Source organism: Glaciimonas immobilis, from assembly GCF_011947285.1.
Taxonomy (GTDB): Bacteria; Pseudomonadota; Gammaproteobacteria; order Burkholderiales; family Burkholderiaceae_D; genus Glaciimonas; species Glaciimonas immobilis.
The window spans coordinates 1-57,671 of sequence record NZ_JAAOZT010000009.1 but is presented as its reverse complement, the minus strand read 5'-3'; the positions used below and the strand labels follow the sequence as shown (position 1 = coordinate 57,671).

The 57,671-nt window shown below is 53.7% G+C and carries 55 protein-coding genes, 3 tRNA genes and 2 pseudogenes; 33 read left to right on the top strand and 27 right to left on the bottom strand.

Features of this window, described 5'->3' with window-relative positions; genetic code table 11:
- Window positions 1-140 precede the first annotated feature (140 nt).
- A tRNA-Arg gene (locus HAV38_RS14575) sits at window positions 141-216 on the bottom strand.
- Window positions 217-400: 184 nt separating this feature from the next.
- On the opposite strand from HAV38_RS14575, the pseudogene HAV38_RS14570 reads away from it, so the two are divergent.
- Window positions 401-958, top strand: a pseudogene (locus HAV38_RS14570) (c-type cytochrome); the annotation flags it as partial.
- 285 nt (window positions 959-1,243) lie between these two features.
- Here the strand turns inward: HAV38_RS14570 and HAV38_RS14565 are convergent.
- The 8 genes from HAV38_RS14565 to HAV38_RS14530 all read right to left on the bottom strand — a co-directional run bounded on the left by HAV38_RS14565 (window position 1,244) and on the right by HAV38_RS14530 (window position 5,653).
- Complete coding sequence (locus tag HAV38_RS14565; protein ID WP_168056119.1) at window positions 1,244-1,912, bottom strand: YiaD family glycine zipper/OmpA-like lipoprotein; 669 nt, start codon at window positions 1,910-1,912, stop codon at window positions 1,244-1,246.
- A gap of 49 nt (window positions 1,913-1,961) precedes the next feature.
- Window positions 1,962-2,357: a hypothetical protein gene (locus HAV38_RS14560; RefSeq protein ID WP_168056118.1), complete on the bottom strand. Its 396-nt coding sequence runs from the start codon at window positions 2,355-2,357 to the stop codon at window positions 1,962-1,964.
- 27 nt (window positions 2,358-2,384) lie between these two features.
- Window positions 2,385-2,795, bottom strand: coding sequence for a phage holin family protein (locus HAV38_RS14555; RefSeq protein WP_168056117.1), 411 nt, complete (start codon window positions 2,793-2,795; stop codon window positions 2,385-2,387).
- A 25-nt stretch (window positions 2,796-2,820) separates the two neighbouring features.
- Entirely contained in the window at window positions 2,821-3,123 is a 303-nt protein-coding gene (locus HAV38_RS14550; RefSeq protein ID WP_375791672.1) for an ElaB/YgaM/YqjD family protein, read from the bottom strand.
- Window positions 3,124-3,434: 311 nt separating this feature from the next.
- A complete protein-coding gene (locus HAV38_RS14545) occupies window positions 3,435-3,935 on the bottom strand; it encodes a hypothetical protein (protein ID WP_168056115.1) in 501 nt (166 codons plus the stop codon).
- 97 nt (window positions 3,936-4,032) lie between these two features.
- The gene (gene rnk / locus HAV38_RS14540; RefSeq protein WP_184013401.1) at window positions 4,033-4,440 is read right to left on the bottom strand and encodes a nucleoside diphosphate kinase regulator; all 408 of its coding nucleotides are present in this window, start codon (window positions 4,438-4,440) and stop codon (window positions 4,033-4,035) included.
- Between the two features lie 208 nt (window positions 4,441-4,648).
- Window positions 4,649-5,152, bottom strand: coding sequence for an energy transducer TonB family protein (locus HAV38_RS14535; protein ID WP_168056114.1), 504 nt, complete (start codon window positions 5,150-5,152; stop codon window positions 4,649-4,651).
- Between the two features lie 81 nt (window positions 5,153-5,233).
- Entirely contained in the window at window positions 5,234-5,653 is a 420-nt protein-coding gene (locus tag HAV38_RS14530; protein ID WP_280730154.1) for a PACE efflux transporter, read from the bottom strand.
- Between the two features lie 344 nt (window positions 5,654-5,997).
- Here HAV38_RS14530 and HAV38_RS14525 point away from each other — a divergent pair.
- The 3 genes from HAV38_RS14525 (at window position 5,998) to HAV38_RS21945 (ending at window position 8,001) form a co-directional block, all read left to right on the top strand.
- Window positions 5,998-6,073: transfer RNA gene (locus HAV38_RS14525), tRNA-Val, on the top strand.
- A 33-nt stretch (window positions 6,074-6,106) separates the two neighbouring features.
- Window positions 6,107-6,183, top strand: a tRNA-Asp gene (locus tag HAV38_RS14520).
- Between the two features lie 1,008 nt (window positions 6,184-7,191).
- Window positions 7,192-8,001 carry a PEP-CTERM sorting domain-containing protein gene (locus tag HAV38_RS21945; RefSeq protein ID WP_245182383.1) on the top strand — a complete coding sequence of 270 codons (810 nt, stop codon included), beginning with the start codon at window positions 7,192-7,194 and terminating at the stop codon, window positions 7,999-8,001.
- 201 nt (window positions 8,002-8,202) lie between these two features.
- Here HAV38_RS21945 and HAV38_RS14510 read toward each other — a convergent pair whose 3' ends face one another.
- The 3 genes from HAV38_RS14510 to HAV38_RS14500 form a co-directional block, all read right to left on the bottom strand.
- Window positions 8,203-9,102, bottom strand: a complete 900-nt coding sequence (locus HAV38_RS14510) for a recombination-associated protein RdgC (RefSeq protein ID WP_168056113.1) — start codon at window positions 9,100-9,102, stop codon at window positions 8,203-8,205.
- 370 nt (window positions 9,103-9,472) lie between these two features.
- The gene (locus HAV38_RS14505; protein ID WP_168056112.1) at window positions 9,473-9,772 is read right to left on the bottom strand and encodes a DUF4404 family protein; all 300 of its coding nucleotides are present in this window, start codon (window positions 9,770-9,772) and stop codon (window positions 9,473-9,475) included.
- 178 nt (window positions 9,773-9,950) lie between these two features.
- Window positions 9,951-12,014, bottom strand: a complete 2,064-nt coding sequence (locus HAV38_RS14500) for a UvrD-helicase domain-containing protein (RefSeq protein ID WP_168056111.1) — start codon at window positions 12,012-12,014, stop codon at window positions 9,951-9,953.
- A gap of 163 nt (window positions 12,015-12,177) precedes the next feature.
- Between HAV38_RS14500 and HAV38_RS14495 the strand changes: the two genes are divergently transcribed.
- The gene (locus HAV38_RS14495; RefSeq protein ID WP_168056110.1) at window positions 12,178-12,651 is read left to right on the top strand and encodes an SRPBCC family protein; all 474 of its coding nucleotides are present in this window, start codon (window positions 12,178-12,180) and stop codon (window positions 12,649-12,651) included.
- A gap of 87 nt (window positions 12,652-12,738) precedes the next feature.
- Window positions 12,739-13,023, top strand: coding sequence for a chorismate mutase (locus tag HAV38_RS14490; RefSeq protein ID WP_168056109.1), 285 nt, complete (start codon window positions 12,739-12,741; stop codon window positions 13,021-13,023).
- A 105-nt stretch (window positions 13,024-13,128) separates the two neighbouring features.
- On the opposite strand, the gene HAV38_RS14485 is transcribed toward HAV38_RS14490, so the two are convergent.
- Window positions 13,129-13,683, bottom strand: a complete 555-nt coding sequence (locus HAV38_RS14485) for a hypothetical protein (RefSeq protein WP_245182382.1) — start codon at window positions 13,681-13,683, stop codon at window positions 13,129-13,131.
- Window positions 13,684-13,699: 16 nt separating this feature from the next.
- On the bottom strand, window positions 13,700-14,863 hold the full coding sequence (locus HAV38_RS14480) for an MGDG synthase family glycosyltransferase (protein ID WP_168056108.1): 1,164 nt from the start codon (window positions 14,861-14,863) through the stop codon (window positions 13,700-13,702).
- Between the two features lie 285 nt (window positions 14,864-15,148).
- Here HAV38_RS14480 and HAV38_RS14475 point away from each other — a divergent pair, with 285 nt between their 5' ends.
- The gene (locus HAV38_RS14475) at window positions 15,149-16,048 is read left to right on the top strand and encodes a DMT family transporter (RefSeq protein ID WP_168056107.1); all 900 of its coding nucleotides are present in this window, start codon (window positions 15,149-15,151) and stop codon (window positions 16,046-16,048) included.
- Window positions 16,049-16,087: 39 nt separating this feature from the next.
- Here HAV38_RS14475 and HAV38_RS14470 read toward each other — a convergent pair whose 3' ends face one another.
- Entirely contained in the window at window positions 16,088-16,687 is a 600-nt protein-coding gene (locus HAV38_RS14470; protein WP_168056106.1) for a nitroreductase family protein, read from the bottom strand.
- A 405-nt stretch (window positions 16,688-17,092) separates the two neighbouring features.
- Between HAV38_RS14470 and argS the strand changes: the two genes are divergently transcribed.
- The 4 genes from argS (at window position 17,093) to HAV38_RS14450 (ending at window position 21,658) form a co-directional block, all read left to right on the top strand.
- Window positions 17,093-18,871 (top strand): arginine--tRNA ligase, encoded by a 1,779-nt coding sequence (gene argS / locus HAV38_RS14465; RefSeq protein WP_168056105.1) that lies wholly within the window; start codon window positions 17,093-17,095, stop codon window positions 18,869-18,871.
- A gap of 111 nt (window positions 18,872-18,982) precedes the next feature.
- Window positions 18,983-19,693 (top strand): SPOR domain-containing protein, encoded by a 711-nt coding sequence (locus HAV38_RS14460; protein WP_168056104.1) that lies wholly within the window; start codon window positions 18,983-18,985, stop codon window positions 19,691-19,693.
- 291 nt (window positions 19,694-19,984) lie between these two features.
- The gene (locus HAV38_RS14455) at window positions 19,985-20,701 is read left to right on the top strand and encodes a thiol:disulfide interchange protein DsbA/DsbL (RefSeq protein WP_168056103.1); all 717 of its coding nucleotides are present in this window, start codon (window positions 19,985-19,987) and stop codon (window positions 20,699-20,701) included.
- 174 nt (window positions 20,702-20,875) lie between these two features.
- Window positions 20,876-21,658, top strand: a complete 783-nt coding sequence (locus HAV38_RS14450) for an SDR family oxidoreductase (RefSeq protein WP_168056102.1) — start codon at window positions 20,876-20,878, stop codon at window positions 21,656-21,658.
- Between the two features lie 214 nt (window positions 21,659-21,872).
- Here the strand turns inward: HAV38_RS14450 and HAV38_RS14445 are convergent, their stop codons facing one another.
- The 12 genes and pseudogenes from HAV38_RS14445 to HAV38_RS14395 form a co-directional block, all read right to left on the bottom strand.
- Window positions 21,873-22,787: a Brp/Blh family beta-carotene 15,15'-dioxygenase gene (locus HAV38_RS14445; RefSeq protein ID WP_168056101.1), complete on the bottom strand. Its 915-nt coding sequence runs from the start codon at window positions 22,785-22,787 to the stop codon at window positions 21,873-21,875.
- Window positions 22,784-23,989, bottom strand: coding sequence for a lycopene cyclase family protein (locus tag HAV38_RS14440; RefSeq protein WP_209216748.1), 1,206 nt, complete (start codon window positions 23,987-23,989; stop codon window positions 22,784-22,786). Before HAV38_RS14440 ends, HAV38_RS14445 begins: the two co-directional genes overlap by 4 nt.
- A complete protein-coding gene (locus tag HAV38_RS14435) occupies window positions 23,952-24,911 on the bottom strand; it encodes a phytoene/squalene synthase family protein (RefSeq protein WP_168056099.1) in 960 nt (319 codons plus the stop codon). Before HAV38_RS14435 ends, HAV38_RS14440 begins: the two co-directional genes overlap by 38 nt.
- Window positions 24,911-26,422: a phytoene desaturase family protein gene (crtI, locus tag HAV38_RS14430; RefSeq protein WP_168056098.1), complete on the bottom strand. Its 1,512-nt coding sequence runs from the start codon at window positions 26,420-26,422 to the stop codon at window positions 24,911-24,913. Before crtI ends, HAV38_RS14435 begins: the two co-directional genes overlap by 1 nt.
- Window positions 26,419-27,411, bottom strand: a complete 993-nt coding sequence (locus HAV38_RS14425) for a polyprenyl synthetase family protein (RefSeq protein WP_168056097.1) — start codon at window positions 27,409-27,411, stop codon at window positions 26,419-26,421. Before HAV38_RS14425 ends, crtI begins: the two co-directional genes overlap by 4 nt.
- A complete protein-coding gene (locus tag HAV38_RS14420) occupies window positions 27,404-28,198 on the bottom strand; it encodes a bacteriorhodopsin-like (protein ID WP_168056096.1) in 795 nt (264 codons plus the stop codon). The genes HAV38_RS14425 and HAV38_RS14420 overlap by 8 nt, the downstream gene beginning before the upstream one ends.
- A 93-nt stretch (window positions 28,199-28,291) precedes the next feature.
- On the bottom strand, window positions 28,292-28,417 hold the full coding sequence (locus HAV38_RS22125; RefSeq protein ID WP_260326393.1) for a hypothetical protein: 126 nt from the start codon (window positions 28,415-28,417) through the stop codon (window positions 28,292-28,294).
- Between the two features lie 124 nt (window positions 28,418-28,541).
- Window positions 28,542-29,210, bottom strand: a complete 669-nt coding sequence (locus tag HAV38_RS14415) for a sigma-70 family RNA polymerase sigma factor (RefSeq protein WP_245182381.1) — start codon at window positions 29,208-29,210, stop codon at window positions 28,542-28,544.
- A 424-nt stretch (window positions 29,211-29,634) separates the two neighbouring features.
- A complete protein-coding gene (gene bcaP / locus HAV38_RS14410) occupies window positions 29,635-31,032 on the bottom strand; it encodes a branched-chain amino acid transporter BcaP (protein WP_168056095.1) in 1,398 nt (465 codons plus the stop codon).
- Window positions 31,033-31,480: 448 nt separating this feature from the next.
- A pseudogene (locus HAV38_RS14405) lies at window positions 31,481-31,741 on the bottom strand (antibiotic biosynthesis monooxygenase family protein).
- Window positions 31,742-31,777: 36 nt separating this feature from the next.
- A complete protein-coding gene (locus HAV38_RS14400; RefSeq protein WP_168056094.1) occupies window positions 31,778-32,851 on the bottom strand; it encodes an MBL fold metallo-hydrolase in 1,074 nt (357 codons plus the stop codon).
- Between the two features lie 65 nt (window positions 32,852-32,916).
- On the bottom strand, window positions 32,917-33,510 hold the full coding sequence (locus tag HAV38_RS14395) for an ABC transporter ATP-binding protein (RefSeq protein WP_245182380.1): 594 nt from the start codon (window positions 33,508-33,510) through the stop codon (window positions 32,917-32,919).
- 502 nt (window positions 33,511-34,012) lie between these two features.
- On the opposite strand from HAV38_RS14395, the gene HAV38_RS14390 reads away from it, so the two are divergent.
- The 22 genes from HAV38_RS14390 to HAV38_RS14285 form a co-directional block, all read left to right on the top strand.
- Window positions 34,013-34,432, top strand: coding sequence for a MerR family transcriptional regulator (locus HAV38_RS14390; RefSeq protein ID WP_168056093.1), 420 nt, complete (start codon window positions 34,013-34,015; stop codon window positions 34,430-34,432).
- A gap of 100 nt (window positions 34,433-34,532) precedes the next feature.
- Entirely contained in the window at window positions 34,533-35,717 is a 1,185-nt protein-coding gene (locus HAV38_RS14385; RefSeq protein ID WP_168056092.1) for an isovaleryl-CoA dehydrogenase, read from the top strand.
- A 255-nt stretch (window positions 35,718-35,972) separates the two neighbouring features.
- Window positions 35,973-36,914: a pyridoxal-phosphate dependent enzyme gene (locus tag HAV38_RS14380; protein WP_168056091.1), complete on the top strand. Its 942-nt coding sequence runs from the start codon at window positions 35,973-35,975 to the stop codon at window positions 36,912-36,914.
- Between the two features lie 22 nt (window positions 36,915-36,936).
- Window positions 36,937-38,751 carry a bifunctional isocitrate dehydrogenase kinase/phosphatase gene (aceK, locus tag HAV38_RS14375; protein WP_375791671.1) on the top strand — a complete coding sequence of 605 codons (1,815 nt, stop codon included), beginning with the start codon at window positions 36,937-36,939 and terminating at the stop codon, window positions 38,749-38,751.
- A 201-nt stretch (window positions 38,752-38,952) separates the two neighbouring features.
- A complete protein-coding gene (locus HAV38_RS14370) occupies window positions 38,953-40,149 on the top strand; it encodes an acetyl-CoA C-acetyltransferase (protein ID WP_168056089.1) in 1,197 nt (398 codons plus the stop codon).
- 182 nt (window positions 40,150-40,331) lie between these two features.
- Window positions 40,332-40,937 carry a 2-hydroxychromene-2-carboxylate isomerase gene (locus HAV38_RS14365; RefSeq protein ID WP_168056088.1) on the top strand — a complete coding sequence of 202 codons (606 nt, stop codon included), beginning with the start codon at window positions 40,332-40,334 and terminating at the stop codon, window positions 40,935-40,937.
- Window positions 40,938-41,048: 111 nt separating this feature from the next.
- Window positions 41,049-41,420 carry a YchJ family protein gene (locus HAV38_RS14360; protein ID WP_311734831.1) on the top strand — a complete coding sequence of 124 codons (372 nt, stop codon included), beginning with the start codon at window positions 41,049-41,051 and terminating at the stop codon, window positions 41,418-41,420.
- A 213-nt stretch (window positions 41,421-41,633) separates the two neighbouring features.
- Window positions 41,634-43,313 (top strand): AMP-binding protein, encoded by a 1,680-nt coding sequence (locus tag HAV38_RS14355; RefSeq protein WP_168056452.1) that lies wholly within the window; start codon window positions 41,634-41,636, stop codon window positions 43,311-43,313.
- A 72-nt stretch (window positions 43,314-43,385) separates the two neighbouring features.
- Window positions 43,386-45,008, top strand: a complete 1,623-nt coding sequence (locus tag HAV38_RS14350; RefSeq protein WP_168056086.1) for a carboxyl transferase domain-containing protein — start codon at window positions 43,386-43,388, stop codon at window positions 45,006-45,008.
- A gap of 72 nt (window positions 45,009-45,080) precedes the next feature.
- Window positions 45,081-45,890, top strand: coding sequence for an enoyl-CoA hydratase/isomerase family protein (locus tag HAV38_RS14345; RefSeq protein ID WP_168056451.1), 810 nt, complete (start codon window positions 45,081-45,083; stop codon window positions 45,888-45,890).
- Between the two features lie 192 nt (window positions 45,891-46,082).
- Entirely contained in the window at window positions 46,083-47,360 is a 1,278-nt protein-coding gene (locus tag HAV38_RS14340) for a cytochrome P450 (RefSeq protein ID WP_168056085.1), read from the top strand.
- 46 nt (window positions 47,361-47,406) lie between these two features.
- Window positions 47,407-48,618, top strand: coding sequence for an 8-amino-7-oxononanoate synthase (gene bioF / locus HAV38_RS14335; protein WP_168056450.1), 1,212 nt, complete (start codon window positions 47,407-47,409; stop codon window positions 48,616-48,618).
- 11 nt (window positions 48,619-48,629) lie between these two features.
- A complete protein-coding gene (gene bioA, locus HAV38_RS14330) occupies window positions 48,630-50,009 on the top strand; it encodes an adenosylmethionine--8-amino-7-oxononanoate transaminase (RefSeq protein WP_168056084.1) in 1,380 nt (459 codons plus the stop codon).
- Entirely contained in the window at window positions 50,009-50,770 is a 762-nt protein-coding gene (bioD, locus tag HAV38_RS14325; protein ID WP_168056083.1) for a dethiobiotin synthase, read from the top strand. The genes bioA and bioD overlap by 1 nt, the downstream gene beginning before the upstream one ends.
- A gap of 2 nt (window positions 50,771-50,772) precedes the next feature.
- A complete protein-coding gene (gene bioB, locus HAV38_RS14320; RefSeq protein WP_168056082.1) occupies window positions 50,773-51,852 on the top strand; it encodes a biotin synthase BioB in 1,080 nt (359 codons plus the stop codon).
- 97 nt (window positions 51,853-51,949) lie between these two features.
- Window positions 51,950-53,995: an acetyl/propionyl/methylcrotonyl-CoA carboxylase subunit alpha gene (locus HAV38_RS14315; RefSeq protein WP_168056081.1), complete on the top strand. Its 2,046-nt coding sequence runs from the start codon at window positions 51,950-51,952 to the stop codon at window positions 53,993-53,995.
- A gap of 31 nt (window positions 53,996-54,026) precedes the next feature.
- Complete coding sequence (locus HAV38_RS14310) at window positions 54,027-54,968, top strand: 2-hydroxyacid dehydrogenase (protein ID WP_168056080.1); 942 nt, start codon at window positions 54,027-54,029, stop codon at window positions 54,966-54,968.
- Window positions 54,969-55,044: 76 nt separating this feature from the next.
- Complete coding sequence (locus tag HAV38_RS14305) at window positions 55,045-55,956, top strand: hydroxymethylglutaryl-CoA lyase (RefSeq protein ID WP_168056079.1); 912 nt, start codon at window positions 55,045-55,047, stop codon at window positions 55,954-55,956.
- Window positions 55,957-56,169: 213 nt separating this feature from the next.
- Entirely contained in the window at window positions 56,170-56,430 is a 261-nt protein-coding gene (locus HAV38_RS14300; RefSeq protein ID WP_168056078.1) for a hypothetical protein, read from the top strand.
- A gap of 38 nt (window positions 56,431-56,468) precedes the next feature.
- On the top strand, window positions 56,469-56,675 hold the full coding sequence (locus HAV38_RS14295) for a hypothetical protein (RefSeq protein WP_168056077.1): 207 nt from the start codon (window positions 56,469-56,471) through the stop codon (window positions 56,673-56,675).
- 17 nt (window positions 56,676-56,692) lie between these two features.
- Window positions 56,693-57,094, top strand: coding sequence for a hypothetical protein (locus HAV38_RS14290; RefSeq protein ID WP_168056076.1), 402 nt, complete (start codon window positions 56,693-56,695; stop codon window positions 57,092-57,094).
- A 390-nt stretch (window positions 57,095-57,484) separates the two neighbouring features.
- Window positions 57,485-57,671: hypothetical protein (locus HAV38_RS14285; protein WP_209216744.1), on the top strand; the 187-nt coding region annotated here is incomplete at its 3' end.

Genomic DNA, 57,671 nt, shown 5'->3' with positions numbered 1-57,671 from the left:
AGAAACGAAAGAGGCAACCTTGGTTCCTAATAACAGTAGTCACTGTTCATTTGTTAATCAGAAAATCCTACACTGTCCCTACACAAACTTTGGAAGCGTAGCGTTTATCTGATTTAATTTTTCTAAGTCATTGATTTTACTGGTGCGGCTGGCTGGAATCGAACCAGCGACCCTTGGCTTCGGAGGCCAATACTCTATCCACTGAGCTACAGCCGCATATGAGAGGTACGAAGGATACCGTTTTTCTGTGCGCGCGTCCATGAATTGCGTTGCTTTATCGTTCCTAATAGTCATTATTACGACTATAATCAAGGGTTTGGCGAGGGACCGTGCGTTGTTGGGGCTTTTTTCTACGCGCGTCTGTATAGCCCACCGGTTTGAAAATTGTACTGAGGGAAACATGAGCGACGCACACAACGAAGAACAATCCGCAATTAAGACGCCAAAACAATTAGCAGTTGCTATTCTGGCCGGCTTTTTAGTCCCCATTATTTGTATCGTCTTGCTGGTGCAATTTGTCACTAATGCGCAAAAAACGGGCGCTGGTTCTGAGGGGCAAACGCCTGAAGCGATTGCGGCGCGATTGAAGCCTGTCGCCGATGAAGGCTTTACTTTCAAGGATGTAAATGCACCACGTGTGCTTTTGTCTGGTGAAGAAGTATATAAATCTACCTGTGTAGCCTGTCACGGCAGTGGCGCTGCCGGCGCACCGAAATTCGGTGACGTTAGCGCTTGGGGTCCCCGTCTTGCAGACGGCGAGGACAAAGTCATTGGCTATGCAATCCACGGCTTGCGCGCGATGCCAGCTAAAGGCGGCAATCCTGATCTGGACGACGTTGAAGTCGCCCGTGCAGTGGTCTTTATGGTAAATGCATCCGGCGGTAAATTTAAGGATCCAGTCGTTCCGGCTCCGGCTACTTCGGCACCGGCCGCAGCGACAGGTGCTTCAGCGCCCGCCAATGCTACCGCACCAGTTGCCAGCGCGGCCGCGCCAGCGACCTCTGCCGCCGGGGTTGCTTCCGCTACAGCCGCTGCTTCCACAGCTTCTGCCAAATAAGACGTAATAAGCGCTGAGCAGGCTTACGAGTTTGTTTAATAAGTTTGTAGGTGCGCTGGTAAGAGGTGCAATACCTGGTACAAGGGGCACCACCATATAAAAAGCCGACTCATTGAGTCGGTTTTTTTTGTGCTATCGCGACCTGATCGGATGGGCAGCTTATTGGCCCCTACCCCCACAGGCAGGTTATTGCTGTTGTTGCTGCGGTTCAGCCACGTAAATTTCAACCCGACGGTTTTGTGCACGATTAAAAGTGGTGTCGTTGGCAGCGACCGGTTCATGGGAACCACGGCCTTCGATACCAAAACGGCGTGGCGAGATGCCGCGCGCTGTCAGATAATCACGCGTGCTGGCGGCCCGTTGCAGCGACAGAGGTTCGTTAATGGCATCGCTGCCGGTGTTATCCGTGTGACCAATGATCGTCACTGTGGTCGCTGTGTTCTCGGCCAGCGTTGTTGCAAAGCGCTCCAGAATAGGACGGAAGTTAGGCTTGATATCGGCACGACCGGTGTCGAACGAAACATCGCTTGGAATCGCGAGTTTCAGGCGATTATCGGCGGTCTGGCTGACTTGGACCCCAGTCCCTTGCGTAGCCTGTTGCATAGCCTGCTTTTGTTTTTCCATTTTGTTGGACCAGATGTTACCTGCTACTGCGCCGAGGGCGCCGCCAATGGCTGCTCCGCCCAATGCTCGCCCGCCGCCGCCAGGTCCGGTTACCGCACCAAGTAGCGCGCCGATACCTGCTCCAATTCCTGCGCCGGATGCCGTGCCACGTTGCGTATCGGACATGTTAGCGCAGCCGGCCGTGGCCAAAGTAACGACCAGTGCCGCAGCACCAAGTTTAAATTTATTCATGTTTCCCTCAAAAGTTTAAGCGATGCAACTCAAATGATACATCACGATTTCATCGGCGGGGTTCGTGATTTTTCCTCGGCTCAAACTTTTTTGGTCGCTTGCTGAAATACGCTGCAGCGCTTGCGGCCGCAATTAAGGCACCACCTAGCAATAGGGGTTTGGGTATCCGGCGCTTCGATAACATTGATACACCGGTCATTAACAAAGGTGCCAGAGTTTGTAGTCTGGCCACAGTAAACAGGCTCGATTTCTTGGTCAGCATGGCAAATGCGGTACCCGCGACGCGTCCAAGCACACCCTTGGTGAAGGAGTCCCCGGACATGTTAGACCGCACGACTCCGCGACAGAGAACTATTTCGGCGCGGAATTTTGCGCCTTCTCGTAACAGATGCTGTTTGCGTTCAGCCAGCGATAAGGGCTGGTCGTCGTTAGTTTGAATTGTCATGTCAGGCCTTATAGTGATAAAACCGCATCAAAGTAATGCATCCCGGTCCTGACGAAGTTCTTTCATCGTATTCGGAAGGCCGATGCGGCCCTGACCCAGGAGGGCACGGACATATAAACCCATGGCAAGGGCGATAACAGTGAAGCCAGCCGCCAAAATGAGGACTATCTTCCAGCCGAGGGTGGGCCAGGCAAGGACGACGATGAGGCCGCACCAGAATGCCAATGCAAATAATAAAGCCAGAATGCCCAGAGAGAAAACGAGCAGCAACTTGACGATATGCGTGCCGAGCTCGGAGAACTCAAGCGCCGCCAGTTCTATCCGACTAATGACAAGCGCTAATAAATTTTTGGCAATGCCGATCAGTCCAGCGACCAGACCCGGTGAATGCGGCGCGGAATGCTTGCTATCGGAATGCCTGGATGTGTTGTTGTCCATGCTCACCTGACGGTTACGCTACAGTTTACTTACGGGAGATAATCATGCCCAATAAAAGCCCGAGGGTGGCCGATACTGCGACGGCGCCCCACGGATTTTCATGCACATAATTATCGGTCGAGGCTGCGATTTCCTTGCCGGTAGCAAAGGCAGCGGTTTGCACATCCTGCGCCTTTGTGACTGCCGCATCCAGCAACTCAAGTCCTTTTACGCGCAATGCGTCGGCTTTTTCGCCAGTGTTTATCGTTGCTTCATGGAATAGGTCCTGGGCATCTTTTACCAGTGTTCTGATATCGCCACGTGTGGTCTTAAAGCTCGATTTTTGCATCATGACCCCCTTGTTAATAAATTACTATTATAGCGAACAGTCTTTAAAAAAAGTGCCTGTCTCGGCACCGCTTTATATTATTGTGATTGTGCCAACTGATGAATTGGATTGATAGAAGAGCATTTAGTTGCATTATTTGATACAACAAATTCTGGGAGCCAAGGTAGAAGACGTTTTAAACCGTAACCTGCGCTTTACAGCATGCAATAGCACGCTGTGGAGCGTATTCAGCGTAAGGCACATTCATATGTTTCGGATTTTCGATGCAAACGACTAGAGTAGCGCTAGCGGTTACCGCAGGGTAAGTGTCTCTAACTGCTTTTGGGCCGCAACTCAGCGATGGCTTCGATGCTGCCGATTTTAATGATAATCGGACGTAGGGCCATCGTCGGTTGCGTTGGTCGCCACGCAAAGAGCCATTCCTTTTGGGAGGCACTTTGCGGATTTTTTGTAAACGCTGCGCCTAACGGGTTTTGTTTGCCATAGGTAATCGCCCCATCGATTCCGGTCCAACTTGGCAGCAAACGTTGCGCGGCACGGTGAATACGCTCTCCAAACTCTTCCGGATCATTGATTACAAGGCAACAGTCGCTATTGGAGAATTCATCGTACAGCGCATCGTCGCAAGCACAACTCAAGCTTAACGTGAGTAGTTGGGGCGAGGCGCGCGATGAATTGTGAAGGTGGCCGATTTGCAAACTTTCTACCGGAGGACGTAAACGAAATTCTCCGAGCGTAAGTGCACGCTCTAGCCACTGCCGATCGGAATAACGGTACAGCTTGGGGGGGCGCTGATAATTTGCGGGTGACATGATGACCTATTACATTTATTGAGATTATAAAAATACTCGGCGAACCGCTCTGCTATCGGCGATGTCCGTCTTGAATCCACACAATGCGCGAATTAATCTAGAGGTGGTACTCGCCGTTAGCTTCGGGCTGATAAGTCACTTCCAAAACGCGTAATTGTAGTTCACGTCCCACGGGACTCTGGCAGGCAACCGATTGGCCGACCGACAGACCAAGTAAAGCGGAGCCGACGGGGGCCATAACGGACACGACATCATGCGCTTTGGCCTGATGGGGATAAACCAGTTTGAGCACATGTTCGGTATCGGTGTCATCCACAAAACGCACTGCGGAGTTCATCGTTACCACGTCTGCCGGAATATTTTCCGGCAGAACAACCTGTGCGCGCCGTAGCGTTTCGTGCAGTGCGTCGACGGCTGGGGCGTTGCGGTAGGTGCTTGAATCAAGCAATTGTTCAATACGCTCCATATCGAAACTGGAAAGCATTATTGGGGGTTTCATATCCATAATAATTTTCTCTTAAAGTTAGCGACTTCACATCATGCCAAACGTTCGAGCAAGAAGCGACGCTGTAAAGCCCGATGTTAGGCGAGAAGCGCAGGAGACGCAAGGAGGCGGACAACGGACGCTTCGTGAAGATAGGTAAATTTTACGATCAGCGCCTAACCTTGCATAAGGTTATAAAACGTCGGGGTATATTTATTTAAATCAGTCGCTATTCGTTCATTTGTGCTTCAGCCAGCGTACGTAGCTGAAAACGTCCATCGGTGTTGAATAACCAGCTTTCCGAGACTTCAACCTCCCCTTTGCGTAATAACTGCTTGTCTGGCTTAGGAAACGGCGAAGCATTTTTAACCGATGACAGAGCGACCGCCTCAGCTACACGATCTTTATTAGAGCGCATTATTTCTGTGCGCAGCAATTGTCCGTCGGCATCGACATAAATCTTTAAAACGATCACTGCCCGCAACAATGCTTGCGGCCGGCCAATGTACACTTTCGTTGAGTTCACCGCTGCTATTCGCTGTGCGAGATATTGTTTGTAGCCTTCTGGGGTGGCAGTCATCGCAGGGGCGACGGGTTCGCCGAAAGTGGTAGGTGTCGGCACGTTTGCCCGGCTGCTACTAATTCGGTCAGCAGGCCCACCGATGCAGCCGGTTAATCCCAGCGATAGAAACGTTGCTGTCCACAAGCTAAAAGTTGATGCCTTGATATGCATGGCCATCCTCACGATCAGAATGTTTGAACAAGGACCTCAGCTAAATATTAGCACTTTGCCAGCCGTGGCGGGGTCGGCGCGCTATTTCGTCCGCATATTTAGTCGGTGTCGTGCGATGTCATAGACCCAGTTGAAGCAAAAGGCGTACAGCATGAAGAATAGCGAAAACACCAGATCAAGCATGAAAGCTTTACCAACACTGATGTCCATCCACCAGGCCGTAATCGGTAAAGCGACTGCCATAAAGCAGAGCTCGAAGCCAAGTGTATGACCTATTCTGACGACGATGGTTCGCATCCAGCAATAGCGCGTTTCAAACCATTCGAATACATGGTTGTAAAGCATATTGCAGGACATGGCGCAAGCCGCAAGGATTAATGCCAGCGCACCAAAATGAAATAACTCCATGCCAAGTCCATATGACATCAACGGCACCAAAATAACTAGCGCGCCTATTTCAAACAGGATGGCATGGAGGACACGACGAAATAAGGTAGAGATAGTATTTTCCTGATAATCAATGAAGGGTTGACACTAAGCATTCAAGTTCGATCGTGAATCAAGCCATGAATCGAAGTAAGTAGCTGTGTCATTTACTGGGCAAGTAGTATACCTAAAAACAGTTTAATGCTCTTACGGTGAGGGTATGATTTACGATCCATGATACCCACTATAAAATAGCCAGATTGCGCCCTTACAGCGATTATCGTCGTTATCCTTTTTGCGCTTAAACAAATTTTTTAAGAATTTTCTAAGAAACTGTAGACGAACAAAAAATCTAATGTATAATTCGGCCTCTCTGGTGTTGTGACAAACGTCATTGATGTTCGGCTGAATAAGCATATGGGTGCTTAGCTCAGTTGGTAGAGCGGCGCCCTTACAAGGCGTAGGTCGGGAGTTCGAGCCTCTCAGCACCCACCACTTAGCCGAATATGCATTAAATGTACTAAACAAGGAGTGGTAGTTCAGTTGGTTAGAATACCGGCCTGTCACGCCGGGGGTCGCGGGTTCGAGTCCCGTCCGCTCCGCCAAGAACAGCGTTTTAAGAAGTAAAAAAGTCCAGAAACCCGCAACTCTCACTATGAGACTGCGGGTTTTTTGTTACATAAGTGTTTTCGCGTTCATTGACAGCCAGTTTTATGACAGTATCTTTGACGGTAGTTTACATACTGTGAAAATACATATTATCAAATATGGCCACACTAGCCACCCCCTGACTGACATACAACTTCGCAATACATGGGGCAAGGATAATCCTACCCGTACCGGCATCTGATGGCGGCGGCTTGTATTTGCCGGTTTGCAGACGGGCAAACTTACTGGCGCATGGATTACCGCACCGACGACCGGTGCAATGCCCTGGCGATCGGCAAGTATCCGGATATAACCCCTTTGCAATGAAACGAGACCGGCGCAAGGCGGCACGCGACAAGATAGAAGCCGGTATCAAACCCGGGGCAAGCCAAGCGCGTAAAAAAATCACCAAGGCAACACTGAGCGCCAATACCTTCGAAGCTATAGCGCGCGGGTGGGCACGCCCATAAATTCGATACGTGGAAGGCTCAAACAACGGGAAGTATTCTGCTGCGGCTTGAGATCGACATATTTCCCTTGATAGGCAAACACCCTATCGCCACGCCAGTATCCGCCCTTAAATGGGTTGTCCATAGTCGTCCGTGGGCATTCAAGTGCGTCTAAAGGGGTTCATTAAGGGTAATCATATATAGCATATAAGAACCTGTCCAAGATGTGAAAGGCTATATGTTGAACGAGTAAAACAGCGTGTTTTTTTTCTGTCCATATACGGTTGTTTTTGAACACACGGCAAATAGCGATGAGAAGTCACCTGCCTGAACGCAATATCAGTACAAATAGGAATTGGTAGGTTTTATGACTACTATTTTAGGCATCATGTAAACATATTTACATTTATTGATTTAAATAACATGCGCAATAAATTAGTAACGGATAAAGCCGTACATGAAAGCGCTAAATTTACAGACATTTAAAAAATTTTAAAATACTTCAGGAGAGCACAATTGAAACCGATATGGAAAAATATCTTAGCTGTAGCCTCAGTGATGCCTTTATTACTGACTTCCTCCCTGGCGCTTGCACGTCCTGCTCCTGCCGATTCTACTTCAACCGCTCCAACAAATAGTCTGACATTTGCAACCTTTGCGGATAAAACGAATGGTGCTTATTTTAAGTTTATAAATGATGCAACTAGTAATACAGCATCATTCGGTGCAATCAACGATCCGGTAAACTTTTTGTTCAGCACCTCTGGTTTGACAGGGCTGAACGCGATTATATCGGGCAACCAGGCCGCTCATCTCACGATGACATCCTCTACTGCTACGCAGGAGCAATATATTTCATCGATAGGTTACGATGTACAACCACTAGATTCAGTGATGACCATCAAAATTACGCGCGATACTCCCATCATCGGTTTAGATAATTTGTTAACCGCAGTCATTACGACTAAAAAGCTTCCTACGACCTTGTTAGGTATTAACAATGGTCTAAGCGCGTCAATCAATGCTTCCGGAAACACGCAGAATATTACTTACACTTCTGACTTTTTAAACTTCGGAAAAACTAATCCGGCGTACTCAAGCATGAGCTTGTCGTTCAGTGCATTGAGCACCGCATTAACTTCCCCAGAGGACTATTTGGCAGACTTTGGTGCTAACGGTGTCGGTACTTTTAGTACGACACCGGCCCCTCTCGTGACGCCTCACAATTTTCCTATATCACCTGTACCAGAACCAGAAACCTACCCCATGCTGTTAGGTGGCCTGGCATTGATTGGTTGCATGGTCAGTCGTCGCAAGTCGTCATAACACCTTGTTAGCATGTGAGTAGCCTATTCGGCCCGATAAAATTTTTAAAAGGTTGATCACATGCCCACGAACCGCCGTTGCGAACCCGCATGCGGGGTTGCGTGGCAGAGGTCGGTGACAATTGCCTTTTGCACCAAGCGCCGGTAGCATGCTTTCACCAGACCCAAGTCATCAGGTCTGGCATCAAGCAACTGTAATTGATCAGGCCGCCGGTTCGCCGCCTAACGCAAACACCAGGTCATTTAATAGTTTGTTCAACTCACCCGTCATTAACGTCAAGTCCGTATCAAAACGCTCATCATCATTCTTACTGCTGACGTCGTTTTCTTCCTTGATTATGTCAAGTGGCGCGATGCGTTTAATCGCCAGCGCCTCCGTCAATACGAACGAAATCCGGTCAGCCCACGTCATTGCCAGGCGCGTGCATTGTTTGCCCGCTGCAATATGGCGGCGCACGTCATCCGCTTCTAACGTGTGGCGCACGTAGCGCACCGTTGCCTTACCTTCGCCATTGGCGCGCAATTCGGTGTCCTGATCGACGGTAAAGCCGCTAGGGGCCTCGTCTGCTACCAACCAGTCGGTCATCGAGGTCAACGGTGAATGCACTGTACGCAAGCTCGATACTTGCAGTTTGTCTACGGAACCCAATAATAGCTTCAAAACTTCTTCTGCCTTGGCTGGGCTGGATGCGTCCACTACCAGCCAGCCGTTCACCGGATCAATCCATACCCAAGTGGTGCGACGGATGCTGAACGCGCGCGGCAGCAATTCATCGGTCACCTGTTCCTTCAGATCCTTGAGTTGTTTGCGACCGGGCGCAAAGCCCTGCTGCTCTTCAATTTCTGCGGCGCGTGCTTTGGCGACCTGATTGATTACTGTTGCTGGCAGAAGCTTTTTCTCTGTACCCAGCGCGAGAATGTACTGGCGATTGACCGTATGCACCAGCATGCCGTTCTCGCGTGGTGAAATCCACCCCTGACTTTGCATTTCGAGGCTACTGCAATCGGCAAACACCTGCTTAGCTAAAAATGCTTCCAGCTGGTCGGACGAGATTGCCCAAGGTGCGGGGATGCGATAAATCTGTAAATTTTTAAACCACATGAGATTCCGTAAGAAAAAAGTGAGGCGCCATTTTACATGGCAGCGCGGGTAAGCCTATCGCTACTATTGAATGTTAACGCGAGGAAAGCTGGGGGTGTTTAAGCGTGGGGATTCAGTCGAATGCATTAAATAAATCTGGCATCGGCCAACGGCGCATGCGGTTATTCAAAACGGTAACTATCGCATTTTTAGGAGGCTGCTGAAGTTGGATCAACATCAGTTACCAACTTGCAAAGTTAACAGTGCGGTTGAAGTTTTGTAGCTTCTTCAAAACTTCCTTCTTATTGGCTGATAAGCAGATGAGGCGATAAGTAAGCATTAATTGCCTGACAATGCCTCCAACCAGCGCCAAACCGGACGCTGGTTAATTTTAAATGCCCATTTTGGTTAGCATGTCTGCGATATCGCGGAATACCGGTTCCAGATGAGGATGCCGGACGGCCAGCCGCGCAGAGATTTTCTGTGCCTGTTTGACCAGATCGCTGCTTGGTTCGTCGTTCGTTACCTCCACGGCTGTAGAAGCGAGGGCGACATCATTGTTACTCAGCACGCGTTGTATGTCCGCATCCAGCGTTTGCAACAGCGCTCTGGTTTCAGGATCGACAGGTGCGCCGTTTTCTAGCGTTACATGCAATTTTTGCAGTGATTCTTTGAGATTGTCGATGCTCATGATGAATTCTCTACCTCTGAAAATGTTGCTGAGTTATAAACGCGCTGCAGGATGTCATATGACTTCATCGCCGGATAGCATGGTCCGAATGCAACGTGCGTCTGGCCAATCTGGTCAACTCGCTCAACCCGTTCAACGGGTCTGCAGGCAAATCGTCCGCAAGGTTAAAGCCATCATCTCACGCTACACGCGGCTTTTGCAATAACGCTTTTAAATTTGCCAGTCGGTTTTGCGGCGTAATCTGCTCTGCTTCGGTTGGCACCGCATCGCCCTCGTCCAGCTTCATTTCTTTAATAAAGCGCGACATGTCGCAATGTACGCTGTCCCCAGCGCGCTTGCGTTTTTTGCACCAGCTGACATGCAGGCTACGCTGCGCCCGCGTGATGCCAACGTACATCAGACGCCGCTCCTCCTCAATGCGTGCAGCGATGACCTCAATCGGCGCGTCAGGATCGCCTTTATGCGGCAAGATGCCCTCTTCGACGCCGATCAGGAATACGTGTGGATATTCCAGCCCTTTGGACGCGTGCAGCGTGGACATGCGCACTGCGTCGGGTTCTTCGTCGCGACCATCCAGCATGGACATCAAGGCTACCATTTGCGTCAGTTCCAGCAAGTTTTTTTCTTCGCCGGTGCCATCTTTGCCGCCGGTGCCTTTTTCCTTCAGCCAGTTGGTGAAATCGAGCACATTTTGCCATTTGCTCTGCGCTTGGCGGTCATCAAAGCCATCGTACAGATACGCCTCGTAATTGATTTCTTTCATCATATCGTCGAGGACAGCAGCGGCGTTCTCACCGCTGCCTGCCGGGCCGATGCGGCTGGCGCGGGCTTCCAGCTGATTGATGAAATTGCCGAACTGACGCAACGGATAGAGTTGCCGGTCGGACAGCTTGGCGTCAATCCCGCCTTTAAATACGGCCTCAAACAATGAGCACTGCCATTGTCCCGCCACGGTGCCAAGTATTTCCAGCGTCGCCTGACCAACCCCGCGCTTAGGCGTAGTAATGGCGCGAATAAAGGCCGGATCGTCGTCTTCGTTCGCAATCAGGCGCAGATAGCTGATGATGTCTTTAATCTCGGCCTTGTCAAAAAAACTCTGGCCGCCCGACATGACATACGGAATGCGCTCGCGTCGCAGCGCCTTTTCAAAAATCCGGGCCTGGTGATTGCCGCGATACAGAATGGCGTAGTCTGCATATTTGGCGCGCCGCTCAAAGCGATGGGCCGATAGCATAATAGCAACCTGTTCGGCTTCCTTCTCGTCGTCCTCCATTCCCATTACTTTGATCGGATCACCTAGGCCATGGTCGGACCAGAGCGACTTCTCGAACATCTTGGGATTGTTGCCGATGACCGCGTTGGCGGCCTGCAAAATCCGGGTCGAGGAGCGGTAATTTTGTTCGAGCTTAATGACTTTGAGATCAGGGAAATCAACCTGTAGCGTTTTCAGATTCTCAATCGTGGCGCCGCGCCAGGCGTAAATCGCCTGATCGTCATCCCCAACGGCGGTAAACATCGGTTTTTTGCCGACGCCGGTCACCAGTAATTTAACCAATTCGTACTGACAAGTATTGGTATCCTGATATTCATCAACGAGTAGATAGCGCAAACGCCGCTGCCATTTATCGCGTACGACTTCGTTAGTGCGAAACAACTCCACGGGAAACCGGATCAGGTCGTCGAAATCCACGGCCTGATAAGCCTTCAGTGTTGCTACATAACTCAGGTAAATACGTGCGGCCTGCGCTTCGTCTTCGGTAACCGCTTGTTCGATTGCTTGTTGTGGCTCGATCAAGCCGTTCTTCCATAGCGACATCGCGGTCTGAATGCGGCGGATTAGTTGCTTGTCAGTAGTAATCGCCAGATCTTGCACAATTGAGAAGCAATCATCGCTGTCCATGATCGAAAAGCGGTCCTTCAATCCTATCTCGCGGGCTTCTTGTCGCAATATTTTTACGCCCAGCGAATGAAAAGTGCTAACGGTGATGTGCTTGGCCTGCTTTGGTTCTTTTAGCAACTTGGCGATGCGCTCCTGCATCTCGCTTGCGGCCTTATTGGTAAAAGTCAGCGCAGCGATGTGGCGCGGTTCATAACCGCAATCTTCGATCAGATGCGCGATTTTTTGCGTAATCACCCGCGTCTTGCCCGAGCCAGCACCCGCCAGCACAAGGCACGGGCCGTCCATGTATTTGACGGCTTCGCGTTGCGGGGCATTGAGACCAAAATTGGGAGTTGACGACATGGGTGAACCAGACAGAAGCAAAGCGGTCTATTTTAACAGTCTGGACAATCCATGCCGTTGCCAGCATACAACTGCGATAGATACGTAGCGTATCCACTTACGACCATATATTGTGGGAGAATTCGCCCATCGCCGTTGGCATCCTCTTTTTGACCGAGTCTTTATGAAATTTACCCATCTAATTGAAATCAACGATCCGCTCAATCCGCTGATCGATCCCCTGACTTCCGCCCAGCTGTGGCGCGGTCTGGTATTGCGTGCAGAAAACCCAATGTTATTTGTTGCGCATCTGGATGCCTGCCAGATTCTGGAAAAGAATGTGGAAACCGTCACGCGCGAACTGCGTTATGGCAAGATTGTGATTCGCGATATTGTGACTTACTTGCCGCAATTACAAGTGCGGTATCAAGTGCCAGCGCAGGAGAATCTAGGTGGATCAAGCTTGACCATGACCATAGAACAGCCGCAGCCGGACGCGTTATATGTACGGTTTTCGTATTCTGACGATGCTACTGATGCTGAAATGACGCCAGATGTCGAGATGGTCGACGAATTTCGTCGCTCGGCGTATGTCGCCTCCGATATCGACACAATACGCGTCATTCGTGAGTTAGCCGACGCTGATGGCCTGAATTGAGTTGTGCGGTTTTGGTTCGGTGATTAATATTAGTTTTAACAATGGCAGGCAACAGGGCCTGCCATTTTGCAGAATGTGAGAGGTTTCATGAGAAATAGCATAACGAATCCGCAATTATTAGCATTACGTGAACAAATTGATATTGTGGATGCTGAGCTGGTGCGACTGTTAGGCCAACGCTTTGGACTAACGGCGCAAGTCGGCGTATTAAAAAAAGAAGTCGGCCTGGACGCGCGCGACCCGGATCGCGAGCGTTTGCAAATTGAAAAAGTGCGCAAACTGGCGGCTGACTCCGGCGTGGATCCGGATATAGTTGAGAACTTTTTCCAGTCCTTGTTAAAGACCGTTGTTCAAAAGCATCGGGAAGTATAAGGCGGCCTGAACTGATCCAATCACTGTCTGCAATAAGTGGGCGCGGTGATGGTGCAACGAGAGCGCAAGGGATTAGCGCCCCTGCATCCGCGTCGGCTCACCGCGCTATCGCCAATTTTTGAGGGCTGCGGCAGGAAGTCGTTTTATATTTATCGACGTCGCACCTGACCCTGCGTCCGCTCGTCCACCGCCCTTGCGCTCCGCCAACCATAGCAGCGTTAGCGCCACCGCTGAAAACATCCAATAGTCCACGGGTACCGGCCCGAGCCAATGCTTGTGCCACGGCACATCAATCGGATTGAAGCGACCAAGGCCGTAGGCTGGATTAATCACAAACCAGAACCAGTCCTCGGCAATCCAGAACACCATAATCGAGGCCATAATCCGACCTTCTATGCGCCAGTCCCAGTGACCGGTGCACCAGATCGGATAATGAAACACCAGCGCGATGAAAGGAAAAACCCACGCGTGATAGCCGGTCATAGCACGGCCGCCCCAAAATATATCGAGTAGCCAGTGATGCTCAATGCGCCAGGTAGGGAGATTGGCAGCCCAACCGGCACCGCCTTCAATCTGGATTTCTACGTTAGCGAAAAAATACGCGAGCAGCGTGGTCCAGACCAGCATGCCTATCAAACGGCGGGATTGGTTTAATTGCATCGGTTCAGCTGCATGATTATTGCACCTCCGAATAGACAGGTTGGTCGATGGAGGCAGGCGTGGCGTAGTGCGCATCAAGATGCTTGAAAACGATTTCCAACACCGTGCGTCCAGCATGCGGACGACCGAGCGCAAGGCAACGGGTGCGTAATTGCGCCAGCAATGTTGGATGTTGCAGCAGCATTTGCAGGCGATAGCTGAGCGCGGTCAGGTCAATGGCTTTGAGTGCCGCGCCCTGCTCCAGCAAATAATCCGCATTGCGTTCTTCCTGGCCCGGTATTGGTGAATGGATAATCATCGGCACTCCCATTGCCAGGCATTCGGATGTCGTCAGCCCCCCCGGTTTGGTAATGACCAGATCAGCACAAGCCATTAACTGCGCGACTTGATTGCTAAAACCCAGTGCCTTCAGCCGTGTAGGATGCGCGGCGGCTAATTGCTGGAGATTACTCAGTAAATCCGAATTTTTACCAGCTAGCGCCACCACTTGAAAATCGCAGCTGGCACCCTCCACTCCACCCTCCACTCCACGCTGCATGGCCAGCAAACTTTGCACTGTTTTATCGAGATCGCCAATGCCCGCGCCGCCAGACATCAGCAAAATAATCGGTCGTGCAGGATTGAGCCCGAATGTCGCCGCGCAGCGCGCCCGCTCCAGCGTCTGCGAAAAAACGGGCATCACAGGAATCCCCGTCACAAAAGTCGACGCAGCGGGAATCCCTTTGGCCTGCATTCTAAAAGCCACCTCTGCGCTGGCCGCAAAATAGCCTTGAATTCGAGGTTGCAGCCACATGCTATGCAGATCAAAATCGGTTACCTGCACCCACACGGGACAACCCAGGCGGTCGTTAGTAATTTCTCGTGCTAGCATCTCCGCAGGCAAAAAATGGGTGCATATAATTGCATCGGGTGCGTATTGGTTAATGGCCGCGCGTAATTTGCGCGTGCTGACGCGTTCCATCGTGCGACGCAATTTTTGCATCGTTGCATCTGGATCGGCGTTGTCGCTTTTTTGGTAGACGTAGCCCCATACTGCCGGATGGCGATTTACCAAATGAAGATAGAAGTCAGTATAGATTGCCCGGAAACCAGCAGACACATGATCCATGGCATCCCAATGGGCCACGTCGGTGCAGGGATACTCGGCCGCATAAGCTTTAAGAGCCTCCGCTGCACGCATGTGGCCAGCACCTGCTGAAACGCTTAACAAGAGTATCTTTCGTCTTTTGGTCGCGTACGTAGTGCTATTTATAGTTAACTCCGGCTATCAGATATTATATTGGTCTTTGCCCTGGGCTAGGCTAGTCGTCGCCTTGTTGCAGCTTACCTGCCGTATGTGTCAGGAGGATGAAATGAAATATAAAACGGAATAAAACATGAATATGAACAGTCATAAAATCTGCAATCCGTACACGGTCACGCCCGGTACCATGCGCGACAATTCCTTTGATTGCAGGAATTAAATATGTCCACCTCCCATAAACCATTAGACGCTTTAGCCGTCGGTTTGATGCTTTTACTGTGTATTTGCTGGGGTTTGCAGCAGGTCGCAGTCAAAGTAGCATTGCCGATCATGCCATCCACCTTGCAGATTGCCCTGCGCTCGGGCGCTGCGGCGTTGCTGGTCTGTGTATTCATGCTTTGGCACAGAACCGAATTTTCGTTAAGCGATGGCACCTTGTGGCCGGGAATGGTGGCCGGGGTGTTATTTGCCGGTGAATTTTTATGCGTCTCTATCGGCTTGAATTACACCACCGCCTCGCATATGTCGGTGTTTCTGTATAGCGCGCCCATCTTCACCGTATTGGCATTGCATTGGCTTGTGCCGGGCGAACGGTTACGGCTCATCCAGTGGCTGGGCGTGCTGTTGGCGTTTGTCGGAATTGTCATCGCGCTGGCGGCGGGATTTTTTGATGGCGATGCTACACGCGCGAGTCTGTCAGGCGACGTTCTGGGTTTATTGGCGGCGCTATTTTGGGCTGTCACTATAATTGTTATCAAAACTACCTGCCTGTCGACCGCTGCGCCTAGCAAAACCTTGCTATACCAACTCGGCATGGCAACTGTATTGTTGCTAGGGTTTGCCCTCGCCACAGGACAGGCATCGATTGGACGAATGACAGATGTGACTTGGTTAAGCTTATTTTTTCAAACAGTAGTGATCGCGTTTGTCAGCTTTTTGACGTGGTTCTGGATGCTGCGGCGCTATCTTGCATCGCGTTTAACGGTGTTTTCATTTTTGACGCCGCTATTCGGGGTCGGATTTGGCGTGCTATTGCTGGACGATCCGGTAGGCTGGCCGTTTGCGATAGGGGCCGCATTGGTGCTGGCGGGTATTGTGATGGTAAACCTGCGGCAGAGCTAAAATTGTCTCTGCCGTGGGTTTGGGTTGCCTTTGCGTGGTTTAGGACGCCTTAAACGTCCCTTCGGACACTAACGACGTAAGCGGCAAGCGTGGGCTAGGTTTTTCTTTTTCTTGCAGTCCAGCTGGTAACATCGCTTTGTCGCCGATTTTACCGATCGCAATCACTGCTTCGATGGCGATATTGTCTGGAATCGCCAGTTCGGTGCGCGTTTTTTCTTTATCGAAACCGGCCATGCCATGTGCATGCCAGCCCGACAGACTCGCTTGCAATGCCAGGTAACCCCATGCCGAACCGGCGTCGAACGAGTGGGTCGGCGCTGGCTTTTCGTCAGCAGAACCGGGCGCTGCGAAGGTCGTTTTGGACAGCACAACCACCAGTGCCGAAGCGTTTTCGGCCCAGCTACGATTAAAGTCGTTCAGCAATCCGAGTAATTTTGTCCAATGCGGGGTGCCGCGACGGGCAAACACAAACCGCCAGGGTTGCGAATTGTAGGATGACGGTGCCCAGCGTGCAGCTTCCAGGATCGAGAACAGTTCCTGTTCTGTTATTTCATCGCTGGCGTAGGCCCGTGGGGACCAGCGATTGACGAATTGTGGATCAATGGGATGGTCGGTGACGCGCGGGTTTGAATCGGACATAGGTACTCCTGTTAATGGTGATGAAATATAAATTGCACAGCGGCCCAACCGTTTAACTGATTCAGCAACCGGTCGCTACGCAGATGCTGAAAACGCGGTTAATTTGGCAAATAAGGTGGCAAACAAGGTGTCAAGTAAGGTAGCAATCAAGAGCAACGGTGCTTGATAGCGAGGTATCTTAGCAGCAGTTTTTGATGCCTGCAAAACGCACCAGATTTCATCAACCCACAGATATTTGTCAGGTTTTTTCCGTGCACTTGAGGGGCTTACAGATTGCGACTACGGGGAAGTAGGCCGCTAAGCCGGTATAATCGGCAGACTTAGGCGCGGAGCTAATGCAAATTGATTCGTAGCCACAAATCATATTATTTTGGTCGGCTGGCCGACCCACTGGACGGAAATTCAATGCTTGCGCAACAAAAACACCACATTATTGACCTCTTTAGCGCCGCGTTGCAGCCCATTATCGCTGGCACCGACCTGCATCCGACCGTCACGCTGGAGCGTCCCCGGGACCCGGCGCATGGCGATATCGCCTGCAATATCGCCATGCAATTGGCTAAAGCGCTGAAAAAAAATCCGCGTGAACTGGCGCAAAGTCTGGTTACCGCTGTAATGGCTGACCCTGCGCACGTTAATTTGATTGCTGCGGCGGAAATCGCCGGCCCAGGGTTTATCAACTTGCGTCTGACTGCCGCCGCCAAGCAGGAGGTCGTCAAGGTTGTACTGCAGCAAGGGGCGGCGTTTGGCAAAAGTAATATCGGCGAAGGACAAAAAGTACTGGTCGAGTTTGTCTCCGCCAATCCAACCGGCCCATTGCACGTAGGTCACGGGCGCCAGGGTGCGCTAGGCGATGCGATGTCGTCCCTGTTCCAGACGCAGGGATATGAAGTCACGCGTGAGTTTTATTACAATGATGCCGGGGTACAGATCGCGACGCTGGCAACCTCGGTACAGGCCCGTGCCAAAGGCTTCAAGCCCGGCGATACCGCATGGCCAGAATCGGCCTACAACGGCGATTACATTGCCGATATTGCCCGCGATTTTCTGGACAAAAAGACCGTCGAGGCCAGCGATGGCGCACCAGCCACCGCTAGTGGTGACATGGAAGATTTTGAATCGATCCGGCAATTTGCGGTCACCTATCTACGGCGCGAGCAAGATCTCGACCTATTAGCGTTTGGCGTCAAGTTCGATAATTATTACCTCGAATCGTCGTTGTACAAGGACGGCAAGGTCAACAGCGCGGTTGAAGCGTTAATCGCCGCCGACAAGACCTATGAGCTGGACGGCGCGTTATGGTTACGCACCACCGATTATGGCGATGACAAAGACCGCGTGATGAAAAAAGGCGACGGTACCTACACTTATTTTGTGCCGGATGTTGCCTACCATATTGTTAAATGGCAACGTGGATTCGGTAAAGTCATCAACGTGCAGGGCAGCGATCACCACGGCACCATCGCACGCGTTAGAGCGGGTTTGCAAGCGGTCAACGTGGGGATTCCGCAAGGTTACCCGGATTACGTCTTGCACAAGATGGTGACCGTCATGAAAAACGGCGAGGAAGTGAAGATTTCCAAGCGCGCCGGTTCGTACGTCACCGTACGCGATCTGATCGAATGGTCGGCTGGTGACGCTGTAGCGGCGGACGGTTCGCGCGACCTGACGCGTGGTCGTGACGCTGTCCGTTTCTTCCTGATTTCACGCAAGGCCGATACCGAATTTGTGTTTGATGTCGATCTGGCGTTGTCGCAGTCGGATGAAAACCCGGTGTATTACGTTCAGATGGCGCATGCACGGATTTGTTCGGTGCTGGCGCAGTGGGATGGCGATAAAGCGACACTCGGCGAAGTCGATCTGAGTCTCCTGAGCGCCCCGCGCGAGGCCTCATTGATGGCCAAGCTGGCGGCTTATCCGGATATGCTGGAACATGCGCTGGAAGAGCTCGGCCCTCATCAGGTGGCGTTTTATTTGCGTGATCTGGCTGGCGAGCTACATAGCTACTACAATGCCGAACGCGTACTGGTGGATGATAATCAGCTTAAATTGGCGCGTCTGGCGTTAATGGTCGCCACGCGTCAGGTGTTGCGTAATGGCATGGCATTGATTGGTATTTCGGCCCCTAATCGTATGCAGCGCGATCCGATCGAAGTGGTAGCGCAGATCGCCGGGCAGGATTAAGGTGTTAAAGCTGATTCAGCTTTTAACGTTGGATTAAAATGTTGAACATGAATCAGGGGCACAGCTGCATCGCATAGTGCAACCAATCGTTGGTAAGAGGGAACAAGAAGTATGAGCAAATCAAGCAAACGCAAAAACAAGCAAAGTGGCGGAACGTTTCTAGGTCTGATTCTGGGCCTTATCGTGGGATTGGCGATTGCGGTGGTCGTGGCGATCATGATTACTAAGACGCCGACCCCTTTCACCAATAAAGGCACGAAAGTAGAAAAACCGTCTGACGTCATCACCACGCCGGAACAACTGTCGGATCCTAATAAGCCGTTGTACGGCAATCGCGGTCAGGCCTCCACGCCAGCTATCGCCGCAGCGCCCGTGGCGCCGCCAGCGGTAGTGCCGGAGCGGCCCGCACCGCCGGCTGTTGCGCCCGCCGCACCCGTCGCACCGGCTGCGCCCGACCTGATTGGGCAGAAGATATTAGAAAAGCAGCACGAAGCCAAAGCGCCGGTTATTGATAAATCCACCTCTGATAAAGCCAAAAAGGCCGCCTCTGACATTGCTGCCGCCAAGTCCGATAGTGCGGGCGACCATTGGATCTATTATCTTCAAATCGGTGCTTTCCGCGAGCAGGCAGAAGCAGAAAGTGCACGCGCCAAACTGGCCTTGCAGGGTTTCGAAGCGCGTGTCAGCGAACGACCATCCGACAATGGATCGTTGTATCGGGTGCGTATCGGTGCATTTAATAGTTTAGAGGCAATGAACCGTATGCGCAGTAAGTTGTCTGATAGTGGCATCAGCACTGCAGTGGTGCGATCGGCAAAATAAATAGTGTGGATGCGGCATGGTCCTCGTGCCGTTATCAATCCGGCCATGAGGGCGTGGCGATCAGCGCAAAAGTTGCAGTACCATCTGGTAGAACCTGTTTGCGATCTGCAACGAGCGGGCGTCAGTTGGTGATAAACGGCGCGGAGAAACCGGAATGGTCTGGAGACCATGAGGGTTTTGAGCGCCGTCTAACATCAAATCTCGTTCGCGCAGTCAGCTCGTGAGCAGGTTCTTAGCGTCATTCCTGATGCAGGAATGACGCATTGTCTTTTACTTGAATAAGGAAATCCCATGCGTTTTTTGCAACGTGCATTTGCCATCGCCGGCCTTAGTCTTGCTCTCGGTTTTGTTACCTCATCGGCCAGCGCCTCTCCCGCCAACCCGGTCGCCGGCTCCGATTACAAGTTATTAGACACCGCGCAATCTACCGATTCCGGCAAAAAAATCGAAGTGACCGAATTCTTCTGGTACAGCTGTCCGCATTGCTCAGCGCTAGAACCGACAATCGAACAATGGGCTGCCAGGCAAGGCGATAAGATCGTATTCAAACGCGTACCGGTTTCTTTTGATCAGCGCTTTTTGCCACAGCAAAAACTGTATTACACCCTTGAAGTAATGGGTTTGGTACCGGCAGTGCATAAGAAAGTATTCGACGCGATCCATATCCAGCGTCAGCGCCTGGATACGGATGCATCGATCCTTGATTTTGCGGTTAAACAAGGAATTGACAAGGCCAAGTTCACCGAGGTGTACAACTCTTTCGGCGTTCAATCCAAGGCGATGCGCGCAACACAACTACAAAATGCTTACAAGATTGACGGTGTACCAATGATCGCAATCGACGGTCGGTTCCTGACGGCCCCCTCAATCGTCGGCACCACGATGGGTAACGTTACAGAACCCGTATTGTTTTCTGCGACATTGCAAGTGGTTGACGCACTGATCGCTAAAGCCAATGCCGAAAAAAGCAAAGCAGAAGCGCCGCCAGTCCAGGCTAAGAAAAAATAACTTTGGTTGATACCGGTTGTAAGCAATCTTCATGGTTCTGAAACCATGAGGATTTTGAGCACCATTTGGCATCAAATCACGTCAGCGCAGTAAGATCGTGAACAGGTTCCGCAAAGTTGTGAGACAGTCCGTGCCTCCCTTTCGGTGAGGGCGGACTTTTTTATTGAGAAAATTATGCAACGTATTTTCATTACCGGTGCTTCGAGCGGTATCGGCGCAGCGCTGGCTCGCCAATACGCCGCACAGGGTGCCTCGTTAGGATTGGTTGGTCGCCGCCACGCGCCATTGCAGCAATTGCGCGATCAATTACCCCATCCTGAACGTCATTTTTTGTACGTACTGGACGTCAATGATCACGAGGCATTGCGCATCGCTGCCGCGGATTTTATCGCAGAGGGCAAAGGCATTGATGTGGTGATTGCCAGCGCAGGTATTTCACAAGGAACATTGACCGAATTTTCCGAAGACCAGAAAGCCTTTGAAGCAGTATTCGCCACCAACATGCTCGCCACCGTTGCGACTTTCAGTCCCTTCATCGCCAAGATGAAGCAACAAGCACAAGCCGGTCAGCGCGATTGCCGTCTGGTCGGTATCGGAAGTGTTGCCGGCATCCGCGGTCTGCCGGGAGCAGGCGCTTACAGCGGCTCAAAATCGGCAGTGATGAGTTATTGCGAGTCCCTACGGGTAGAATTGCGCGCCAGCGGCATCAACGTTGTCACGCTGGTGCCGGGATATATCGACACGCCGATGACCCAGATAAATCGCTACAAAATGCCATTTTTAATGCCAGCCGCAGATTTTGCAACCAAAGCCAGCGCCGCAATCAAACGTGGCAGCAGCTATCAGGTAATCCCCTGGCAAATGGGACTGGTAGCAAAATTGCTGCGAATATTACCCAACTGGCTTTACGACGCAGTATTCGCCAAAGCGCCGCATAAGGCCCGGAAGAAGCCTTGAGCCGAAGGTCTACAGCGCCAATCTGTATTCGTTGATTGAAATTGCAAAGCCGCGAATATTGACGCATTTCAATATCCCATAGCACGGTTCACGGTACTGCCTTATGGCAACACCGCCGACGACTGTGAGGCGCTGCTGCCTTGGAATTTACGGGTAGCTGAACAGGCACCTGCATACAGTTTTTTTGCCGCAAGTAACCTGGCTGACAGACCGCTTACGCTTCTGCGCAGCCGGGTCCCGCAGCGCGTCGGTTGATCCAGCCGGACCAGCGTGCCTGTTCAACCAGTGCCATATGCGGCACCGTCAGCGCGGCCAGCCCGACAAACAGCAATCGCATTAGGCCCGCCTCGATTGGCTGCGCGCGCATCCAGTATGCGGCAGTGCCGCCAAGGACGAGCGTGCCAAGCATGGGCAGCAGGGCGGCCCGGCCAAGCCGCGTCGCCGATTCCGCTCGCGCTCCCACATAGTGCCAGGTGCGCACGATGTGGCGGGCGCTGTGCATGATGCAAAAAAATACGGCGAATGCCAATAGCGGCGGCGCCAGCAGCGCCAGTGCCGCCGCTGCCGCCATTTCAACGCCGGTCAGCCAATGGGTGCGTTTTTGACATGCTGCTGCCACCGCAGTTGCCAGCAGCCACGGCCCGCTGAGTTCGTGTAAAACGCCAGCCAGCGCAGCAGCGCCCTGAGGTGACACTAGAAATGCAAAGAGGCGCGCCATCTCGCTGGCATGCAATAGCGCTGGCAGCAGGATGAATGCACCGCCATACAGCAGACGCGCCATGAACCGGGTGCCGGGTGCAAGGTCGCCCGAAAAGTGTAGCGCTGACAGCAGCAGGAAGCCGGCCAGCGATAGTTGTGGTGCATATTGCCACGCCAACAGCACCAGCAGCGCTGCACCCAGGTAGGCCAGCGCGAAGCGAAACCAGCCACGCAGCCCATGTACACCGTGCAGTTCCTCGGCGAACACCGTGTCGAGCGCGCCATGCGGCACCCCGAGCAGAAGAATCGGCGCGGCCAGTAGCAGGCCCGCCGCGCCGTCGGGCGCGAGCGCGACACCGGCGGTGGTGGTGGCGGCAACCCCGATGGCGATGGCGCAAAACAGCAGGCCCTGGATACGCAGCGCCGTCATGCGGGCAGCACCGCAGGGCGGCGCGTAGTCAGCTCTTTGAGCGCGACCGGAAGATGGCGCAGGAAAGGACGCGCAGGCAGCGCGGCAACGATGCGTGCGTAATCAAGCAGGGTACCCTGATCGTTCAGGAAGCGGGTCAGGCAGGCGCTGTCAACGGCCTCAAACAGGCGCAAAAAAAGCGTCGGTGCGATGCTCGGCCGGGCGTGCAGTAGCGACAGAAACAGGGCGTCGAACGTGCGCAGCAGTGGCGGGTCGGCTGCGTGTCCAAGCGGCAACATACCCTCGCCGAACTGGCTGGCGCAGCGCTCGGCCCAACGCTGGATGCGTTGGAATGCGTAGCCGGTCGCCGGGCGTGCTGCCCCTTGCAGTATGCCAGCGCGCACATAGGTTGGGTCGGGTTGGGCGACGGACGCTGGCAAGCCCATCGGCAGTATGCCGTGCTCGCAGCGTAGCACCTCGCATGCAGCACCGCCGGTGCGCGTGGCAATCGCCAGTGCGAGCTCTGAGGTGAGTTGCTGCGGTCCTAGTGGTACCGGCCCGAATTGTGTCACCTCGACCAGCGCGTGGTGCGTCGATAGCGGCAGCACATAGGTGAACAGGATGCGCGCCGGGTCGGTGCCGCGAAAATCCATCAGCGTCACGCAAGCCGGATCGAACAGCGCATCCGCGCAAGCAATTTCCTGGCCATAGAACGACTGCCAGAGTGTGGCGGTGCCTTTACGCGGTGCCAAACCGGCGCGGGTATCGATGACCAGCGCAGCCCGGTAGGCGCGATCCCTGCACGCGACATGCCAGACCCTGTCAGCCTTACGCGGCGCGCCGTCGAGAAACTCGCCGAGCAGCAGCGTGATGGCCCCAGTGCGTGCGATTACTTCCAGCGCCTCGGCGTAGAACGCGCTGGCGCTGATCCTTTGGTATGGCGTGGCGGCGCAGTCGACCTGGACTTGACCGGAATCGGTTTGCACCGTCAGTGCATTCCAGCGCTGCTGCACCAGGTGGCGCAGCGGCGCTGCTGGCTCGCCCCAGAAACACCAGGTACGGTCGTTGGCATAAGCGTGGCGCGCTTCGATGATTAGCGTACGCGGACAGTGCTCACCGAGCGCGGCCAGGTGCAGCGCCAGGCTCAGGCCAGCACAACCGCCGCCGAGAATAATGAGGTCGAAATCAGCGGCCATGCGGGCGTTCGTCGCGCGGTAGCGCATGAGGCAGGTCAGAAAAAGCGCTGTGCAATGCTGTGTCGTGCTCCCGCTTACTCCGCCAAAAGCCCGGCGTTAGCGAAGAGGTGAGCAGAGCATGCAGCGTCAGCGCTGCTTTGGTGCGCGCCGGGACTACCGCGCGCCCTCGCCAGAACGCATAGTCGATGCGCTGCAGATGCACGCCGATAGCCCGGTACAGGCGTGCCGCGACCAAAATGGCGGCGCGCGCGCGCAGTGGCAAGTAGGGTAAGCCCTGCTCGCCGCTGCGGTAATAGGCGTCGGCCTGCTCAAGCAACTCGGCTACGCAGCAGCGCAGGTGCGCTTGCAACGACGCGGCTGGATCAATCAGCTGCTGCGGCGCCAGTGCGCCGATCCGAGAGGCGGGCAGGTAGCGCCTTCCGGCGCGCGCATCTTCGCTGACATCGCGGCAAATATTGGTCAGTTGCATACCAATGCCGAGGTCGAGCGCGTGGCGCAGCGCCGCCTCGTCTCGCACGTCGAGTACTTGGCACATCATCAGTCCGACCGTACCGGCTACGCGGTAGCAGTAGCGCAGCAGGGCGTCGTCGTCGGCGATGCGCACCGGCTCCAGATCCGAGGCGACGCCCCGGATTAATTCAAGCATCAGCGCCACTTCGATCCGGCATTCGGCCATCAGGTCGAGCACGTCGCGCGTCGCCGGGTCGTCCGAGCGGCCGGCACCAATATCTGCGCTGAGCATGGCCAGAGCGTGCTGCGCATCTTCGACCGACGTTGCTTCGTCGGCCAGGTCGTCGACATGCCGGCAAAATCCGTACAGGCGCGTCGCGCGCGCGGCATGCAACTTGCTGAGCAGGTGGCCAGCCCAGTAGAAGCTGCGCCCCTTAGAGCGTAGCGCGTGGCTGGCGTTGGCCAGCGCGCACTGTTTGGCTGGGGTTGGCGTTAGCATCAGGGTGTCGCCGCCACGCCGGCGGGTGGAATCAGGGCATCAACGACCTTGGCTGAGCAGAGCACGCCCGGCAAACCAGCGCCGGGATGGGTACCGGCGCCGGTCAGGTAAAGGTTCTGAATACCTTCGGCGCGGTTATGGAAGCGGAACCAGGCCGATTGCCGAAACAGCGGCGCAACCGAAAACCCGGAACCATGCACGCTTAGGTAATCGTGCTTGAAGTCTTCCGGAGTCTTAAAAAAATCGGCGGTGATGCTATGCTGTAGTCCTGGTAGCAAAGTGGCATCGAGCGCGGCGACGATCCGGTCGCGCAGCAGCGGTCCTTGCTCACTCCAGTTGATGCCACCTTGCAGGTTAGGCACCGGGCACAGCACATAGAAACTGTCGCAGCCGGGCGGCGCGAAGCTCGGGTCGGTCGCGGTTGGCCGGTGCAGGTATAGCGAAAAATCGTCAGCCAGCACCTTACGCTCGAAAATGTCCTTTAGTAGCTCCCGGTACCGCTCGCCCATTGAAATGGTGTGGTGCGCGACGTCGGGATACGTGCGCGTGGTGCCGAAGTAGAGCACGAACAGTCCCATCGAATAATGCGCCGCGGCCAGCTTCAAACGCGCCGACAGCGCTTGCTGGCGCGGCTTTAGCATGGCCCCATACAAATGCGCCGCGTCCGCATTAGACACCACTAGGTCTGCGTCGAGCACTGCGCCGCCTTCAAGCTGCACGCCGGTGGCGTTGCCTTGTTCGACGCGGATCGATGCGACGGTACTGTTGAGCTGAACCAGGATACCCTGGCGCTGCATCAGTTGCCCCAGCGCCGCCGTGATCGCGCCGGTGCCGCCCATCGCAAAATGGACCCCGTAGGCGCGCTCCAGAAAATGGATCAGACCATAGATGCTAGTGGTATTGAAGGGATTGCCACCGACCAGCAGCGGCTGGATCGAAAACGCCTGGCGCAGTTTCGGGCTAGACAGATACCGCGACACCAGAGTCCACACGGTCTGATAACTGCCCAGCCCGATCAAGCGCGGGATTTGCCGCAGCATGGTCAACAGGCGGTCGAACGGCTGGGCCGACAGTTCGGTGAAGCCGACCGCAAAGATACGTTTCGAATGGGCGAGCAAGGCCAGGTAGCCGGCGCAGTCGCGCGGCTCGATGCGAGCGATCTCGGCCATGGTCTGCCCGAGCGTGCCGCCGTAGTCGAACGTGTCGCCGTCGGCAAAACGGAAGCGATACCATGGTGTGAGCGGCACCAGCGTCAGATGGTCGGACAGGCGCTCGCCGAAGAGAGCGAACAATTCTTCGAACAGGAACGGCGCTGTAATGACGGTCGGCCCGGCGTCATGCCGGAAGCCGTCGCGCTCGAACATCTGGGCCCGTCCGCCTAGCGCGCCGCCGCGTTCGAGCAACGTGACCCGATAGCCCTTGGCGCGCAGCCTGAGCGCTGCGGCAATGCCGCCAAAGCCAGCGCCGATGACGATGGCGTGTGTGCCATCATGCGTAATAGCGTCATTCATAGGCGCTGTGCCAGACGCCATATCAGCGTCGTGAGCAAAACACCGGTACCGTCCGGCAGCTCGCTGGCTGCGGCGGCGGCCCGCTCGAAATGCTGCTGCGCGAGTCGGACTGCGGCGGCGCGGGCGCCCACTTGCCCGCCTGCTTGCAGAAGCAACACGATGTTGAACGAGCGCGCGATCTTCAGCGGATTGGAATCGATACCGATGTCATCGATGTCGTCGATGATCTGGTATCCGACGGCGAAGCTTTCGGCAGCGCGCCGGGCGCTGGCAAGGCCATCGGCGCGGCCGCCAGCGAGCAATGCGAGTTCCGTCGGCAAGCTGAGCAATGCGCCCGACTTGGCCATCGCCATCGCTTCGTAGCTGGCAATGTCGTTGCGGACCGGACCGGCCAAATCCATGCATTGACCGTGGATTGCTTTGGCAATGCGCGCCATTGTCAGATTCAGCAACGCCGGCAGGAGGGCTACATGGGTGAACTCTCCAAGGGCGCCGTAAGCCGCGGCCAGCATCAAATCGCCAGCGCAGATCGCGGTGCTATCACCAAACGCCGACCAGACGGTGGCCACGCCATGTCGCAGCGTATCGCGGTCTTGCAAGTCGTCGTGAATGAGGGAGGCGTTGTGCAGTAGTTCTGCTGTCGTCGCCAGGGCCACGATGTCGCCAAATGCCAGATACAGGCGCAGCCCGGCGTGGATCGCCAGGCGGGCGCGTATGCGCTGGCCCCCGCTGCGCAAATGATAGGCAACGGCAGTGTCTGCGTTGGAGCGCGTGCTCTGTTCTTGAGAGGTGGCGCAGCGCAACAAATTGCGTTCGATGGCGTCCAGCAGGCGCTCGAAAGTAGCCGTCGAAGCGGCAATGGAAGGCGCTGGAATAAAAACCTGATGAGATGGTGAGGCTGCTTGCGCGTACATGGTTTTGCTCCGGCTACGAGGAAATTCCGCCGGGGCCAACGGCCCGGACGGATCAATATCGCAACTTTTAAGCATGCGCGTCAGCGGCGAGCTTGCGTCCCGGGGCGAGCACGGCGGTATCCACGTCGGCGCCAGACTTGCGTACCGCGATCATGTAGACCAGAACACCGAACACCGCTTTGGCCACGATGTCAGCGACCGTGTAGCCGATCTGAACGGCCGTGGTGGCAGCGCTGCCAGTGAAGCCGATCATCGGGAACACGAACACGACCGGATAGAAACACCATGATACGACCGTCAGCCAGCGTGCGGCGCTGACCAGGCCGCGCACCGATTGCGGCTGTGAGGCAATCGATTTTTTCAAACCGACAAACAGGTCAAAGACAATGAGTAGGAACGGGATCATGGCTAGCGACCACCAAAGCCAGCGCGTGCCGGACAGGCCGGAAATTTCACCCGGGTAGCCGAGCACGACCATCAGCACCGCCAGCAGGCCCAGCTTCGTTCCTTTTGCCACGGTTTCAGCCTGTGGCAAGCGCATCACGAGGATCAGTTCGATTAATAGCAGCGGCACCGTCAGCAGCCAATCGACGTAGCGGTAGGCATCGTTGAATTTGACGCCGGTGGCAGTGACTTGCCCTGCCAGAACGGTATAGGAAGCTTCCCACGATGAGAAAATACGCACGTAGTGATAGGCTGCAATCAATGTCACCAGACCAGTAACAGTGATTGCAGTCTTGTAGGGCGCTGCCACTTGTGAACGGCCCAGGAAAAAGAAAATTGTTGCCGCCCCCATGACGGCAATAGCAAATGAAAATGCGTTGTACACCAGTTCGAACTGTCCAACAGTAATTGCATCCACGTAAACTCCAATAATGGTGATTTAGCTAGTTGATTGCTGTGGTCTGAATGTAAGACGGATCCAGTGCAGATCCGCCAGCCTGTATCAAAGCCCTCATGCGCGCGCTCTTTTAGTACTACATTCGGCAGTACGCTCGGCGTCGACCACGGCGATGAAGCGCATGATCGCCGCGGTGTACGGTGTAATGCCGGTGAGGAAAACAATTGCTCCGGAGCGCATTTTTTACAATCTGCACTGCCATCGGGGACTCGAACTAGTTTGGTGATGCATTGAGTTACTCGATTGCAGCTTGGAGTGCGGTATCTTTGATGTCTTTGCGAGCGGCGGTGGCACACGTTTTGTGCTATCGCTGCTTGGTATCGATTTCAAAAGACTTAATGGGAATGGTTTTGCTCAGTAATGGACGTATGTCTGAGCCAATAGTTGCACGCGCCCGAAAAATAAGTGAACGGACCGTATTGAGCGGCATGATCAGTTGCTCTGCAATTTCCTGATAACTCAAGTCATCAAACTCGCGCAGCAGGAAGGCCCTGCGCATGCGCGGCGACAGATTCGCAACCGACTGCTCAATGCTGGCCACCAGTTGCACGCCGCACAGGTGCTCGTCCGGGCCGGGTACGCAGCCTTCCCAGCTTGCGTTTTCTTGCAGGGCCATCGTTTCGGTCAGCATATCCATCGGGATCGCGTTTTCGGCGCGCATCTGGCCGTCCCTGAAATAGGACACCGTCAGATTGCGCGCTATCGCGTACAGCCAAGTTGAGAATGCACTTTCGAAACGAAATCCGGGCAGGCTCCGATAAGCACGCAGGAACACTTCCTGCGTCAATTCCTCGGCCACTGCGGCATTGCGCACCGAGGCGTTAATCAGCGCGGCCACCCGGCGCTGGTATTTCGTCACCAGCACTTCAAAGGCGCGCAAGTCGCCGTCGCCAACGCACCGGATCAACAAGTCGTCTATTTTTCCGATCTCGGAAAGTTCGGGCCGCGGGTGCGCCTTCGGCTGCGTTAGCATCGTATTTACCTCCGGTAAATGCGTCGGGTGGAGCTGAGTACTTACATGTTTATGTTGGTGTTGTTGTTGAAAATATGTAATTGATAATAACCTCTTTTTCTTATTCATGTTGACGCAACAATTTATGGGCGTTGTTCAAAAACCGCCTTTTTTGGTGACGAAGGCGAGCGGACTACTTTCCCGCGAGTAATGGAATTTTGGTGTTCCAGGATTGACTCGTGGAGCCGACATACCTCCGGCTGCTCATGCTCGCTTTAGTGGAAGCGGGCGTGGTTGAAGTTTTAGCCTGTTCAGCTATCTGTTTTTATTAGACCGCTTTAACCAAGACAATTAACAAAAGGGCGTTCGATACCTGAGGCACCGACGCCCTTATCTACATCCCATCCAATCCGATAGACGTCACGCCATCAGGCGATGTGCGCAGTTATTTCGGATGCAGCAACGACCGCGACCGCGCATAACCAAAATACACGACCAACCCAATCAGCAACCAGCAGCCAAACGCAATCCACGTCAGCAATTGCAGATGCAGCATCAAAAATACACAAAATAAAATCGCCGCAAGAGGTACGAACGGGACACCCGGGCAACGGAACGGACGATGGATATCGGGACGCGTCCGGCGAAAAACCAACACCGCCGCCGAGATGAGCGTGAAGGCCATCAAGGTGCCAATATTCACTAGTTCCGCCAGCACTCCCAACGGCACCAACGCACTGATCAGCGCAACGAGTATCCCCACCAGCCAGGTATTAAAAAATGGCGTGGCAAAACGGGGATGGACCTTGGACAGGCGTTGCGGCAACAATCCGTCTCGTGACATCGCAAACACAATGCGGGTCTGGGCGTAAGTCATGACCAGAATCACCGTCGTCATGCCGATAATTGCGCCCAGATCGATAAACCCGGCGACCCAGTTTTCACCAGCGTATTGCAAGGCTAGCGAGATCGGATGATCGACGCCCAGAAATTTCTCGTAAGGGACGATCCCGGTCATGATGGCAGAGACGATGACATACAAAATCGTGCATATTGTCAGCGACGCGATAATGCCGATGGGCAAATCGCGGGAGGGGCGCTTGACCTCTTCCGCCGCTGCCGTTAAGGCATCAAATCCGATGAACGCAAAAAATACGATGGCTGCGGCATTGAAAACGCCTTGATAGCCGAAGGGTAAAAACGGTTCCCAGTTGGCCGGCTTAACATGGTTGGTACCCACCACTATAAACAAAACGACGACGCTGATTTTAATAAATACCATGATGTTATTGGCACGTGCGGACTCGCGCACGCCGATGGATAGCAGGGCTGTCACAACGATCATGATCATGAACGCGGGCAGATTGAACCAGGTCTCGACACCGGGTACCGCGCCCGGGGCCGCACTCAACAGCGCGGGGAGATGGAGGCCAAATCCGGACAACAGCGACTGGAAATAACCGGACCATCCGACCGATACTGTCGCCGAGGCCAGCCCGTATTCCAGCAGCAAGTCCCATCCAATCATCCACGCAATTAGCTCACCCATGGTGGCATAACTATAGGTATAGATCGAACCCGAAACCGGTACCGTTGAAGAAAATTCGGCGTAACACAATGCCGCAAGTCCGCTGGCAACGGCGGCCAGGATAAACGCCAGCGGTAAGCCGGGACCGGCAAGTAGCGCGCCAGTGCCGGTTAATACAAATATACCCGTGCCGACAATCGCACCGATACCCAGCAAGGTCAGGTCAAGGGGACCGAGCGTGCGCTTTAGTCCGCTAGTATTATTTTTACTATCGAGAATCATCTGGTCGAGATTCTTGGTACGAAATAAACTCATGAAACTTCTCCTGTGAAGATATTACGGTGTCTCAATTGCCCAATAATTTTGAGATCTGTTTGGTAGAGGGGCGAAAACCCGGGACAAAACATCGCCGAAGCAACCGTCAGACATGGAGGCGGTGTGCGGATAGTTTGCGACGCTGGGTTGAGTGAGATGCTGGATAGGAAAAGGCAGGTTGGAGATACGATGAGCAATAGACCGCGGCGAGAGGCTTCGCCTGCTTCATCGTTGGCAATGACAAAGCAGGAGCATCAAAAGAATAAGTATTTCCGCATAGAAATATTTATCTTATTCTCTCACGCCCTGATCATCTATTGCATGCTAGAAAAATTAAGTTAAAGCTTTTGCGCGTTTTATGACAGTTTGCCGACGCAAAACATAGAGGTCAGTTGGCATTGAAGCCATAGTCGCGCACGATATGTGCGATGCGGACTTTATATTGGGCTTACCAGTTAGTCCGGCCAAATTTTTGTGCGACCAGATGATCGGCGTTGCCCTTCCAGGCATGAATAGCGTCAAGCGAGGCCTAGTAAGAAACGGTGATGCCCACAGATTCGCGGGCAGACCCGATACCGAGAAAGCGCGGTTGTTGCGCTGCAAGGGATACCATCCGGTCCGCCATGGCGTCGTATTCCTGATCGTCTGGGGATATTAGGCTGGTGAATATAACGGCGTAATACGGCGCAACGGGCGTCGCTGCAATCATCTCACAACCTTTTTGGGCTTTAACCTTGCCTAAGCCTTAATAGGCCGAATGCGTCTGAAAACGATAAATTTTATCCGCATCCAGACGCCGCGTAAGCACGCCGTCAAACCACAGCTTATGTAAATGTGCCAATGCTTCACCCAGCGCAAACGTCATCTGGTGCGCGTCCAGCGCTCGCGGGAACATGATCGGCACGATATCGCTGGCAGATCGCGGCGTGGCGCAAGCCGTCACCACCTCCGCCAGTCGGTCCTGATGATGCGTATTAAGCTGCTCGATGCGCGTATGTAAGCCGCGGAACGGCTTGCCGTGGGAAGGCAATACCAAGGTGTTAATGGGAAGATTACGATATTTTTCGAGCGAATCGAGATATTGTTGCACCGGGTTCGACTCAGGTTCGATAGCGAACACGGACACATTGGTAGAAATCCGCGGTAACACCATATCGCCCGCAATCAACACTTCCAGATCGGCGCAATAGAGCGCGACATGTTCGGGGGCGTGACCAAAGCCGGTGATCACCCGCCATTCATGCGTACCGATACGCAACCTCTGCCCATCCGCCAGTCGGTGGTACGCATGTGGAACCGCCGGAACCATGTCGGGATAATACGATTTGCGCTGAGAGACTTTCGCAATTATTTCGGGATCACGCATGCCATGCATCTCAAAATGCGGCAGCATTGCGCTACCATCAGCGCCGGGCAATCCAGCCGACATCATCCGCGCCGAAAAATATTCGCCAGTACTCATCCATAACGGTGCCTGCCAGCGCTGACAGATCCAGTCCGCCGAACCGATATGGTCCGGATGACAATGCGTTACCAGCACGCGGAGTACCGGCAAGCCCTCCAGTTGCGTGGCAAAAATGTTTTCCCATGCAGAGCGCGTCGCCTCATTGGCAATCCCGCAATCAATGATCGTCCAGCCTTTTTGGACGCCGTCCGGGGTATCGATACTATCTTTCAGCAGCCATAAGTTGATGTGATTCAGCGCAAATGGCAGGCCCATGCGTAGCCAGCGTACGCCGGGGGCGACATCCAGCGTATGGCCGATGTCGGGTAACGTATCCGCAAATGCATAGTCCAGTTGGGCTTCGAGGGGATTCATTCAGTGCATCCTTATTATGCGATCAGTCCACATTGTCTTGATCGGTTCAACCTGCAAAGCCGCCCTCAGTCACCCAAATCTATCGTCGCCGCCAGCGGTGCGGAGCAGGGGGCGTCATAGTGCGATACCACCCAGGCGCGCGAACCGTGCCCGGCCATTTTATCTAAAAACTGCATCACAAAATTAATCGACGCCTTATCGAGTGCCGCAAACGGATCGTCCAGCAGTGTGACTACGGCACCGGAAGCGAACGCGGCAGCAAGCCAGACTTTGCGCTTTGATCCAGTCGATAGCATATACAGATTCTTCTCCAGATGCGGCGTCAGCGATAAACCCTCGATCAAGTCGGTCAAAAGGGTCTCGTCAAAATCCGGGTAGAGCAACTTCATGGAGGTGAAGTAGGCGATTGGTGTCATCTGATCAAAAGCTTCTGATCGCGCATCGGTCCAGAATAGTTGTCGTCGATAAGCTGCCGGATCGTCGGCTAAATCAATGTCATTAATCTGCAATCTCCCCGCATCAGCAGGCAACTCGCCGGCCAAAAGGCGCAACAAGGATGTTTTGCCAGTGCCGTCACCACCACGGATTAATGTGACTCCCGGCGGAATACGCATCGCCCAATCGGTGAACAGCAAATTGTGCGGATAGCGGAAGGTCAATCCATCGACTTGCAGGATCGTTGTGGCGGGAATAATGGAATGGTCGATAAGTCGGCCTCTTTCAGATTAAGGATGTGCGGCATTGTAAAAAAACGGCGCGCTGTTTGTCAAACGCCTGGATATTGCCGGGTGCATTGATGTAAGGGCGATTTTAAGTTTTGCCTTAAACCCGCGCCTCAACTTCTGTATATCAACTGCCACGGTTGGTGGTCAATTTTTTTGTTACCTATAAACAGACAATTTATAGGGTAAATTTTAACCGTGAATCTTTATGGTGTATCAAACCATATTAAATTTCGGCGAGATCACAGGGGTCACCTCGCACCAAATAGCCAAGGCAATTCTGCAGTCTCAGCCAAACTAATCAACACAAAATTCAGTTGACGTTAACGTTAACTGCGGATAAATTAACGCATTCGGATTAAAGCCGTCATGAGCGGTCTCCTTTCAACATTTTTTCGTAAGCCTTAACATCTTTTTCAAGCCCACTACCGCTCCAACTATGCCGACTTATACCATTACCGAACTTGCACGCGAATTTGATATCACGCCACGGGCTATCCGGTTTTATGAAGATCAAGGCTTATTGAGTCCGGCGCGGGAGGGTGCGGGCGGGCGTAACCGGGTGTATGCAGCGCGTGAGCGGATTCGCCTGAAGCTGACTTTGCGGGGAAAACGTCTTGGTTTGACGTTGCTGGAAATCAAAGGTCTGGTCGATATGTACGATTCGCCCAAGGATACTGCCGGGCAGTTGGAGCGCTTCCAGGCCGTCTTGGCGCGGCATCGCCAATTGCTGGAACAGCAACGCGAAGACATTGATGTCACCCTCGCGGAAATTCTGATCCATGAGAACGAGTGCGCAAGATTATTGAAAACTGATCAATTTAGCAAGCCAAAGGATAGCCCGGAAAAAGCAGCTTAATTTCCACAAAAGCAATTTGTTATCTCGGGCAAAAGTTGATATTTAATAAATTGGTAATGGGAACAGGGTATTCCCCATTCGCCATCACGGAGAAGACAAGATGGTGCATTTAAACGGTTTGAATTTTGATCATGGCGAAGATATTGCGGCACTACGCGAGACGATCCAGCAGTTTGCTGCGGCGGAAATCGCGCCGCGGGCAGCGGAAATAGATCGAACTGATCAGTTTCCGATGGATTTGTGGAAAAAAATGGGCGATTTAGGCTTGTTGGGCATCACCGCTGACGAGGCCTATGGCGGCATCGGCATGGGTTATCTGGCCCATATCATCGCGCTGGAAGAGATTTCACGGGCCTCGGCTTCGGTCGGATTGTCCTACGGCGCCCATTCCAATCTTTGCGTCAACCAGATCAGCCGCAACGGATCGCCTGAGCAAAAAGCCAAATACTTGCCAAAATTGATTTCAGGCGATCACGTCGGTGCACTCGCCATGTCCGAGCCTAACGCTGGTTCCGATGTCGTCAGCATGAAGCTGCGGGCAGATTTAAAGGGTGACCGTTGGATCTTGAATGGCACAAAAATGTGGATTACCAACGGTCCCGATGCAGACGTTCTCGTTGTCTACGCTAAGACCGATCTGGCGGCTGGCACGCGTGGCATGACTGCCTTCTTGGTCGAAAAGACATTTAAAGGATTTAGCGTCGCGCAAAAGCTGGATAAGCTCGGCATGCGTGGATCGCACACCGGCGAACTGGTGTTCCAGGATTGCGAAATCCCGCTAGAAAATGTCCTCGGCAGCGTCGGTAAAGGCGTCAATGTGCTGATGTCAGGCCTCGATTTTGAGCGCACCGTCTTGTCCGGCGGCCCGCTCGGCATCATGCAAGCGTGTATGGACGTCGTCGTGCCTTACGTGCATGACCGCAAGCAATTTGGACAAGCCATTGGTGAATTTCAGTTGATGCAGGGCAAACTGGCCGATATGTACTCGACCATGATGGCGTGCAAAGCCTACGTCTACGCCGTTGGTCAGGCTTGCGACCGCGCCAAAACCCCGGAAGCTGCCCGTGCTCTGCGCAAAGATGCCGCCGGTGCAATTTTGTATTCCGCCGAAAAAGCTACGTGGATGGCAGGTGAAGCGATCCAGACGCTGGGCGGTAACGGTTACATTAATGAGTACCCGGTTGGTCGTCTATGGCGCGATGCAAAATTATATGAAATCGGTGCCGGTACCAGTGAGATTCGTCGTATGCTGATTGGCCGCGAGCTATTCTCCGAAACGGCATAATTTGGTGGGTTCTGCCCCGTCCGCGGGGTGGGATCCAGTAGCGCTAACCCAATAAATTTTACTAAATTAGCGCTTACGTAAAGCCGTCTTAGCGATCGTTAACGCGCTTGCCATAGAAAGTATACTGGCATAAAGCGCGTAGATGGGACATGGGGTTGGCGGCTTGTAGACCACCGCTACCGCGGTTCTACGTAAGTCCTATGAATAAACGTAAAAAGTAATCGTACTGAAATTGCACTTATACTCATTTTAAACATGACCTCTCTGCATATCCAAACCGCACTCTTAGCGCACCCACAGCTTTCTGTCGCTCTCGGCAAGCACGTCTGGCTGAAAATGGAGAACACGCAGCCATCGGGGTCATTTAAGTTGCGCGGTATCGGCTTGCTGTGTCAGCGTGCCGTGGCTAACGGTGCCACGCGCTTGGTCTGTCCTTCCGGCGGTAATGCGGGCTTTGCAGCGGCTTTTGCCGGGGCAGCGTCCGCAGTCAGGACCACGGTTGTCGTGCCAGAGACTACTTCGGCAGCGGTGATCCAGCGCATTAGCGATATCGGCGCAGAAGTCATCGTCCATGGCAGCGTCTGGCATGATGCCAATCAGTATGCGCTGCAACTTTGTCAGCAAACCGGCGTGGTCTACATCCCCCCCTTTGACCACCCCGATATCTGGGACGGCAACGCGACCCTGATTGACGAAGCGGTAGCGCAGGCCAAGGCAATGAACACCGATTTTGATGTGGTGATCTGTGCGGTTGGCGGCGGCGGATTGATGGCCGGGATATTGGAAGGCATGCATCGTAACGGCATGGCAGACGTGCCGCTGATCGCGGTTGAAACCGAAGGCGCAGCCTCGTTATACGCAGCGATACAAGCGGACGAGTTGGTATCGCTGACGGCCATCCAGTCGATTGCCACCTCTCTGGGCGCAACGCGCGTTGCGCCTGCCGCGCTACACTGGACGCGCCAACATGTTGTGCACAGCGTCAAGGTCACCGACAGGCAAGCGATCGCCGCTTGCCTGTCGTTTGCAGGCGATATGCGCACACTGGTAGAACCGGCCTGCGGTGCGGCGCTGGCAGTGGCTTATCAACGCTTACCGGTATTAGAAAATTTCAAACGACCTTTGATAGTAGTCTGCGGCGGCATTGGCGTCAGTCTGCAAGCCCTTGCCGGTTGGAAGACCCAGTTCTCGCTATGAACCCCTATGAACCGCTATGAACATGAAGCCCGCCTTTCCAAAGTTGCTCTCCTCGCAGATCGCCTTTGACACGGCGCGGACGATCCTGGACGGATTTGATAAGCATTACCGGTTATTCCGCGAGGCAACTCACGCGGCTAAACGCCATTTTGAATGCGCCGACTGGAAGAGGGCGCAAGACGAAGCCCGCGCACGTATCGCCTTCTATGACACGCGTGTCGGCGAATGCGTGCAACTGCTGGAAGACGAATACATTGATGCCGATCTGACCGACGCGGTGTGGCGCGAAGTTAAATTGCATTACATTGGCTTGCTCATCGATCACAAGCAACCGGAACTGGCAGAGATTTTTTTTAATTCGGTATGCTGCAAAATTTTGCATCGGGGCTACTTTCATAACGATTTTATTTTTGTACGTCCGGCGGTATCGACCGAATATCTGGACACAGACGAGAGCGTACCCACCTTCCGGGTGTATTACCCGATACTGGATGGATTGCATATCACGCTCAAACGCATCATTACAAACTTCCGGTTGCAACGGCCCTTTGCCGATCTTGATCGCGACGTGAAGTTGGCGATGCAGCGTATCGAGCAAACATTGAATACCGATGTGCTGGAGCCGAATCATCAGATTCAGGTGCTGTCGACGCTCTTTTACCGCAATAAAGGCGCGTATATGGTCGGTAAAATCATCAACGGAAGCAACGAATATCCGTTTGTGATTCCGATCCTGCACAACCGCAAGGGCGAGCTGATACTGGACGCGGCATTATTTGAGCGCAAAGTGCTGGCGGTGTTGTTTTCATTCACCCGCGCCTATTTTATGGTCGACATGGAAGTGCCGTCGGCTTATGTGCAGTTCTTGCGGTCATTGATGCCGGAAAAACCGCGCAGTGAGATTTACACCATTCTGGGTTTACAAAAACTTGGTAAGGGTTTGTTTTACCGCGATTTTTTGCGGCACCTGCGGCACTCTTCGGATAATTTTGAAATTGCTCCCGGGATTCGTGGATTGGTCATGGTGGTGTTTGCGTTGCCATCTTTTCCGTATGTGTTTAAGGTAATCAAGGATCATTTTCCTGCACCAAAAGAAACTACGAACGCGCTGGTCAAAGAAAAATACTTACTTGTCAAAAATCATGACCGGGTAGGTCGAATGGCTGATACGCTTGAATACTCCAGCGTCGCGTTCCCCCGGGCCCGCTTTGCAGATGAACTGCTGGCAGAGTTAAAGTTGGTAGCGCCCTCAGTCGTCGAAGAAGAGGGTGACGAGATCATCATCAAGCATCTGTATATCGAACGTCGCATGGTGCCGTTAAATATATACTTGTCGAGCGCCCATGCCAACGCGGATGATGCGGCGCTGGAGCACGGTATTCTGGAATATGGCAATGCAATTAAAGAGCTGATCGGTGCGAATATTTTCCCCGGCGACATGCTGTACAAGAATTTTGGTGTCACGCGTCACAACCGCGTCGTCTTCTATGACTATGATGAAATTGAATACATTACAGATTGCAACTTTCGGGTAATTCCGCAGCCGCGTAATGAAGAAGAGGAAATGTCCGCCGAACCGTGGTATTCGGTTGCAAAACATGACGTATTTCCGGAGCAATTCGGCGTTTTTCTTTTGGGAAATCCCAGCGTCAGAAAATATTTTCTGAAGCATCACGCTGATTTATTGACCCAGCAGTATTGGCAACAACGCAAACAGAAGATACTGGATGGGCATTTCGAAGACATTCTTCCTTATCCGCAGGAATGCCGGTTTAGAAATGCCGCAAATTCAGTGATAACAACAGCAACACCAGCACCACCAGCAAAGTTGGCCTAGGCTTTTGCGCCAACCAGCTGAGTAGAAGAGAACAGGTTATGCGTAATATTGTCTCAACTTGCACCGTTATATTCTTGTCGCATCGCGCCGCTGAGGATAGAAACGCTCGGTCATGCTTAAAGTTGCAAGACAGTTTTACGCAAGCCTCATGCAAGATATAAATAATCTGACGGCATAAGCCGTCTCTTTTGGAGAAAAAACATGAGTGACTCAATTGTTATTGTCGGCGCAGCGCGCACCCCAATGGGCGCATTTCAAGGTGATTTTGCTTCATTGACCGCAAGCGATCTGGGTGCTGTCGCCATCAAAGCTGCCGTCGAGCGCGCCGGATTAAAACCCGAGCAAATCGATAGCGTGGTGTTCGGTAACGTTTTGCAAGCAGGTCAAGGCCAGGCGCCAGCACGTCAGGCCACCATCAAGGCTGGCCTGCCAATTGCGACCAATGCTTCGACCATCTCTAAAGTGTGCGGATCGGCGATGCAAGCGACCATGTTTGCGCACGATGCATTGTTGGCCGGTACGCATGAAGTCATCGTTTCCGGCGGTATGGAATCGATGACCAATGCGCCATATCTGGTCCCTAAAGCACGTGGCGGATACCGTATCGGTCACGGCGCGATTCTGGACCATATGATGCTGGACGGTCTGGAAGATGCGTATTCCCGGACCGAAAACGGCGGCGGTCGTTCGATGGGTACTTTCGGCGAAGAATGTGCGTCCAAATACAAGTTCACCCGCGAAGAGCAAGATAATTTTGCGATCAGCTCGGTTAAGCGCGCACAAGCCGCTACCGCCGATGGCTTGTTCAAATGGGAGATCGCGCCAGTGACGGTGACCAGCCGTGCAGGCGAAGTCATTATCGATAAAGACGAAGGCCCGGCCAAAGCCAAGGTAGAAAAAATTCCGACCTTGCGTGCAGCCTTCAAAAAAGACGGCACCATCACGGCAGCATCTTCGTCCTCTATCAACGACGGCGCCGCTGCACTGGTGCTGATGCTTGAATCAACCGCTAAAAAGCTCGGTTGCACGCCAATCGCCAGAATCGTCGGGCACGCCAGTCACTCTCAGGAGCCGGACTGGTTCACCACTGCGCCGGTGGGAGCGATCGAAAAACTCTACAAAAAAATCGGCTGGACCACCGCAGATGTCGATCTGTTTGAAATCAACGAAGCATTTGCAGTCGTCCCGATGGCCGCGATGAAAGAGCACAATATTCCGCATGACAAAATCAATGTGCACGGCGGTGCATGTGCTCTGGGTCATCCGATCGGCGCATCTGGCGCACGGATTATTGTCACGTTGCTCGGCGCGCTAAAGGCGACCGGCGGCAAACGCGGAGTGGCATCGCTATGTATTGGCGGTGGCGAAGGTACGGCGCTGGCGATAGAGCTGCTGTAATACGGTTGCTGTAATACGGTTGCTGTAACTACTTGCGGCTGCGCTGAAAATAGCCGGCAATATCCGGAGAAAATCAGCGTGGCCGTAAAGTTTGATAACGCAAAAAATACGATCCTGACGTAACTTGTGGGACCGACATTTAATTTTAAAGACCCGTAGATTCAATGTGGGGAAAGGCCTGAATGAGCGCAGCAATCGATTTTTATTTTGATTTTTCTTCTCCATATGGTTATTTCGGTGCCATGCGCATCGACGAACTGGCCGAGAAGTATGGGCGTGATGTTGAGTGGCATCCGATTTTGCTTGGTGCGGTTTTCAAGACTACGGGTTCGGCACCGCTGACCGATCTCCCGATGAAAGGCAAGTATTCACTGCACGATTTTGAACGGACTGCGCGCTTTCACGGTATTCCTTACAACCGACCGCCTGCGTTCCCATTGCCAACGCAAGTCGCCGCACGTGCGATGTTGTGGCTACAAAGTAAGTATGGTGCGGAGCAATCGATCAGGTTTGCCAAATTGATTTATCAGGCGATGTTTGTCGATGGTGTCAATATTGCCGAGCCGTTGAATGTGCTCGATATTGCGCGCAAAAATGGTTTCGGCACGGACGGTATGGCAGAGGGCATCAATAGCGCCGCGATAAAGAATCAGTTAAAGGCCGAAATTGATCTGGCGATGGCACGTGGCGTATTTGGCTCTCCGTTCGTGATCGTTGAGGGAGAAGCGTTTTGGGGCTTTGACCGTTTCGACCAGATCGAAGCAATTTTAAAAGCGGGCAAAGTCTGATCGTGCGCACAGCAACTGATGCTCATGCGGTATTCAGCCATGTCTACACCAGCTGACGCGTTGTGCCCCTGTGGCGGAGGTCAATTTGCGGCGTGCTGCGGGCGCTTTCTTATGCAGCTGGCAGTCCCGCAAACTGCCCAAGAATTGATGCGTTCACGGTACACCGCTTATACGTTGCGTGACGATGCGTATCTGTCCGTAACCTGGCATCGTAGCACCAGGCCCGCAGCGGCAAACATCACCCGCGATGACAAAGGCATGAAATGGCTGGGTTTGGAAATTCGCAAACATGCGACCGAAGGCGATCATGCCACGGTAGAATTTGTAGCCCGTTACAAGCTGGCAGGACGCGCCGAACGCATGCACGAAGTCAGTCAGTTTGTAAGAGAACCAACGGGCGGTGACGGGAGCGCGCAGGAAGTGGAAAAGACGCTGCGCTGGTTTTATGTTGATGGTGTTTTTCCAGAAAAAAAGAAATTATAAATAGTGATGGAAAGCGATTGATAGCAGGTGATATTTTCAAAGTCAGACAGCCTGCTAATAGCTAATAAGCAGTGGAAAGAGTGATTTAAAAACGAGACAAGGATAGGAGACATCTAAATCATGGAAAATAAAAACGATTTTTTAGTGCACTCGCACTTGCCAACGACGCTGCCCGATCCATTAAAGGATGCAGCTACACCCGTCCCACGGACCATGAGTTTCGCCGTTGGCAGTTGTGAAATCTCGTTAATCGAAGACACGCTAGCCGTCGCTTTTGATGCAATGGTAGAACGCGTTCCGGACAACGAAGCGTTGGTCTCGTGCCACCAGAACATCCGCATGACCTATCGCCAGTTGCAGGCAGAATCGCGACGTCTTGCAAGTGCGTTGGCGCGCAGTGGTTTAGCGCCCGGGGACCGTGTCGGTATCTGGTCGCATAACAATAGCGAGTGGTTATCCCTGCAATTGGCGACGGCGCGTGTGGGTATAATTCTGGTCAATATCAATCCCGCATATCGGGTGAGCGAGTTGGAGTACGCGCTCAACAAAGTCGGTTGCAAGGCAATCATCAGCATGACCCGTTTCAAGACCAGCGATTATCTTGGCATGTTGCAGACCTTATTACCTGAGCTGGCGAATAGTACTCCTGGCGAATTAAAATCGCCGCGCGTGCCTACCCTAAAAACAGTAGTGCAGCTGGGCAGCGATGCGGTACCCGGTATGTTGCGCTACGCCGATCTGATCGCGCGCGGCGATAGCGCCGATCCGCAACTTGCGCTAATCGGCGCAACGCTGAACGCCAACGATGCCATCAATATTCAGTTCACCAGCGGTACCACCGGATTCCCAAAAGGCGCGACGCTGACGCATCGCAATATCCTGAATAATGGTTTCTATATTGGCGAAGCGATGCGCTTGACGGCGCAGGATCGGCTATGCATTCCGGTGCCGTTGTATCACTGCTTCGGCATGGTGCTGGGTAATCTGGCGTGCCTGACGCATGGTGCTACGATAGTCTATCCAAATGACGGATTCGATGCGTTGTCCGTTTTGCAGGCGGTCCAAAATGAGCGTTGCACCGGCCTTCACGGGGTGCCGACGATGTTTATTGCCGAGCTTGATCATCCGCGTTTTGCCGAGTTTGATATGTCGACTTTACGCACCGGCATCATGGCGGGCTCACCCTGTCCGGCGGAGATCATGAAGCGCGTAGTGCGCGACATGCACATGGAGCAGGTCACGATTGCGTATGGCATGACCGAGACCAGTCCGGTCAGTTGCCAGAGTCTGACGGACACTCCGCTGGATAAGCGCGTCTCGACGGTCGGGCAGGTACATCCGCATCTGGAAGTAAAAATGGTCGACGCCGAATCAGGCGAGATCGTGCCAGTAGGCGTCACCGGCGAACTATGCACTCGGGGCTACGTCGTGATGCAAGGTTATTGGGATGATCTGCCAAAAACCCAGGAAGCGATTGATGCCGACGGCTGGATGCACACCGGCGATCTGGCGACCATGGATAGCGAAGGCTATGTCAATATCGTCGGACGTATCAAGGACATGGTGATCCGAGGGGGAGAGAACATCTATCCGCGTGAAATTGAAGAATTTTTGTATCGACATCCGGCGATTCAGGACGTGCAAGTGGTTGGTGTTCCCGATCCCAAATACGGCGAAGAATTATGCGCATGGGTGATTTTGCGACCAGGTCAAAGCGTTGATGAAGAGGGTATCCGCGCATTCTGTAACGGTCAGATAGCCTATTACAAGGTGCCCCGTTACATTCGTTTTGTCGATGCTTTTCCAATGACCGTCACGGGAAAAATTCAAAAATTCAAAATCCGTGAGGCGATGCAAGAGGCGCTCAGCTTGCGCCAACCCGATACCGCCTGACCGTCGATGTGACTATGAAGTAAAGCAGTGAATTTAAATTTGCCGTGCGTGTAAAAACCAAAGGACGTTGAAATGCCACAGTTAGAAAGCAAACTAAACACTCGTAGCGAAGACTTTCAGCAGAACGCCAGCGCGCTCAGCTTGTTGGTTGACGACCTGCGCCAAAAGGTGGCGCAAATTGCCCAAGGCGGTGGCGATGCCGCCCGTCAAAAACACCTCGCACGTGGCAAGTTATTACCGCGCGATCGCGTGCAAATGCTGCTTGATCCGGGCACGCCATTTTTGGAGTTTTCTCAACTCGCCGCCTATCACGTCTATGTCGAAAAAAACGGCAGCGATGCAGCACCCGCAGCCGGTGTCATTACCGGTATCGGTCGTGTTGCCGGGCAAGAATGCGTGATCGTTTGTAACGACGCCACCGTTAAAGGCGGCACTTACTACCCGCTCACCGTCAAAAAACATTTACGCGCACAAGAAATTGCCGAGCAGAATAATCTGCCCTGTATTTATCTGGTAGACAGCGGCGGTGCCAATCTGCCGAACCAGGACGACGTTTTTCCGGATCGCGATCATTTCGGGCGCATCTTTTTTAATCAGGCGCAATTATCCGCTAAAGGTGTTCCGCAAATTGCGGTAGTGATGGGATCGTGTACCGCAGGCGGTGCCTACGTGCCAGCCATGAGCGATGAATCTATCATTGTCAAGAATCAGGGGACCATCTTTTTGGCAGGTCCGCCGCTGGTCAAGGCAGCGACCGGCGAAGTGGTGACTGCCGAAGAGCTGGGCGGTGGTGATGTGCATACGCGGCTGTCTGGGGTCGCCGACCATCTGGCTCAAAATGATTTGCACGCGCTGGCGCTGGCACGCACCATTGTGTCGAATCTGAACCGCAAAAAACCAGAAGGTCCGGTGTTGCGCGCTGTGGTTGAGCCTAAATATCCCGCGCATGAATTATATGGCGTCATCCCACTGGATACACGCAAGCCATTTGACGTCCGCGAAGTCATAGCGCGGGTCGTCGATGGCAGCGAATTTGACGAATTCAAAGCCCGTTACGGCACCACGCTCATATGTGGATTTGCGCATATATATGGCATGCCCGTGGGTATTATTGCCAATAACGGCATTCTGTTTTCTGAGGCAGCATTAAAAGCGACGCACTTTATTGAGTTGTGCTCGCAGCGCAAAATACCGCTCGTATTCTTGCAAAATATTACCGGTTTCATGGTCGGTCGCAAGTATGAAAATGAAGGCATTGCGCGTAACGGCGCCAAGATGGTCACCGCTGTCGCGACCACTGCAGTGCCGAAGCTGACGGTCATTATTGGCGGCAGTTTTGGGGCAGGCAACTACGGTATGTGCGGTCGCGCGTTCTCGCCGCGCTTCTTGTGGATGTGGCCAAATGCCCGTATTTCTGTGATGGGCGGCGATCAGGCCGCGGGCGTATTAGCCACGGTTAAACGCGACGGTATCGAAGCCAAAGGCGGTAGCTGGAGTGAGGAAGAAGAGGCCGCTTTCAAAACCCCGATCCGCGATCAATACGAACATCAGGGACATCCGTATTACGCGTCGGCCCGATTATGGGATGACGGCGTAATTGACCCGGCGGACACGAGGATGGTGTTAGGTCTTGGTTTAAGTGCCGCCCTGAATGCGCCGATTGCGGACACAAAGTTTGGGGTTTTCCGCATGTAAACATGGCGCATAAGCGATGTTTGGCTTTTAAAAAAACCGAAAAAGATCACAGCAAGATTTTGGAATCTCATGATGACGTATCAAACTTTAATAGTCACGCATCCGACCAGCGATAACGGGATCTGCAACCATCAGGTCGCTACGATTACCCTGAACCGGCCCGAAGTCCGTAATGCCTTTAATCAGGACACAATCGCCGAGATCACTCGTGCCTTTACCGAGTTGGGCGCTATTCCAGAGATTCGTGCGATCGTATTGGCCGCCAATGGCGCCTCTTTTTGTGCGGGCGCTGATCTGAACTGGATGAAATCCATGGCAGACTACACGCCCGAAGAAAATCGAGCAGATGCCGGTCAGCTGGCAGCGATGCTGCACGCTATTTATCATTGCCCCAAACCGGTGATCGCACGCGTACAAGGCGATTGTTATGCCGGTGGTCTGGGGCTGGTTGCCGCGTGCGATATCGTTGTTGCAGCCGAGGCGGCGCATTTCTGTTTGTCGGAAGTTCGCATCGGTTTGATCCCGGCGACCATTTCGCCCTACGTCATCAAAGCCATGGGTGAATCTGCGGCCCGGCGCTATTTTATTACCGCTGAACGCTTCTCGGCAGCCTCCGCGCACCGGCTCGGACTGGTTCATGAAGTGGTGACGCCGGAGGCATTGGACGAGACGGTCAGCGCGCTGCTAAAAGCAGTGCTTTCTGCCAGCCCGTCCGCAGTTGCTGACGCCAAGCGCTTGGTGCGGGACGTGGCCGGACAACCGCTAAGCGTCGAACTGATTGCCGCCACGGTCGAGGGCATCGCTCAAAGCCGGGCCTCAGAGCAAGGCCGCGAAGGCGTCCGGGCATTTCTGGAGAAACGCAAACCGTCATGGCTACAATAACAAGGCCAAGCGTGCATGAAGCGGTAAAAAAGCGTGCAGAAGAGATGCCAAAACAGAAAGAGTGCGACATCTTGGCCGAGGCAATTCGAAGCTAGCAATGATGGGTCCGGGGGATACCTATACAATTCCGGTTTCCCCCGCATTCGTTGGCGGTATGGTGGATGCAAGCTTATCAGTTTTAAAAGTTAACAGATGATAAATAATGAATTTTTAAACAACCCTTATCCCACCTATCACGCATTGCGTGAAGCCGGGCCGCTGCACTGGAACGAGGAGTTCTGTGGCGGCGCATGGCTATTGACTGAATACGCTGATGTCGCAAGCGCACTGCGCGATCCGCGTCTGTCGGTCCGGCGCGCAGGCGGTTGGACCAATAGCAGCGGGCCGGACGCCATGGAGGAACTGCGCGAATTCAAACGCATTTTTTCGCGTTCGCTATTATTTGTTGACCCACCTCAGCATACCCGTCTGCGTCAAGTGATGAATGCCGGCTTTAAACCGGCAGCCTTGCAAGCGCTTGCGCCACGTATTCAAACCCTGGTGGATGGCTTGCTGGATACGTTGATTACTACTGCCGTTGCAGCAACAGATACCTCGGCATCCTTCGCGCGGCTTGATTTTATGCGTGATTTTGCCCGTCCGCTGCCAGCGCTGGTGATCGCTGCGATGCTCGGTATTGACGGCGATGATCGTTCCGAATTTGTAGCATGGTCGGATGATATCGCCGACTTCATCGGCAGCCCGACGCCGACTATCGAGATTGCCCGGCGCGCTCAGACCAGTCTGGTTGCAATGAACGAATATTTCCGTGCGATTTTGCCACGACGGCGCTCGCATCCCGGCGATGATTTAATCAGCCAATTGACGCTGGCCGAGGCAAGCGGCGGCATCATCACCACCAAAGAATTGCTGGCGCAATGTTGCACCTTGTTGTTCGCTGGTCATGAAACCACGCGCAATCTGCTCGGTAACGGCATCTTGGCATTACTGCAGCATCCGCAACAATGGCAGACGCTAAACCAAAATACAACGCTGTTGCCGACAGCACTGAAGGAATTACTCCGATTCGATAGTCCGGTGCAATACACGGGTCGCCGTCTGAAGGTGGACATTACCTTACATGGTCAACTGATGAAAAAAGGCGATCTGGTGATTCCGCTGATCGGCTCTGCCAACCGTGACCCAGCCAAATTTACCGCGCCTGATACATTGGATATTACCCGCAATCAGGGTGCGCACTTATCGTTTGGTTTTGGCCCGCACGTGTGTATCGGTGCCACGCTGACTTATATGGAGGCCGAGATTGCATTGCGCAGCATGATGCAACGTTTGCCGGAACTGCAATTGGTCGGCGGTATAGAGGCGCAGCAAGCGTGGGGCCACAATGCGGTTTATCGCAGTTTGAATACGTTGCCGCTGGAGTTCGCACAAGCGACGACGGTGCAGACTGAGGATGCACTCCATGCCTGAAACAACCTCTCTTGCGCCTTTGCCCTTAAAGTCATCACCTGATTTAATGGATCAAATAAGCGCCCAGTTAATCCAATTGCAAGATCAGAAGTTGTTACGCAAAAGACGCGTTGTAGACGGCCCGCAAGGCCCCGTGATGGCTATCGACGGCAAGCAAATACTGGCGTTTAGCAATAATGATTATTTGGGTCTGGCCAATCACCCGGCATTAATCGCCGCGGCACACGACGGTCTTACGCGTTTTGGGGTCGGCGCGGCATCGTCGGCCTTGATTAGCGGACATAGCAGCGTTTGCGAAGAACTGGAAGTCGCGCTGGCGGCGTTTGTCGGCATGCCGCGTGCATTGCATTTTTCAAACGGCTACATGGCGAACATGGGGATTATCCCCGCGCTGGTCGGGCCCGGCGATCTGGTGCTGTCGGACCGTCTGAATCACGCTTGCCTGATCGACGGTGCGCGCCTTTCCGGTGCCGAATTTCGCGTGTATGCGCATAGCGACGTTGCCCGCGTGGAGCAACAACTCGCTAAAAGCACCAGCCCACGCAAGCTGATTGTGACCGATGGCGTGTTCAGCATGGATGGCGATATCGCGCCGTTGCCGGCGTTGCTGGCGTTATGCGAAAAATACGACGCATGGTTACTGGTCGATGATGCACATGGTTTTGGCGTCCTCGGTCCGCAAGGACGCGGTAGTCTGGCGCATTTTGGACTGGCATCACCACGCGTGTTGTATATGGGAACGCTCGGCAAGGCCGCTGGCGTGGCGGGTGCATTTGTGGCCGGTGACGCGACCTTGATTGAATGGTTGTTGCAGCGCGCGCGCACTTACGTGTTTACCACTGCCAGTCCGCCGATGCTGGCGTGCGCATTGCTGGCGACGTTGGAATTGCTCGAAACCGAGGACTGGCGCCAGCAACATTTGCGCCAACTGGCAAAACAACTCCGTGAAGGACTGGCTGATTTGCCATGGCCGTTATTACCTTCCGAGAGCGCGATTCAGGCCCTGGTGGTCGGTGATAACCAATTGGCGCTCGATTTGATGGCGGCGTTGTTTGAGCAGGATATCTGGGTGCCAGCGATTCGACCGCCCACTGTGCCTAAAGGCACGGCGCGGTTACGGATTTCGCTGTCGGCGGCGCATACGACTGAACAGGTCGCGCAATTGATTAACGCGTTACATGTGGCGGCAGAAAAAATGTCGGCCAAAAAATATAGTGCGTCGGGGGAAAATACGCCTGCCGATCCCGACTATATATAAAGGAAGCATAGTTGAAACAAAATACACAATCAGAATGGGTCCAACGCAGCCTTAAAAGCGTCTGGCATCCCTGTACGCAAATGCAGCACCACGAGACAGTGCCGCTGATTCCGGTCAGCCATGGTCGAGGGGCGTGGCTATACGACACCGATGGAAACCGTTATCTGGACGCCATCAGTTCATGGTGGGTGAATCTTTTCGGTCATGCCAATCCGCATATCAACACGGCGTTGAAAGACCAACTGGATAAACTTGAGCATGCGATGCTGGCAGGCTTCACGCATGAGCCAGTAGTGCGTTTATCCGAGCAATTGGCTGCACGCACTGGTAACGTTTTGGGGCATTGTTTTTATGCTTCCGATGGCGCATCGGCAGTTGAAATCGCACTGAAGATGAGTTTTCATGCGTGGCGTAATGCCGGACACACCGCCAAGCAAGAATTTGTCTGCCTGAAAGGGAGTTACCACGGCGAGACCATCGGTGCGCTGGCGGTGACCGACGTGGCACTGTTCCGCGATGCTTACGGGCCGATGTTGCGACAAGCGCACGTGGTCATGTCACCCGATGCGCGTGCAGCGCGTGAAGGTGAAACTGCCGCCGATGTGGCGCGCCGTGCCGCACACTCGCTTGAGCTATTGTTACAGCAACGTGGCACCCACATCGCGGCCTTGATCATTGAGCCGCTGGTGCAATGCGCGACCGGTATGGCGATGCACGATCCGGTATATTTATCCGAAGTTCGTGCAATATGCGATCGTTATCAGGTGCATTTGATATTTGACGAGATCGCCGTCGGCTGTGGACGTACCGGGACATTTTTTGCATCTGAGCAAGCCACCGCTAAAGGAACGGAGGGGGCAGAAAAGCAATCCGTCTGGCCCGATTTTGTGTGCCTGTCCAAAGGCATCAGCGGTGGCTATTTGCCGCTGTCGCTGGTGATGACCACCGATGCGATTTATCAGGCGTTTTACGATAAAGACGTGACGCGCGGCTTTTTGCACTCGCACTCCTATACCGGCAACCCGCTGGCCTGTCGTGCGGCGCTGGCGACGCTGGAAATTTTTGAGCAAGATGATGTGCTCAACGCTAATAAATTAAAAGCGCAACGGATGACGGCAGCGTTGCAACCGCTGGCCGCCCATCCGAACGTGCGCCATTTCCGTCAGCGCGGCATGATCTGGGCGTTTGATGCCAAGATCGACGATCCAGCCGCGGCTGCAACCTTTTCGCGCCGGTTCTTTAGCAAAGCGCTGGAAAGCGAGTTATTGCTGCGTCCAATCGGTAACACCGTCTATCTGATGCCGCCGTATATCTTAAGCGATAAAGAATGCGACTTGCTGGTGGCCCGCACCGCCGCCGTATTTGAGAGCGTGATCGGTGGAGATAGCTGATGATAACCTCGATCAATACCCCGCGCTGTGCATACTTTGTCGCCGGCACCGATACCGAAATCGGCAAAACGCTGGTGGCTTCCAGCCTGTTGCATGCGCTGACCAAAACCGGTGTTCGCACCGCAGGCATGAAGCCGGTCGCCGCCGGTGCCGAGCTGCGCGACGGTGTCTGGCACAACGAGGACGCCGACGCGTTGGCGGAACAGGCCAGCATTGCGTTGCCGCCTGCTTTGGCTACACCATATTTATTCGCGCAGCCGACCGCGCCGCATATTGCCGCTGCGCTGGAAGACCGCGTGATTGCGTTGCCGCATATCTTAAGTTGTTATCAACAAATTGCGGCATTGGCCGATGCCGTGGTGGTTGAGGGTGTCGGCGGCTTTCGGGTCCCGCTTAACCAAACCATCGATACCGCCGATATGGCCCAACAATTGGGTCTGCCGGTTGTGCTGGTAGTCGGTTTGCGTCTTGGCTGCATCAGTCATGCACTGCTGACGGTCGAAGCGATTGCTGCGCGTGGCCTGCAACTCGCGGGTTGGGTCATCAATACCGTTGATCCCACTATGCTCAATAGCGAAGCCACGGTTGACGCGTTGCTGGCCCGCATTGATGCACCATTTCTAGGTCGCGTGCCGCGTATGTCCTTGCCCACCGCGGATTTAGCCGCCGCTGCAGCCGGTTATCTCCAATTTTCACATTTGCCGGGCTGGCCTGCCGGGACACCCCTTTTAACAAATTCGCTTCAATCAAAGGAAATCTGATCATGTCTTCGCAACCGAACCAATCTCAAACCGGCCAGTCCGTCTCTACGCAGCCGATTAATTTTCAATCCGGTACCGCCCAAAAAATAGTGGCGCAAGCAGCCGATGCCGCATGGCGTGTTGAAGACGTGCTGGCCATATTCAATTTGCCGTTTAACGATTTGATGTTCCGCGCTCAGCAGGTACATCGTGAGAATTTTGATCCGACCGAAGTCGAGCTCGCCACATTGTTATCGATCAAGACCGGTGGTTGTCCAGAAGACTGCGGCTATTGCCCGCAAGCTGCGCGCTACGATACTGGCGTCGTCGCGCAAAAAATCTTGCCACTGGAGACAGTGCTGGACGCAGCACGTCAGGCCAAGGCCAATGGCGCAACGCGTTTTTGTATGGGCGCTGCATGGCGTGAGCCAAAAGACCGTGATCTGGAACATGTAGAAGACATGGTGCGCGGCGTAAAAGCTTTGGGCCTCGAAACCTGCGCCACATTGGGTATGCTGGGCGAAGGCCAGGCCGAACGTCTGAAGCAGGCCGGTCTTGATTACTACAATCACAACCTCGACACCGCGCCTGAACTATACGGCGACATCATCACCACCCGCGATTATCAAAACCGTCTGGACACCATCGACAGCGTGCGCGGCGTTGGCATCAAAGTATGTTGCGGCGGTATCGTCGGCATGGGCGAATCGCGCCTGCAACGTGCGGGTCTGGTGGCACAACTTGCCAACATGACGCCATATCCGGAGTCGGTCCCGGTCAACAATCTGGTGCAAGTCGAAGGTACACCTTTGTACGGTATCGAAGCGCTGGATTTGTTGGAGTTTGTCCGCACCATCGCCGTGGCGCGTATCACCATGCCAACAGCACGGGTGCGTTTGTCCGCCGGTCGCCGCCAAATGGGCGAGGCGATCCAGTCATTATGTTTTCTGGCCGGTGCTAACTCCATCTTTTACGGCGATAAGTTGTTGACCACTGGCAATCCCGAAGTCGAAGAAGACCGTGCGTTGCTGGCTAAATTGGGCATGCATACGCGCTCGACGGCCATCGATGCGCGTTGTGAAGTGACCCAGAGCGAGGCTTAATCAGGGCAATAACACCGACCATGTGCGTCACTCGTTATGACGCGAGTGACGTATGCAGGGGTTTTTAAGCAGCACCAAAAATAACAATGGAGCAGACATGTTTACAAAAATTCTCATCGCTAACCGTGGTGAAATCGCTTGTCGGGTCGCCGCCACCGCACGTCGGATGGGGGTTAAAACGGTTGCTGTGTATTCGGACGCCGATGCCAGCGCCAAGCATGTAGCAGTCTGCGACGAGGCCGTCTGTATCGGTCCCGCTGCCGCCAAAGAAAGTTATTTGCGCGGTGATAAAATCATTGCGGTCGCTTTGGCGACAGGCGCGCAGGCGATTCATCCCGGATACGGCTTCTTGTCCGAAAATGCCCAATTTGCTCAAGCGTGCGCGGACGCCGGGTTAGTGTTTATCGGACCGCCAGCCAGTGCGATCAAGGCCATGGGATCCAAATCTGCCGCCAAGTCATTGATGGAAAAAGCCGATGTACCGCTGGTCCCCGGTTATCACGGCGACGATCAGGATGCCGATCTGTTACAGCAACAGGCAGATAAAATGGCCTATCCGGTATTGCTAAAAGCCAGCGCTGGCGGCGGCGGCAAGGGCATGCGTATTGTTGAAAACAGCGCGGATTTCAAGGCCGCACTGGCATCTTGCAAACGTGAAGCGATCAGCAGTTTTGGCGATGATAAAGTGTTGGTCGAGAAATATCTGACCCGACCACGGCATATCGAAATCCAGGTATTTGCCGATACCCAGGGCGATTGTGTGTATCTGTTTGAACGTGATTGCTCGGTGCAACGACGCCATCAAAAAGTACTGGAAGAAGCGCCCGCGCCGGGTTTGACAGAAGCCCGCCGCAAGGCGATGGGCGAGGCGGCTGTCGCCGCGGCCAAGGCGGTCGGCTATGTCGGTGCCGGTACGGTTGAATTTATTGCCGACTATGAAAATGTCGACAGCAAGGGCGACGGCGGGGCGTTTTATTTCATGGAAATGAATACACGTCTGCAAGTAGAACATCCGGTCACAGAAATGATCACCGGTCTCGATCTGGTCGAGTGGCAATTACGGGTCGCTTCGGGTGAACCGCTACCGCTAAAACAAGCACAACTGACGTTACGCGGTCATGCCATTGAAGCGCGGATTTATGCAGAAAATCCGGACAAAGGCTTTCTGCCGTCGATTGGCACATTGCGCCACCTGCGCACGCCCGTCGCACGTGAGTTTGAGGTGACGCAAACCGGCGCCGCATCACAGGACGCGATTGTACGGATTGATTCTGGCGTGCGTGCGGGTGATGCCATCTCGCCGTTTTACGATCCGATGATCGCCAAACTGATCGTCTGGGCACCGGACCGTCAGCAAGCGCTGGCAAGCATGGCAAACGCGTTGGCGCAGTATCAAATTGTTGGCCTGTCCAGCAATATCGCCTTCTTGCAGCGGCTGATTGCCAGTCAGCCATTTTCAACCGCAGATCTGGACACCGGCCTGATCGAGCGCCACCATGACACGTTATTCCCGGTAGCGAAGCCGGTCGATGTAGCCGTTCTGGCGCTAGCAACTGCTGCACTGTTGGCCTCCGAGCGGCGTGCGACTGATACCCAAATAAACCCATGGACCGACACCAACGGCTGGCGCCTCAACAGCAGCTTGCAGCGTCAACTGACATTTGTTGACGATGGCAAGACTACGCAGATTGCCGTTATGTACCAATCGGGAAGCTGGTTACTACAGCACGGCGAACATTTCACCAGAATGTCTCTGCTGCAACAAAATGGTAACGACTATGTCATCCGTTTCGGTGAGCGCGAAGTACGCGGCACGGTCGTCGCCGATGGTGCGTTATACCAAATCTTCACGGGCGGCCATCAACATACGCTCGGCTACATCGATCCTTTGGCGCATGCCGGGGAAGCAGAAACTGAAGGCGGTCGTTTAACCGCGCCGATGCCCGGCAAGATCGTTGCCGTATTAGTCGCACAGGGCGATCAGGTCAAAAAAGGTGCGCCCTTGCTGATCATGGAAGCCATGAAAATGGAGCACACCATCGCCGCGCCAGCAGATGGTCTGGTGGAAGAGTTGCTCTACGCGGTGGGCGATCAGGTTGCGGAGGCAGCACCGTTGCTGGCATTTAAAGTGGATGCCAGTTAGTCAGTATAAAAAGCACCGCAATGAGGATGCAATGAAAGTAATGTTCTACGCGTCGCCCGGGAGCGGCATGGACGATTGGCTAAATGAATTTGCGGCAGCGTTACCCGGGGCCGATTGTCGCCAGTGGCAAGACGGCGATAATGCGCCCGCAGATTATGCAATCGTGTGGCGGCCACCGGCAGCAATGTTGGAGGGACGGCACGCGTTGAAAGGCATTTTTAATCTCGGTGCCGGGGTCGATGCGATCCTGCAATTGGGCGATACACTGCCGCCAAGTGTGCCGTTAATCAGGGTTGACGATGGCGGTATGGCAATCCAAATGGCAGAATATGTAACGCACGCGATCCTCGGCTATTTTCGGTGCTTTGACGCTTATCAGCAGCAGGCTACCCAACGTGAGTGGCGACCGTTGCCGCGCAACCAAAAGCAGGATTTTAGCGTCGGTATTCTTGGCCTCGGCGTTCTGGGTGCCCGGATTGCAGCCGCGTTGGCGCATTTTGAATTTCCGTTAAACGGCTGGAGTCGGACCCAAAAAGATTTGCCCGGGATGCATTGCTATGCAGGCGACGACGGACTGGATGCTTTTTTGAGGGCGTCCCGTGTGTTGGTGTGCATCCTGCCGCTAACGCCGGATACCCACGGCATCCTGAACCGTGAAAATATGCAAAAATTGCAAAAAGGTCACAGCGGCGCGTATATTATTAATGTCGCCCGCGGAGGTCATCTGGTGGAGGATGATTTGCTGGCATTAATCAAAAGCGGCGACATTGCGGGCGCAACGCTGGATGTATTTTCGGAAGAACCGCTGCCGTTGGGACATCCGTTTTGGCAGGAACCGCGCATCAGCATGACACCGCATATTTCGGCGATGTCGGATCACACAGCAACGATCCGGCAAATCAGCAACAAAATCCGCGCGCTGCAACGCGGTGAAGCCGTCAGTGGAGTCGTTAATCATTCAGCAGGATATTAGATCTGACTGTGCGCTTTTGACAGCAAAGTCAGCCATACAGATTGAAGTAGGAACAAAAAAATAAAAGGATATTGCGATGACATTCCCCACCAAAGTTAAAATTGTTGAAGTCGGCCCACGCGATGGTTTGCAAAATGAAAAAGAAACCATTCCCGCAGCGATCAAGATTACATTGATCAATCAGCTGACAGCAGCCGGATTTGTGAACATTGAAGCCGCCTCATTTGTGTCGCCTAAATGGGTGCCGCAAATGGCGACCTCTACCGAAGTAATGGCCGGTATTACGCGCAAGCCGGGTGTGATTTACTCGGCGTTAGCGCCCAACATGAAAGGGCTGGAGGCAGCATTGGCCGCGGGTGCTGACGAGGTAGTGATTTTCGGTTCGGCGTCAGAGGCTTTTTCGCAAAAGAACATCAATTGCTCCATTGCAGAGTCGATCGAACGTTTCCGCGATGTTGCGCTGGCGACCAAGCAAGCCGGTAAGCGTTTGCGTGGCAGCATCAGTTGCGTTTTCGGTTGTCCTTATCAGGGCGAAGTCGGCATTGATGCGGTCGTGGATGTGTTGCATCGCATGCGCGATCTTGGCTGCGATGAGATCGATATTGCCGATACGATTGGGGTCGGCACGCCACATCAGGTAAAAGCCGTCATGCAACGTCTGGTGCAAGAATTTCCGGCTGATCGTTTGTCGGGGCACTTTCACGACACTTATGGGCAGGCGCTGGCCAATATTTACGCCAGTCTGGAGGCCGGGATTTCGATTTATCACGCGTCGGTTGCCGGTTTGGGCGGTTGCCCCTACGCTAAAGGTGCCACCGGTAACGTGGCGACCGAAGATGTGCTGTACATGATGCAAGGACTAGGGATCGAGACCGGCATTGATCTGAATGCAGTGGTACAAGCAGGGCAGTTTATTTCACAGCATCTCGGACGCAAAGCAGCCAGTCGCGCTGGCAATGCGATTGCCGCCAAGTTGGCGAGCGCTTAACAACCCGTTGTGGGCACCGTTACCTGACGATGATATTCGGAGATTTTAGGGGCTTTTAACGCCTGTTGTCGTCGGTTCGAGCCCGACCGTTCCAATAAAAACAGTTGAAATTAAAGCGCTACAAGCTTCGGCTTGTAGCGCTTTTTTTCGTTCTGGGCTTGCAAAGACCTCCGGTACCCCATCTGGGAAATTAGGCTTCGATGTTTCGCTTCCATGTCCATTACTCCCCATTTTTCCAAAAAGTTTGCGCTTGGAGAAAATGTCCGCTATCGTCTGATTGTCCCTGAGAAAAAGGGGAACGGGTTTGACAGCCTGCCAGCAAAAAAGCGCACGAACGGCGCAATGCCGTTTTTTTCGTGTGTCTGTCGTCGTGCGTCCTCAATGGGCGGCGGTGGCGGGGAAGCCTTCGGGCTTGCTGGTTTTCTTTTTTGCGCCAGTCTGTCAACCCTGTTATTTGCCGCTCACCCCATTTGACAGTGGGAAGCGGTTCAACCGCAAAAAAGGATTACACCATGACCCGCTACGCCAGTACTACGCCCACCCAAAACCGTCTACAAACTATTCAATGCCTGACCCGCCAGTCTACCGTGATGGCTGCCACGCTTTCCGCGTTCGACATGCTTGTCTCTGCTAGTCAACGCAACGCCTTGGCGCACTGCCATGAACTTGCAACGGATGTTTTCATGGACTGGTCTGCATTGATCGGCGGTGCAGCATGATCAAGCGGCGGTGCAGCTTGACCAAGCCCGCCCCTCCAAAGCAAGCGCCGGTTGTACCAAAAACTAATCCCCATTTTCGCAGCATTGACCGCGCACCGTATGAGATTGGTTTTTTGCTCAAAGGTATCGATAACGCCGTTTCATCCTATGCACCAATCACCGACCGTCAGGCACTGGAAGCAGAAGCCATCGTCAAGCACGCAGACAACGCGCAAGAAGTTATTTCTCGCGGACTGGAAGCAATTGGCGAGGTCCTCTCCATTGCCGGATGTAATGCCGAATGTACGGTGAATGGCGGGACTGTTTCAGCGATAGGAGAAATTATCCGACACCTGACCGTCGAAGCCCAAATGATGCGCGACATGGGCAACTTGATGAAAGACACGGTAGCGGCCCACCAAAAAAGGCGGGCGCAATAACGGGCGTCACCACCACAGCAGTCTAACCACAGTCGCGCTGCTCAAGGCCCCCACACAGCTAGGGATGCCGGACACAGCATATTCGACGGGCAAATTAGGGCGGGTTGACATTTAAATGTATGAATTAGATTTGTGCTCCGTGGATGCTGATTGGGGGTGGCGCGACAGCCAGTTTTTCTTGGTTCGGTTGATCGATAGCTAAAATGGTTAGTGCTCCGTGGATGCTTGCCGGGAGTGGCCCGGCGGCCAGTTACTTCTTTCTTGCTTCGGCTAGGCGCCCCCGCAGAAAAAGTAACCAAAAAGAAGGCGACCGCAACGACGCTGCCCTCCGGGTCCCCAAGCGTTTTAGCCATCAGTCGGGTCGAAATACCAACTCGCTGGCGCTCAAACATGTATTCCGACAATTCCCGCCTGATGACTAAAACACTTGGCAGCGCCAATGACGGGGTACGTCAAGGGCCACTTCAACAGCAACCGCAACAGCAACAGCAACAGCAACAGCAACAGCAACAGCAACAGCAACAGCAACAGCAACAGCAACAGCAACAGCAACAGCAACAGCAACGTCAAGGACCGC

Excerpts from the sequence above, each read along its gene's own strand:
- HAV38_RS14565 (WP_168056119.1), bottom strand. The coding sequence starts at position 1,912 with ATGAATAAATTTAAACTTGGTGCTGCGGCACTGGTCGTTACTTTGGCC.
- HAV38_RS14560 (WP_168056118.1), bottom strand. The coding sequence starts at position 2,357 with ATGACAATTCAAACTAACGACGACCAGCCCTTATCGCTGGCTGAACGC.
- HAV38_RS14555 (WP_168056117.1), bottom strand. The coding sequence starts at position 2,795 with ATGGACAACAACACATCCAGGCATTCCGATAGCAAGCATTCCGCGCCG.
- HAV38_RS14550 (WP_375791672.1), bottom strand. The coding sequence starts at position 3,123 with ATGCAAAAATCGAGCTTTAAGACCACACGTGGCGATATCAGAACACTG.
- HAV38_RS14545 (WP_168056115.1), bottom strand. The coding sequence starts at position 3,935 with ATGTCACCCGCAAATTATCAGCGCCCCCCCAAGCTGTACCGTTATTCC.
- rnk (WP_184013401.1), bottom strand. The coding sequence starts at position 4,440 with ATGGATATGAAACCCCCAATAATGCTTTCCAGTTTCGATATGGAGCGT.
- HAV38_RS14535 (WP_168056114.1), bottom strand. The coding sequence starts at position 5,152 with ATGCATATCAAGGCATCAACTTTTAGCTTGTGGACAGCAACGTTTCTA.
- HAV38_RS14510 (WP_168056113.1), bottom strand. The coding sequence starts at position 9,102 with ATGTGGTTTAAAAATTTACAGATTTATCGCATCCCCGCACCTTGGGCA.
- HAV38_RS14505 (WP_168056112.1), bottom strand. The coding sequence starts at position 9,772 with ATGAGCATCGACAATCTCAAAGAATCACTGCAAAAATTGCATGTAACG.
- HAV38_RS14500 (WP_168056111.1), bottom strand. The coding sequence starts at position 12,014 with ATGTCGTCAACTCCCAATTTTGGTCTCAATGCCCCGCAACGCGAAGCC.
- HAV38_RS14495 (WP_168056110.1), top strand. The coding sequence starts at position 12,178 with ATGAAATTTACCCATCTAATTGAAATCAACGATCCGCTCAATCCGCTG.
- HAV38_RS14490 (WP_168056109.1), top strand. The coding sequence starts at position 12,739 with ATGAGAAATAGCATAACGAATCCGCAATTATTAGCATTACGTGAACAA.
- HAV38_RS14485 (WP_245182382.1), bottom strand. The coding sequence starts at position 13,683 with ATGCAATTAAACCAATCCCGCCGTTTGATAGGCATGCTGGTCTGGACC.
- HAV38_RS14480 (WP_168056108.1), bottom strand. The coding sequence starts at position 14,863 with ATGCGTGCAGCGGAGGCTCTTAAAGCTTATGCGGCCGAGTATCCCTGC.
- HAV38_RS14475 (WP_168056107.1), top strand. The coding sequence starts at position 15,149 with ATGTCCACCTCCCATAAACCATTAGACGCTTTAGCCGTCGGTTTGATG.
- HAV38_RS14470 (WP_168056106.1), bottom strand. The coding sequence starts at position 16,687 with ATGTCCGATTCAAACCCGCGCGTCACCGACCATCCCATTGATCCACAA.
- argS (WP_168056105.1), top strand. The coding sequence starts at position 17,093 with ATGCTTGCGCAACAAAAACACCACATTATTGACCTCTTTAGCGCCGCG.
- HAV38_RS14460 (WP_168056104.1), top strand. The coding sequence starts at position 18,983 with ATGAGCAAATCAAGCAAACGCAAAAACAAGCAAAGTGGCGGAACGTTT.
- HAV38_RS14455 (WP_168056103.1), top strand. The coding sequence starts at position 19,985 with ATGCGTTTTTTGCAACGTGCATTTGCCATCGCCGGCCTTAGTCTTGCT.
- HAV38_RS14450 (WP_168056102.1), top strand. The coding sequence starts at position 20,876 with ATGCAACGTATTTTCATTACCGGTGCTTCGAGCGGTATCGGCGCAGCG.
- HAV38_RS14445 (WP_168056101.1), bottom strand. The coding sequence starts at position 22,787 with ATGACGGCGCTGCGTATCCAGGGCCTGCTGTTTTGCGCCATCGCCATC.
- HAV38_RS14440 (WP_209216748.1), bottom strand. The coding sequence starts at position 23,989 with ATGCGCTACCGCGCGACGAACGCCCGCATGGCCGCTGATTTCGACCTC.
- HAV38_RS14435 (WP_168056099.1), bottom strand. The coding sequence starts at position 24,911 with ATGCTAACGCCAACCCCAGCCAAACAGTGCGCGCTGGCCAACGCCAGC.
- crtI (WP_168056098.1), bottom strand. The coding sequence starts at position 26,422 with ATGAATGACGCTATTACGCATGATGGCACACACGCCATCGTCATCGGC.
- HAV38_RS14425 (WP_168056097.1), bottom strand. The coding sequence starts at position 27,411 with ATGCTTAAAAGTTGCGATATTGATCCGTCCGGGCCGTTGGCCCCGGCG.
- HAV38_RS22125 (WP_260326393.1), bottom strand. The coding sequence starts at position 28,417 with ATGCGCTCCGGAGCAATTGTTTTCCTCACCGGCATTACACCGTACACC.
- HAV38_RS14415 (WP_245182381.1), bottom strand. The coding sequence starts at position 29,210 with ATGCTAACGCAGCCGAAGGCGCACCCGCGGCCCGAACTTTCCGAGATC.
- bcaP (WP_168056095.1), bottom strand. The coding sequence starts at position 31,032 with ATGAGTTTATTTCGTACCAAGAATCTCGACCAGATGATTCTCGATAGT.
- HAV38_RS14400 (WP_168056094.1), bottom strand. The coding sequence starts at position 32,851 with ATGAATCCCCTCGAAGCCCAACTGGACTATGCATTTGCGGATACGTTA.
- HAV38_RS14390 (WP_168056093.1), top strand. The coding sequence starts at position 34,013 with ATGCCGACTTATACCATTACCGAACTTGCACGCGAATTTGATATCACG.
- HAV38_RS14385 (WP_168056092.1), top strand. The coding sequence starts at position 34,533 with ATGGTGCATTTAAACGGTTTGAATTTTGATCATGGCGAAGATATTGCG.
- HAV38_RS14380 (WP_168056091.1), top strand. The coding sequence starts at position 35,973 with ATGACCTCTCTGCATATCCAAACCGCACTCTTAGCGCACCCACAGCTT.
- aceK (WP_375791671.1), top strand. The coding sequence starts at position 36,937 with ATGAAGCCCGCCTTTCCAAAGTTGCTCTCCTCGCAGATCGCCTTTGAC.
- HAV38_RS14370 (WP_168056089.1), top strand. The coding sequence starts at position 38,953 with ATGAGTGACTCAATTGTTATTGTCGGCGCAGCGCGCACCCCAATGGGC.
- HAV38_RS14365 (WP_168056088.1), top strand. The coding sequence starts at position 40,332 with ATGAGCGCAGCAATCGATTTTTATTTTGATTTTTCTTCTCCATATGGT.
- HAV38_RS14360 (WP_311734831.1), top strand. The coding sequence starts at position 41,049 with ATGCAGCTGGCAGTCCCGCAAACTGCCCAAGAATTGATGCGTTCACGG.
- HAV38_RS14355 (WP_168056452.1), top strand. The coding sequence starts at position 41,634 with ATGAGTTTCGCCGTTGGCAGTTGTGAAATCTCGTTAATCGAAGACACG.
- HAV38_RS14350 (WP_168056086.1), top strand. The coding sequence starts at position 43,386 with ATGCCACAGTTAGAAAGCAAACTAAACACTCGTAGCGAAGACTTTCAG.
- HAV38_RS14345 (WP_168056451.1), top strand. The coding sequence starts at position 45,081 with ATGACGTATCAAACTTTAATAGTCACGCATCCGACCAGCGATAACGGG.
- HAV38_RS14340 (WP_168056085.1), top strand. The coding sequence starts at position 46,083 with ATGATAAATAATGAATTTTTAAACAACCCTTATCCCACCTATCACGCA.
- bioF (WP_168056450.1), top strand. The coding sequence starts at position 47,407 with ATGGATCAAATAAGCGCCCAGTTAATCCAATTGCAAGATCAGAAGTTG.
- bioD (WP_168056083.1), top strand. The coding sequence starts at position 50,009 with ATGATAACCTCGATCAATACCCCGCGCTGTGCATACTTTGTCGCCGGC.
- bioB (WP_168056082.1), top strand. The coding sequence starts at position 50,773 with ATGTCTTCGCAACCGAACCAATCTCAAACCGGCCAGTCCGTCTCTACG.
- HAV38_RS14315 (WP_168056081.1), top strand. The coding sequence starts at position 51,950 with ATGTTTACAAAAATTCTCATCGCTAACCGTGGTGAAATCGCTTGTCGG.
- HAV38_RS14310 (WP_168056080.1), top strand. The coding sequence starts at position 54,027 with ATGAAAGTAATGTTCTACGCGTCGCCCGGGAGCGGCATGGACGATTGG.
- HAV38_RS14305 (WP_168056079.1), top strand. The coding sequence starts at position 55,045 with ATGACATTCCCCACCAAAGTTAAAATTGTTGAAGTCGGCCCACGCGAT.
- HAV38_RS14300 (WP_168056078.1), top strand. The coding sequence starts at position 56,170 with ATGTCCATTACTCCCCATTTTTCCAAAAAGTTTGCGCTTGGAGAAAAT.
- HAV38_RS14295 (WP_168056077.1), top strand. The coding sequence starts at position 56,469 with ATGACCCGCTACGCCAGTACTACGCCCACCCAAAACCGTCTACAAACT.